46 protein-coding genes (2 of these 46 cut by a window edge) are annotated in these 57671 nt (G+C 44.1%); 12 read left to right on the top strand and 34 right to left on the bottom strand.

Going from position 1 to position 57671, the window contains the following annotated elements; all coding sequences use genetic code 11:
* Nucleotides 1-852: the 3' portion of a ubiquinone biosynthesis regulatory protein kinase UbiB gene (ubiB, locus tag AC438_RS06935; protein ID WP_053980520.1), read on the top strand. 780 nt of this gene lie to the left of the window's left edge; 852 of the gene's 1632 nt are visible here — the last part of the coding sequence; its start codon lies beyond the left edge, outside the window; the stop codon is at nucleotides 850-852.
* Between the two features lie 156 nt (nucleotides 853-1008).
* Here the strand turns inward: ubiB and AC438_RS06930 are convergent, their stop codons facing one another.
* Both AC438_RS06930 and AC438_RS06925 read right to left on the bottom strand, forming a co-directional pair.
* Entirely contained in the window at nucleotides 1009-2076 is a 1068-nt protein-coding gene (locus AC438_RS06930; RefSeq protein WP_156317018.1) for a hypothetical protein, read from the bottom strand.
* A 123-nt stretch (nucleotides 2077-2199) separates the two neighbouring features.
* On the bottom strand, nucleotides 2200-4512 hold the full coding sequence (locus tag AC438_RS06925; RefSeq protein WP_156317017.1) for a hypothetical protein: 2313 nt from the start codon (nucleotides 4510-4512) through the stop codon (nucleotides 2200-2202).
* A gap of 572 nt (nucleotides 4513-5084) precedes the next feature.
* Between AC438_RS06925 and rpsT the strand changes: the two genes are divergently transcribed.
* The 3 genes from rpsT to AC438_RS06910 all read left to right on the top strand — a co-directional run bounded on the left by rpsT (nucleotide 5085) and on the right by AC438_RS06910 (nucleotide 8638).
* Nucleotides 5085-5351 carry a 30S ribosomal protein S20 gene (rpsT, locus tag AC438_RS06920; RefSeq protein WP_053980517.1) on the top strand — a complete coding sequence of 89 codons (267 nt, stop codon included), beginning with the start codon at nucleotides 5085-5087 and terminating at the stop codon, nucleotides 5349-5351.
* Nucleotides 5352-5584: 233 nt separating this feature from the next.
* A complete protein-coding gene (locus AC438_RS06915) occupies nucleotides 5585-8209 on the top strand; it encodes a bifunctional diguanylate cyclase/phosphodiesterase (RefSeq protein WP_053980516.1) in 2625 nt (874 codons plus the stop codon).
* Between the two features lie 228 nt (nucleotides 8210-8437).
* Nucleotides 8438-8638, top strand: coding sequence for a DUF2788 domain-containing protein (locus AC438_RS06910; RefSeq protein WP_053980515.1), 201 nt, complete (start codon nucleotides 8438-8440; stop codon nucleotides 8636-8638).
* A 148-nt stretch (nucleotides 8639-8786) separates the two neighbouring features.
* On the opposite strand, the gene AC438_RS06905 is transcribed toward AC438_RS06910, so the two are convergent.
* Together AC438_RS06905 and AC438_RS06900 are read right to left on the bottom strand one after the other, a co-directional pair.
* The gene (locus tag AC438_RS06905; RefSeq protein WP_053980514.1) at nucleotides 8787-9650 is read right to left on the bottom strand and encodes a sugar nucleotide-binding protein; all 864 of its coding nucleotides are present in this window, start codon (nucleotides 9648-9650) and stop codon (nucleotides 8787-8789) included.
* Between the two features lie 878 nt (nucleotides 9651-10528).
* A complete protein-coding gene (locus AC438_RS06900) occupies nucleotides 10529-11437 on the bottom strand; it encodes a LysR family transcriptional regulator (RefSeq protein ID WP_053980513.1) in 909 nt (302 codons plus the stop codon).
* A gap of 478 nt (nucleotides 11438-11915) precedes the next feature.
* Between AC438_RS06900 and AC438_RS06895 the strand changes: the two genes are divergently transcribed.
* The gene (locus AC438_RS06895) at nucleotides 11916-12986 is read left to right on the top strand and encodes a hypothetical protein (RefSeq protein WP_053980512.1); all 1071 of its coding nucleotides are present in this window, start codon (nucleotides 11916-11918) and stop codon (nucleotides 12984-12986) included.
* Nucleotides 12987-13563: 577 nt separating this feature from the next.
* Here the strand turns inward: AC438_RS06895 and AC438_RS06890 are convergent.
* Entirely contained in the window at nucleotides 13564-13839 is a 276-nt protein-coding gene (locus AC438_RS06890; protein ID WP_053980511.1) for a hypothetical protein, read from the bottom strand.
* A 372-nt stretch (nucleotides 13840-14211) separates the two neighbouring features.
* On the opposite strand from AC438_RS06890, the gene AC438_RS06885 reads away from it, so the two are divergent.
* Nucleotides 14212-15141, top strand: coding sequence for a hypothetical protein (locus tag AC438_RS06885; RefSeq protein WP_156317016.1), 930 nt, complete (start codon nucleotides 14212-14214; stop codon nucleotides 15139-15141).
* Between the two features lie 201 nt (nucleotides 15142-15342).
* Here the strand turns inward: AC438_RS06885 and AC438_RS06880 are convergent, their stop codons facing one another.
* Together AC438_RS06880 and AC438_RS06875 are read right to left on the bottom strand one after the other, a co-directional pair.
* Nucleotides 15343-17001, bottom strand: coding sequence for a PKD domain-containing protein (locus AC438_RS06880; RefSeq protein WP_053980509.1), 1659 nt, complete (start codon nucleotides 16999-17001; stop codon nucleotides 15343-15345).
* Nucleotides 17002-17085: 84 nt separating this feature from the next.
* The gene (locus tag AC438_RS06875; RefSeq protein WP_053980508.1) at nucleotides 17086-17958 is read right to left on the bottom strand and encodes a hypothetical protein; all 873 of its coding nucleotides are present in this window, start codon (nucleotides 17956-17958) and stop codon (nucleotides 17086-17088) included.
* 834 nt (nucleotides 17959-18792) lie between these two features.
* On the opposite strand from AC438_RS06875, the gene AC438_RS06870 reads away from it, so the two are divergent.
* Entirely contained in the window at nucleotides 18793-21366 is a 2574-nt protein-coding gene (locus tag AC438_RS06870; RefSeq protein ID WP_053980507.1) for a M1 family metallopeptidase, read from the top strand.
* A 306-nt stretch (nucleotides 21367-21672) separates the two neighbouring features.
* Nucleotides 21673-24543, top strand: a complete 2871-nt coding sequence (locus AC438_RS06865; RefSeq protein ID WP_053980506.1) for an ExeM/NucH family extracellular endonuclease — start codon at nucleotides 21673-21675, stop codon at nucleotides 24541-24543.
* Nucleotides 24544-24998: 455 nt separating this feature from the next.
* Here AC438_RS06865 and AC438_RS06860 read toward each other — a convergent pair whose 3' ends face one another.
* Nucleotides 24999-27071: a M13 family metallopeptidase gene (locus AC438_RS06860; RefSeq protein WP_053980505.1), complete on the bottom strand. Its 2073-nt coding sequence runs from the start codon at nucleotides 27069-27071 to the stop codon at nucleotides 24999-25001.
* A gap of 544 nt (nucleotides 27072-27615) precedes the next feature.
* Here AC438_RS06860 and AC438_RS06855 point away from each other — a divergent pair.
* Both AC438_RS06855 and AC438_RS06845 read left to right on the top strand, forming a co-directional pair.
* Nucleotides 27616-28251 (top strand): flavin reductase family protein, encoded by a 636-nt coding sequence (locus tag AC438_RS06855; RefSeq protein ID WP_053980504.1) that lies wholly within the window; start codon nucleotides 27616-27618, stop codon nucleotides 28249-28251.
* A 905-nt stretch (nucleotides 28252-29156) separates the two neighbouring features.
* Nucleotides 29157-29546, top strand: a complete 390-nt coding sequence (locus tag AC438_RS06845; RefSeq protein ID WP_053980502.1) for an LptM family lipoprotein — start codon at nucleotides 29157-29159, stop codon at nucleotides 29544-29546.
* A 245-nt stretch (nucleotides 29547-29791) separates the two neighbouring features.
* Here AC438_RS06845 and AC438_RS06840 read toward each other — a convergent pair whose 3' ends face one another.
* From AC438_RS06840 to AC438_RS06795, 10 genes are all read right to left on the bottom strand, one after another.
* Nucleotides 29792-30604, bottom strand: coding sequence for a sulfite exporter TauE/SafE family protein (locus AC438_RS06840; RefSeq protein ID WP_053980501.1), 813 nt, complete (start codon nucleotides 30602-30604; stop codon nucleotides 29792-29794).
* A gap of 134 nt (nucleotides 30605-30738) precedes the next feature.
* Nucleotides 30739-31077, bottom strand: coding sequence for a P-II family nitrogen regulator (locus tag AC438_RS06835; RefSeq protein WP_053980500.1), 339 nt, complete (start codon nucleotides 31075-31077; stop codon nucleotides 30739-30741).
* Nucleotides 31078-31303: 226 nt separating this feature from the next.
* A complete protein-coding gene (locus tag AC438_RS06830) occupies nucleotides 31304-32551 on the bottom strand; it encodes an ammonium transporter (RefSeq protein WP_053980499.1) in 1248 nt (415 codons plus the stop codon).
* A gap of 24 nt (nucleotides 32552-32575) precedes the next feature.
* Nucleotides 32576-32914: a P-II family nitrogen regulator gene (glnK, locus tag AC438_RS06825; RefSeq protein WP_053980498.1), complete on the bottom strand. Its 339-nt coding sequence runs from the start codon at nucleotides 32912-32914 to the stop codon at nucleotides 32576-32578.
* An 82-nt stretch (nucleotides 32915-32996) separates the two neighbouring features.
* Nucleotides 32997-33683, bottom strand: coding sequence for a TorF family putative porin (locus AC438_RS06820; RefSeq protein WP_053980497.1), 687 nt, complete (start codon nucleotides 33681-33683; stop codon nucleotides 32997-32999).
* Between the two features lie 346 nt (nucleotides 33684-34029).
* On the bottom strand, nucleotides 34030-34965 hold the full coding sequence (locus AC438_RS06815; RefSeq protein WP_053980496.1) for a hypothetical protein: 936 nt from the start codon (nucleotides 34963-34965) through the stop codon (nucleotides 34030-34032).
* Nucleotides 34966-35184: 219 nt separating this feature from the next.
* Nucleotides 35185-35700: a regulatory protein RecX gene (locus AC438_RS06810; RefSeq protein WP_053980495.1), complete on the bottom strand. Its 516-nt coding sequence runs from the start codon at nucleotides 35698-35700 to the stop codon at nucleotides 35185-35187.
* A gap of 116 nt (nucleotides 35701-35816) precedes the next feature.
* Nucleotides 35817-36851: a recombinase RecA gene (gene recA, locus AC438_RS06805; protein ID WP_053980494.1), complete on the bottom strand. Its 1035-nt coding sequence runs from the start codon at nucleotides 36849-36851 to the stop codon at nucleotides 35817-35819.
* 219 nt (nucleotides 36852-37070) lie between these two features.
* Nucleotides 37071-37568, bottom strand: a complete 498-nt coding sequence (locus AC438_RS06800; protein WP_053980493.1) for a CinA family protein — start codon at nucleotides 37566-37568, stop codon at nucleotides 37071-37073.
* Nucleotide 37569: 1 nt separating this feature from the next.
* The gene (locus tag AC438_RS06795; protein WP_053980492.1) at nucleotides 37570-39642 is read right to left on the bottom strand and encodes a PAS domain-containing protein; all 2073 of its coding nucleotides are present in this window, start codon (nucleotides 39640-39642) and stop codon (nucleotides 37570-37572) included.
* 99 nt (nucleotides 39643-39741) lie between these two features.
* On the opposite strand from AC438_RS06795, the gene AC438_RS06790 reads away from it, so the two are divergent.
* Nucleotides 39742-39999, top strand: a complete 258-nt coding sequence (locus AC438_RS06790) for a hypothetical protein (RefSeq protein WP_053980491.1) — start codon at nucleotides 39742-39744, stop codon at nucleotides 39997-39999.
* 319 nt (nucleotides 40000-40318) lie between these two features.
* On the opposite strand, the gene AC438_RS06785 is transcribed toward AC438_RS06790, so the two are convergent.
* The 3 genes from AC438_RS06785 to AC438_RS06775 form a co-directional block, all read right to left on the bottom strand.
* A complete protein-coding gene (locus AC438_RS06785; RefSeq protein WP_053980490.1) occupies nucleotides 40319-41869 on the bottom strand; it encodes a SpoVR family protein in 1551 nt (516 codons plus the stop codon).
* 15 nt (nucleotides 41870-41884) lie between these two features.
* A complete protein-coding gene (locus AC438_RS06780; protein ID WP_053980489.1) occupies nucleotides 41885-43159 on the bottom strand; it encodes a YeaH/YhbH family protein in 1275 nt (424 codons plus the stop codon).
* An 89-nt stretch (nucleotides 43160-43248) separates the two neighbouring features.
* Nucleotides 43249-45171 carry a PrkA family serine protein kinase gene (locus AC438_RS06775; RefSeq protein WP_053980532.1) on the bottom strand — a complete coding sequence of 641 codons (1923 nt, stop codon included), beginning with the start codon at nucleotides 45169-45171 and terminating at the stop codon, nucleotides 43249-43251.
* A gap of 513 nt (nucleotides 45172-45684) precedes the next feature.
* On the opposite strand from AC438_RS06775, the gene galE reads away from it, so the two are divergent.
* Nucleotides 45685-46707, top strand: a complete 1023-nt coding sequence (gene galE, locus AC438_RS06770; protein ID WP_053980488.1) for a UDP-glucose 4-epimerase GalE — start codon at nucleotides 45685-45687, stop codon at nucleotides 46705-46707.
* A gap of 97 nt (nucleotides 46708-46804) precedes the next feature.
* Here galE and tmk read toward each other — a convergent pair whose 3' ends face one another.
* The 13 genes from tmk to AC438_RS06705 form a co-directional block, all read right to left on the bottom strand.
* Entirely contained in the window at nucleotides 46805-47437 is a 633-nt protein-coding gene (gene tmk / locus AC438_RS06765) for a dTMP kinase (protein WP_053980487.1), read from the bottom strand.
* Between the two features lies 1 nt (nucleotide 47438).
* Nucleotides 47439-48575 (bottom strand): endolytic transglycosylase MltG, encoded by a 1137-nt coding sequence (mltG, locus tag AC438_RS06760; RefSeq protein WP_082354012.1) that lies wholly within the window; start codon nucleotides 48573-48575, stop codon nucleotides 47439-47441.
* Nucleotides 48576-48586: 11 nt separating this feature from the next.
* Entirely contained in the window at nucleotides 48587-49501 is a 915-nt protein-coding gene (gene pabC, locus AC438_RS06755; RefSeq protein WP_053980486.1) for an aminodeoxychorismate lyase, read from the bottom strand.
* A 4-nt stretch (nucleotides 49502-49505) separates the two neighbouring features.
* Nucleotides 49506-50750, bottom strand: a complete 1245-nt coding sequence (gene fabF / locus AC438_RS06750; RefSeq protein WP_053980531.1) for a beta-ketoacyl-ACP synthase II — start codon at nucleotides 50748-50750, stop codon at nucleotides 49506-49508.
* A 146-nt stretch (nucleotides 50751-50896) separates the two neighbouring features.
* Nucleotides 50897-51133: an acyl carrier protein gene (gene acpP, locus AC438_RS06745; RefSeq protein ID WP_053980485.1), complete on the bottom strand. Its 237-nt coding sequence runs from the start codon at nucleotides 51131-51133 to the stop codon at nucleotides 50897-50899.
* A 363-nt stretch (nucleotides 51134-51496) separates the two neighbouring features.
* Nucleotides 51497-52240, bottom strand: a complete 744-nt coding sequence (gene fabG / locus AC438_RS06740; RefSeq protein WP_053980484.1) for a 3-oxoacyl-ACP reductase FabG — start codon at nucleotides 52238-52240, stop codon at nucleotides 51497-51499.
* Nucleotides 52241-52290: 50 nt separating this feature from the next.
* Nucleotides 52291-53217, bottom strand: a complete 927-nt coding sequence (gene fabD / locus AC438_RS06735; RefSeq protein ID WP_053980483.1) for an ACP S-malonyltransferase — start codon at nucleotides 53215-53217, stop codon at nucleotides 52291-52293.
* A 70-nt stretch (nucleotides 53218-53287) separates the two neighbouring features.
* On the bottom strand, nucleotides 53288-54292 hold the full coding sequence (gene plsX, locus AC438_RS06730; protein WP_274377607.1) for a phosphate acyltransferase PlsX: 1005 nt from the start codon (nucleotides 54290-54292) through the stop codon (nucleotides 53288-53290).
* Nucleotides 54293-54294: 2 nt separating this feature from the next.
* Entirely contained in the window at nucleotides 54295-54477 is a 183-nt protein-coding gene (rpmF, locus tag AC438_RS06725) for a 50S ribosomal protein L32 (protein WP_053980481.1), read from the bottom strand.
* A gap of 109 nt (nucleotides 54478-54586) precedes the next feature.
* Complete coding sequence (locus AC438_RS06720) at nucleotides 54587-55129, bottom strand: YceD family protein (protein WP_053980480.1); 543 nt, start codon at nucleotides 55127-55129, stop codon at nucleotides 54587-54589.
* 66 nt (nucleotides 55130-55195) lie between these two features.
* A complete protein-coding gene (locus tag AC438_RS06715) occupies nucleotides 55196-56293 on the bottom strand; it encodes a 5-(carboxyamino)imidazole ribonucleotide synthase (protein ID WP_053980479.1) in 1098 nt (365 codons plus the stop codon).
* A complete protein-coding gene (purE, locus tag AC438_RS06710) occupies nucleotides 56293-56775 on the bottom strand; it encodes a 5-(carboxyamino)imidazole ribonucleotide mutase (RefSeq protein ID WP_053980478.1) in 483 nt (160 codons plus the stop codon). The genes AC438_RS06715 and purE overlap by 1 nt, the downstream gene beginning before the upstream one ends.
* 361 nt (nucleotides 56776-57136) lie before the next feature.
* Nucleotides 57137-57671 carry the end of a phosphohexomutase domain-containing protein gene (locus tag AC438_RS06705; RefSeq protein WP_053980477.1) on the bottom strand. Its footprint extends 812 nt past the window's final position, so 535 of the gene's 1347 nt are visible here — the last part of the coding sequence; its start codon lies beyond the right edge, outside the window; it ends in the stop codon at nucleotides 57137-57139.

The raw sequence follows: 57671 nt of genomic DNA, 5'->3' as shown, positions 1-57671 counted from the left end.
TTAAAAGTACTCGCCGAGCGCGGTGTCGAAATATTTTTTACACAAGTATTTCGCGATAACTTTTTCCATGCCGATATGCACCCGGGCAATGTTTTTGTCGATATTAGCGATGCTCAATCGCCAAGCTATATTGCCTTAGATATGGCCATCATGGGATCGCTCGATCGCGAAGATCAGTACTACCTTGCCCGCAATTTACTTGCCATGTTCCGCCGTGATTACCGTCAGGTTGCAGAGCTTCATGTACTTTCGGGATGGGTCCCTAAAAGCACCTCTGTAGGCGCATTTGAAGCGGCTATTCGCGCGGTATGCGAACCTATTTTTGAAAAACCCTTAAAAGAAATTTCGTTTGGTGAGGCGCTAATTACACTCTTCCAAACTGCACAACGCTTTGAGATGCCGGTACAACCACAACTAGTATTACTACAAAAAACACTTTTAAATATCGAAGGTCTAGGTCGCCAACTGTATCCCGATTTAGATCTATGGGAGACCGCTCACCCCTATTTAGAAAAATGGCTAAAAGAGCGTTTTGCACCTAAATCACTGTGGAAAGAGCTCAAGCGTCAAGCCCCCGAATGGCTCGAAAAGTTTCCCGAGGTGCCACACCTTATTTTAGAAACAACACAAAACATGAATCAACTCGCGCAAATAGCGCCGCAATTACAAAACGCAGCCAGTACGACAGCCCATAAAAATACTCAATCACAAAGGCAGTACTTCACTAAGGCTTTAGTTGTGCTGGGAGTCAGTACCGGCGTTTATTTTGGCTGGGAGCAACTCCATCAATTACCCGCTGCCGCTATCGCCTGCTTAGCTGGCAGCGTTGTTTTGTGGCAACTATTCAAATAAAGCCATTAATTGTAGGCTGACCCTGCTAGCCTAGGGTTAGTCTGCGTAGAACCTTCCCACTCCTAGCGACACAATAAGGTCACATGTTATAAAATTAGGTGACTTACTGTATGATTGACTGTCACTAGTTACACGCGTATTTACGCGTTACTATCATTAAAACGCATAGCGCGCCTGGAGCTCTAAGCGAATATTTTTGCTGCGTTTCAAATCAAAATCATCGGTCGCAAACAGTAGCGCAACATACGGGGTCCAAAAAACTAAGGACTTCGCTTTGCTTTTTAGATCGTATCCGGCCTCTATTTTAAAGCCCTTCAGTATCTGATAGCCCAATAATAAGCGGTTAAAATAAACCTTATCATAGACCTCTTGCTCCCCTGTTAACGTTATTTTACCGTAGCGATACGATAAATGAATACGCCTATGCAAAGGCAGTGCTTGAGCGACGTTTTGAAAATCATGCTGACCTTGCAATGTCGGCACTTTATAGGGCAAGCCATTTTCATCGATTCTATTGCGGTCACTCACCATTTGCGCATAAGTATGCGGGGCGTGCTTCCAGTGAATGCGTCCTGCCATATCCTCTATCAATATACCCAACGCTAACGCTGGGTATATTTCCCATCGCAGATCTATATCAAAACTGTAACCATATCCCGAGGCCGGTGGTGTTAATGGTCGATCAAGCAACACCTCTTCTGTATAAAGATAATCTACAATCAGATCGCCATAAGGGCGGCTAGGCGTTTGCCAGATACGCCCTTCAATTTGCCCATACAAGACATCATCTGACTCAAAGTATGAGCCCCCTATATAAAGCTCAACTTCTGGTATGGGATTCAGCCAATAGCCTAAGGTTATACCGCTGGTTTCAACCTTTTGAACATGTAGAAAAATATCAAACACTTCATCAAAAGGTAAATCCCAATCATTTTGATCCATGTAAATAAGATTAAAAGTATCATTTATTGTACGAAAATAATAATCATGTCGCTGAAAATAAGCCAACTCAAGTCCCTTATAACCGACCCCTATCTTGTACTTATTATGAGTAAACTCATATTGGCCGCTCGCAGGAAAGTCACCTTCAAAATCATTATCGAAAGCATCAATAGGCATGTTTTCACTGTAAGTAAATGTCTTAGCATCAAACAATACCGTCAAGGCAGGATACACTTCCGCTTTAGCATGCGCATGACAGGTGATCAAAAATAACAGGGACATAATATGAAAAAGAATACGACAACCGTCCAACTTGGCAACCTTTTTTAGCAGGAAAAAACTGTTAATCAACAGGAAAATACAGGTAAAAAAAAGGCTGCCGAAGCAGCCTTTTTTTTACGCCGTTTACTCAAAAAGATCGAGCGAGCCAAAACTGCCGTCAATGTAGGTCACCACAACACCTTTAACATCGGCTACTTTTTTAGCGCCGACGAAAATAGTACCTGTCACTTCATCACCATCGATAAAAGTGGCCACAACACCGTCTTGGTTGGTAATAATCAGCTTTTGCGGTTCATCGCTATCTTCATCGATTGTTGTCGCTAGTTGCATTTGTACGCCAGGGTAAGAAAATTTAAGGCTCATTACACTTGCCTGCTCAGCCGAGCGCCGCATATTCAATGAAGCCATTACAGCATCAGAAACACCCGCTAAATCAGCATTAAAACTCAGCATCAAGTGCGCAGCAGTAAATTCACTATCACTTTCAGAATCGGTATCATCAGCGTCCGAAAACTCCCCTAACCAGCTTTGGCTAAAATCAATACCCGTACCGTCACCTTTTACGCTAAAGCTTACCGCTGCCGAGTCACCAGAGGTGTTGGTTACACGCCCCCACAAAGCCAGTGCCAGCTTAGTAATTTCTTGCGAGGCCGTACCTGAGTCTTCTCCGCCCATATCGGTCAAGGTGCCACTGGCCATTAACGACTCTAATGTTACTTTGAGCATACCGCTAAAAGTAATTGGGTCGGTAACCGTTGCCGAGACTTGTTGAGCAACATCAGCCATTAGCTCCAGCTCTAAGCCGCTCACTTTAAAGCTGGCAGTTTCCCCACTTGCATCTTCTTCATAAACACTCATCAACTCTTCAACAGAAAACATCGAGCCGTCTTTTACGGTGAGCATTAACCCTGCAACAGAAGCGGTACCGCTAATACCCACATGTCCCATCGCGGTATCCATATCGGCACCGTCCTCATTAGTCGACTCGGTGTGTGTAACATCTTCCATAGCCGTCATATCAATAGCAACCATCGTTGTCATACCACCAACCTCGACACTCACATTTTGCTCTACGGTTAATGACACATGCATTTTAGGCTCTTGTGTGGCCGAGTCAGTCGCCATCATAGGGTCAGTCATTGGAGCAGTCATTGGCACAATAGTCACCATAACGCCTTCATCAGATTCCCAAGAGGTGAGGGTCATATCGCTATCATAAGCATCGTAGGCCATTGCCATAGCCTCAATCGCCACGGCTGTTGCCTCAACCACTTGCTCTAGCTCATCGCTTGAGGCCATATCGGCAGCTTGTATTTGAGTATCAAAAGCGTCAGCCTGTGCGCCCACGGCGACATCATCGGTCAGTACCGCTAAGTCCATGCTATTACTCAAATCACCAAGCACCCCGACAAAGGCTTTTGCTTTTGCTTGCTCGTCACCACTGGTCGTTGGTGTGGTACCTCCTTGAGTGCCTTCATCGGTGGGTTCTTGCGCTAGTGCAAGGTTTGTTAGGTTTTCAAGCACAGTCGTGAGATTCGCTAACTCTAACGTTATGTTATTGGCCGTTGCGCGGTTTTGCATCAAAGTCAGAGTATTGCTCGCCTGCGCTAAAATATCAGCCAAACTAGTCACGGTAGTTGTTTGCGCGTTATCGGTTAAACCGTTTAGCGTATAAGACTGCGCAAAGCTATTCATCGCAGCGCTAATCGTGGTTTGCACACCGTCATTTAACACGGCTTGGATAATCGAGGCGTTTAATAAGTTAAATCGCATTGACTCGTCACTCACACCCACCAAGGCGGCAGAGTTGGTTAAGTCTACGACAGGCAGTGTTGTGAGGCCGCCGAAAAGACCAAAGCGATTAGCTACACTCGCGTTAGCATTGTTAATCAGCATAGTGGTTTCATCCGTCGAGCCCACTTGCAAAGCATCAAATACACGCTCAGCAGCAATATCGGTTAATACACTAACGTTAGTCAGCACTTGCTCAGTAGTTTGAGTGGGTAATACGGCATCTAATGTAAAGTCAGGATCATTGAATGGAAGTGTTTCACCAAAAGCTACGCCTTCACAGCCCATTGCTAAATCACACATCATTGTGGTGGATTCATCCGTTGTTACACGCACGACAAAAGGACTGCCATCGTAGTTGCTATAAGTCACGCTATAGCTACCACTATCATCCGTTTTCGTAGTACTCACAGGCTCAACACTCAAAACACCATTAATAATGGGATGAATGCTGACAATACCGCCAAAAATCAGGCCTTTGGCAGCCGAGCCGTTAATGGTAGCCACTTCAGGCACTGGATCAGTGATTACAGGTGGGTCGATCACGACTTGAGAGCCAGAATTATTATCACTACAGCTACAACCTTGGGTCAGCGATACGGCGGTCAGTGCGGCAAGCATTAAACTACGAGTATATGTATTCACTATCAGTCTCCAGTTCTTCAAGTGATGCAGTGCATCATCTAACACACTACATAAGTAGGGCAAAAATCCTAAAACCTTAAATAGGTTTACAGTGAAAACTATAGGAGTGATTCAAAAAGCCGCCAGCAATCATCTCGAGAAAAAGCCCTTGAGCGACAATTTTTTATCGCTAGCTCTTCTATTAAATTATTCAAGGGCCGCTGTTAAGTTATTTAGAAATAAAGAACTTAAATTAAGTCAGAAATAGAGAGCTTAATAGAAGGTGCGGGCCTTCCATACTGAAAGAGCCACTCAGAATCTTTAATACCGTCACCACATTCACCCATTACCCGACAAAGCGTATAAACAAACTCTTGACACTAAAATACAAACAGGGATAATACCGCGTCCTTATTTAGGTCGCTTCCGTAAGCCCTCAGTCAGTCGGTGCATGGTGTATTCGTCAGAATTTGCTGTCACAAAGGGCTAGCTTAAGGTTAAGTGCATTGGCAATTAAATGAACAGCCAAGCTGTAGCACAGGTTGCAACCACTAAGTTTACTTTGAATTAATTTTATTTGTAGGAGCACTACGGTGGCCAATTCACCTCAAGCACGTAAGCGCGCTCGTCAAAACGACAAAGCACGCGCACACAACGCCAGCCTGCGCTCAATGGCTCGCACTTATATCAAAAAAGTACTTACAGCTGTTGAAGCCGGCAATGCAGAAGAGGCGCAAACCGCTCTTAATGCTGCAGTACCTGTGATCGACCGCATTGCAGATAAAGGCATCATTCACAAGAACAAAGCAGCTCGTCACAAGAGCCGCCTTAACGCTAAAGTTAAAGCGCTTGCCGCTTAAGCCTTAGCGTAAGTAATCTCGGAGTAGCCAGCAACAAGCTTAACTCTCTGATTACCACACATAATAAAAACCGAGCCATTTGCTCGGTTTTTTTTTGCCTTATATTTGATATAGACTGCTCCCTCTTATTCGAAAAGAAAGTCTATACTGTTTTTAAGCTGGCGTTTTTTTACACAGCACTGCCATTTTTAGAGCATAAGCTTTTAAATACACTACCAGCATAAGACCACTGCATGACGCACCCTCAAAACACTGAAGCCGGCCTGCTCACTAAAAGCTACATTGAGCTTGCCAAAGAAGAAACCCTTTGGCAAACCAATCTTAGTGAAGCACTAAACCTTATTGCACAACGCAGCCAAGCAGCCATCAAGGCCAGTCGCTGCAGCATTTGGCTCTTTAACAACAACAAAAAAGAGCTTCGCTGCCAAGTGATGCGCGACGATACCGGCTATGTCCACACCCACGACAAGGCTATACGCTCCAGTGACTACCCGGTTTACATTAACGCGCTAGAGTCAGACCAGACCATTAGTGCGAGCATGGCGCTTAACGACCCAAGAACACAATGCTTCGCCGACAACTACCTCATACCCAACAATATTCACGCACTGCTCGATGCCACTTTAAGGCAAGAAGGTGCCGCCTGCGGTGTTATTTGCTTTGAGCAAACTAACACCCCGCGCACATGGTCACACCAAGAGATCAGCTTCGCAGCCTCTGTCGCCGACCTACTATCGCAACTGTTAATGTTTTACTCCTTGCGCAATAGCGAATTACGCTACCGCACGGTATTTGATAGCACCGGAGACGCCTTAATTATTTTACGATCGGGTAAAGTATCCGACTGCAATGCCGCAGCGCTTAAGTTATTTCGCTGTAACCGCCAGCAATTTATAGGGCAACCCACGCACAAGCTCTGGGCCTTTACGAGCCGTAAAACGCACCACACTTATGAGCGTTTTGAGTGGCTACAAACACGCTGGGACAACACGCAATTTTATGCCGATGTCACCCTCACGCACACCAAACTCGAGCAGCAAGAACACCTTATTGCCTCAGTACGCGATATTTCGGACAAAAAACAAGCATCCGATCAACTCACATCACTCAATTCATTGCATCAGGCCATATTTAACGGAACCAATTACTGCATTATCGCTACCGATCTTAACGGCATTATCCACACCTTTAATCGAGCAGCCGAAGAGCATCTAAGCTACAAAGCCGAAGAAGTCATCGGCCTTCATACACCGTTGATATTCCATTCAAACAAAGAGCTCAATTGGCGCGCAGAAGCTCTCACAAGAGAGCTAGGATATGAACTACAACCCAATTTTGAAGCGCTCGTTGCCAAAGCACGGCTAGGACAAGTTGAAGAGTATGAATGGCAATATCAACGCAAAGATGAAACCCAGCTGCCCATTTCTTTGGCGGTAGCACCACTGCGCGATCAACAAGAGGTTATTTGCGGGTTTTTATTTATGGCCGCCGATATTACCGAGCGCAAACGCGCCAGCGAGCAATTGATTGACTCAAAGCGCGAAATGGAACGCCGAGCCAATCACGATAGCCTTACCGGCCTGCCCAATCGCGCGCGCCTTCACGATGTTGCCGCCATCGCCATTCATAACGCGAGCAAAAACAACAATAAAGCAGCACTAATGCTGCTTGATCTCAATCGCTTTAAAGATATTAATGATACTCTGGGCCATGCTATCGGCGACCAAATTCTCAAGGAGATCGCCAAACGCTTACAAGCCATGCTCATTCGGCACGGTGCATATTTATACCGTCTTGGAGGGGATGAGTTTGCCGTTTTAATTGCCAAGATCAGTGAAGGTGACGAGACCTTATCGCTAGCCAGCTTTATTGATGCCTCACTACGCATTCCTATAGAAGCCGACGGCATTACGTTGGAAATTGACGGCAGCATAGGGATAGCACTGTACCCCGATCACGGGCAAAGTAGCCACGCATTGTTGCGCTGCGCGGATGTCGCCATGTACACCGCAAAAACCAACGCTCAGCCACTGGCTTTTTACGATGCCGCGCAAGATGCTCATAGCCCACGCCGATTAATGCTAATGGCCGAGCTGGGCAATGCGATTCGCCAAAATGAGCTCATTTTGCACTATCAACCTAAAGTCGACTTAAAAACAGGTGAATGTATTGGTTGCGAGGCGCTCATTCGCTGGCAGCACCCCAAATTGGGGCAAGTTCCCCCGTTTGAGTTTATTCCGATGGCAGAGATGAGCGACATCATCAAACCGCTGAGCGAGTGGGTGCTAGTGCACGCCCTAGAACAAACCAAGGCTTGGCATCAAAAAGGCATTCCCATGAAAGTGTCGATCAATTTATCAGCCAGAAATCTCATTGACTACGACTTCCCTATTCTTGTCGAGCGACACCTCAAAGAAAAAGACTTCCCAGCCGAGTCACTCGAAATCGAGATTACCGAAAGTGCACTCATTAGCGACCCCGAACGCAGCTTACATATCATTAATCGCATGCACGATCTCGGTGTTCGCTTTGCGATTGACGACTTTGGTACAGGCTATTCATCTATGTCTTACCTTAAACGCCTACCACTGAGCACACTCAAAATAGACCGTACCTTCGTGCACGATATGCTCAATGATACTCAAGATGCCGCAATCATCCGATCAACTATTAGCTTGGCCCACAGCTTCGACTTAACCGTTGTCGCCGAGGGCGTAGAAGACGCGGCCACCATGATCAAACTGGCAGAGCTGGACTGCGAAATGGCGCAAGGCTATCACATCGCCAAACCTCTGCCACCGGCACAATTCGAAGCTTGGTTTCTCAAGCATCAACAAAAAACATTAAACACTCAATAGCTCAATCAGCACACAAGCCTAGCGCAGAGGAACACACAATCGCAGCTGACCCGAGCTGGCCAAGCAACCCTCTATCAATAGACCTTTTGGTACCCTTGTTAACTGCGCATCAATAAACACTAGCGCCGGGGCAAGACACTGATAAAATAACGACAGTCATAAACGCAAACGCTAAATCAATAGCGCTGTTTTCTAAGGCATGCAAGCAACCGTTATGGGCATAGAACTGTGGATATAGAGCAATTCGAGAAATGGTCAATGATACTAGGCATCACCGCATTAATGGGCTATATGGGCTTTATTATGTGGGATCTTGCTAAAGAATCCAAAGCCGGAAAATTTGGCACACTGATGATTTTTATTGTGCTGGGCTTAGGCGTGCTAGGATTCATCATCAAAACAGTGGTCGTTAAAATCATTGAAAACTAGCCTATACCCAGTCTGCTGCAGAGATAATAGCTAAGACGCCAGCTGATAAGATGGGTCATCCACCTGAGTATCGCTAGCATTACCAACATTCACCTCGGCATAAGTGGTTCATGCACCCTGCTACACGCGCCCTACATGAAGACAGAAGCTAAGGCGCTAATGCAGGTATATAACCGCTCAACTTCACCCAGCGCTGAACAGCGCCTTTTAGGCCGACTCGAAAGCTTCTTTGTTGGATACCAAAGTCATCGACACTGCGCCGCCCACCGAGTAATGCCGAGCGCTGCATCAAATAGCCTGCGCCCTTTACGGCAACCACATTGGCCACGCTAAACCCCTCGGCTTTCAATAATCTAGCAACAGCGTCAGCAAACTCAGCCTCACTACAACTATCACTTGAGCGGATATGAAACACCCCCCAATTTTCGGCACCACAAAATACCTGTTGAATCATAGCCGTTATAGCGCGCGCCACTTCGGGCCACGACATCACAAAACCAGCCACCTCATCCGATACCTGTAGCTCATTAGTGCCCAAAAGCGCCTTACACGCACGGTCAAGCAACCCCTCATCTTCGAGCGCAGCACTACAAGTAGTTAAGGTCCAAGGCATACGCAACACCATATTGCGCTCACCCTCTAAGATAATATTTTCAGCCGCTAACAACGACAAGCCTAATGGCTCACTCGACTCAGGCGTCACACCTTCTTCAATATTACCCTGCTGAGTATCAAAGACCTGATATGAGGATAGATGCATTAAAGGAATCTCTCTCGCTACGCAGCTTTGAGTAAATCGCTGCAAGCGCGCCTCATCAAAATTAAGACTAAAACCAGCATACACAACACAATTAATTTTTTCGGCTACCCAATAAGCCGACAGCTCACGTTCACTCAGCTCAAGTAAAGATGTACCTTTATGCAATAAAAATAAAGAAAGCGGCTCAAAAGCTACCTCTAAATCACTATAAAATGATGCCGAATCGGTCACCACTAATACTCGAAAAGCCAAAAGTGTTATCCTCAATACTCATTTAATTATGCTATAACGGTGTAATCGAGCCGATACAGGCCGCACAATGATTTACCCACACCTTGCTAGGCACCGCTCAAAGTAACGTACACTATGATTTTATTGAGCGATACAACGTAACCTCAAAGTTTCAAAACCCTTCGGTTAGCGGTTGTACATGGACTGCCGGCACTAAAGAGCAAGGAAGGTATACTATGATTAAAACCATCATGTGCTCTTCATACCAACCACCTCATGTACTCTTCATGCCAACTAAAAGTGCCACTCGGAAACCCTTTAAGACGGTAGTCCGTACAAGAGAGCGGGCAAACCACTCAGTCGGTTAATCACAGTGGTTTTATCATAAAACAGACCAAAAGTGTTGAGTTAATTCTAATATTGTTCCATTTCCAGGGCCTGCACTACGAAAGTATTGACTACCGAGCATAAAAATAGAATGTCGCCATTTTTAGGGGCAGTAGCCACTTAACGCTAATGAGTCCTGCCCCCAAAAAAAGTATAAAGACAACCATTAAAAAGCTAGTTTTTTGGTAACTATTCAGCCAAGCTGAAAAAATTCACCAGATAATATACTGGTGGATTATTTTCTGGGTATTTAAGCACCCGGCTTTACAGGAAAAGCAAGGATTGAACAATGCAGGAGCCAACTGACGAGAGTGTGATATAGCGCCCGCCCCAGCATGGGTGCGTGAGGGTAGCCTTTGCGCCTGTATAGGGGTATTCACGATTAGACTTTAGAAGCACAAAGTCGAAGAACGTAAAGTCGTAGATGGCTTGAGCGGTCCAGACAATGATTCACTAGTGCACAACTGCAGTGCGCAACTTCAGTTCACTCTGAAGAGTGACGTTACGATAAGTTATTCTTGCGTATTAATAAATGGATTTCCCCTGAGCCGTTGCGCAGCTAAATCAATAAATGAGCGCACCTTTGCATTCGCCCGTCGACCTTCAACACTGACTACATTCACTGGCAAAGACTCTTCTTCATAGCCGGTTAGCACGGCTTGAAGCGTGCCCTTTTCTAACTCCTCACCAACCTGATACGACATTAAGCGTGTAATACCTCGGCCTTCAATGGCCGCCTGCAAGGCTACGACATTTTGGTTACATATTAATCGAGGGCTGAGTTTTAGTAGCTCTTTTTTAGCGCCGTTTTGGAATTGCCAGGTGGTGGTGCTTTCGAAAGTGGCAGGGAAAATCAAATCATGTTCGAGTAAAGCCTCTGGGTATTTAGGTACACCACGCCTCTTAAAATAGCGAGGTGAGCCACATACAATACGCCTAACAGTACCCACCTGAGTAGCGTATAGGTTTGAGTCTTTTAAATGACCAATGCGAATAGCAACATCAAGCTCTTCCTCTAGTAGGCTTGTGACCTTGTCATAAAACATCGCTTTCACACTAACCTGAGAATATACACTGAGGTATTCATTAATGATGGGCATGACATGCTTTTGGCCAAACAAGATGGGGGCGGTGACAGTCAGGGTCCCAGAGGGCGTACTGTAAACCCCTGCTGCCGAAGCTTCGGCCTCTTCCAAATCTTCAATAATACGTTGCATATCATTAAAAAAGCGCGTGCCCGACTCCGTCAAGCGCACCAAGCGCGTTGTGCGATTAAGTAGCTTAACCTGCAAACGTCCTTCGAGCTCCGCGATTGCCCGCGTTGCCGTGGGGGCAGACATACCAAGCACATCGGCTGCCAAGGAAAAACTCTGCTGCTTAGCCACCTCAATAAATACCTTGATAGCTTGTAATTTATCCAATGGGGGGGACTCCTTTTTAGTGAAACCCAAGTAACTATTCAGCCAAGCTGAAAATATCATCAGATAGAGCGCTGATAGATTATTTTCTGAGCATTACGCAGAGCCTGGCAGAGAAAGCAAGCGTTAGACCGTGCAGATGTGAACTGTCGAAGAGCACAAATGGCTTAAACGACTCAATTAATGATCCATTAGCGCACAGTTTCAGTACATTGAATAGTGGCATAGATTATTTCATTTTTGACAAATATGAATTTCATTAATCAACAATTACTTCACAAGGATACAGCCATAAACTGTGCCCAATCATCAAAAGCACAGACATTTAGGCCTTCTATTTTTAAGTACTCTATTGCTGACATTATGAACTTTGCTCGAGTAACCGTGACTCTTAATACACTCGCTCCCTCGGTAGCACCGATCATTAAACACCTAAACTCAGATCATTAACGCCATAGCTATGAAAAAGGAAAACCACCTGATGTCTGTTAGCTCTTTAAGCTGTTTGGCCAAGGGCGAAAAAGCCATGCCAGCCGCCCCCTTCATTGATGCAGGCGGGGGCCAATTGCACCTTCCCCAACACTACATGACCTACCGTCACAATCTGGGCAGCGTACGTACAGTGTTAAGTAAAATTACCTTTACTGACGATGTACTCTTATTCGCAGCCACTGACGACATGGGCCTATATTTGCAAGTAGGTATCATTGGGCATGAAAACTATCAAAAGCTCGATACCCATTATCCACCTAAAATTGTTTATGGTCGAAAATGGCGCATTGATACCGATACCCCTACCTCAGAAATTATTCAAACGGCCATGCTGGCGATTAAAAAAGTAATGGAGCACGAGATACGTGAACTTCTCACCCTAACAACACCCAATAAAGCCACTACCACACAAGTACGCAGCGCGCCACTGAGCAGCCATCAAGATATGGGCATGCTACAAAAAGCAGCGAAATATGCCCTAGGGATAGTCACAAAAAACGCCCCGCGAAGCAACACTGAACAGGCATTAATTGACCAGTTAAGCAATATTCACTTTGCTAATCATCATTTGCACGTTGCCCATTATACGGCGCTGAATAATAATCGCGCCTTTATTGATCTCAACATGAAAAAAGACAACGCTGCATCCAGTCAGATAGCATTACCGGCAGCTTTTGAACACAAGCAAGTGTCGATTATGGTTAGGTTAGAAGAAATTAGTGGCATTATGTACACACTACTCGATGAACTAATTGCAATCAGTGACCGCTACGTCGAAGAACACTTCGCCTATGAAAATTTTTATCGCTTTAGCCGCACCATTTCACCTGCATGGCTTGCCCAGCAGTCACTGGTAAGCCGACCCTACACACAGCACATGCAAGATAAAATATTCAAGCGCACATTCGAAACACTTAACTTCGCCACCGATACACAACGTAAACCCGATCTGGGTAGTGGCTTGCTTGCTGAAATCAATACCCAAAAACTCTTACAGGTAGACAATTTAAATGGTCACTTGCCCAAGGGTTTTACTAACGCAAAACTGAAACAGGCGTAAATTAAAAATTCACCTCCCATAAAAAATATACAGGATGACCCACGCGGAAAAAACGGCGTTCTATTAATTTTAGCGTCCTGATTTCGCTTGCACTAAGGCTTTAAAAGCAATAATTTTTAGCCCACCTATGTTGTATTCTTCCTATGATCAAGCAGGATAAAAATATATGCACCAATATAATCATCGCTAAAACGACTGTACCGTTGCCAAGCACTGAAAAACTCCTCAACGAGGGGAAAAAATTATAGTTGCCACGGTTATTACTGACGACGAAATGGGTTGGTCACAACATAATGGGCGTAAATCATTGCACGATGAAATAATTAACTCTAAGTAAGGTCAAACAAGTCATTTTAATGGTAGTCATTACTAAACCTTAAAAAAACCTCAGCGACAAAACATCGCTGAGGTTTTTAAGGTTTGCATCACACAACAATTGGATCATATCAAGTGCCTTCCCGAGATTGTTGACCAACTATTTGGGGGGGGAGAGAATACTTTAGCTTTGAGATTGTGATGAGCAAGTAAAATGACTCTGTATTTTTATTTATCCCCACGAATACAACACACTAACGGATTACCCTCTTTTAATACGTACCACTTTCATGACTTCAAAGGGTATACCCGCCACCACTTTTTCTTCGGCGTAATAGGTCATATTAACACGTGCACCTTTTAAGTTTTGATAATGACCTTGGCGCTTAAACTTAAAGGGCGCATCACAACCTTCAACCATTAATGAGTGCAGTACCCAATCACCATCATCACGCTGCGTATGTGAGATAACCTTCATCAAATCAGAGTGAATAAGATTTTTATTTTTTTCAATGAGCTTTTTAGGGTCTGATTGCATAGTATTCGTCTATATTTCAATGAGTTAATGACTGTCATTATACAGATAATATATGTACATATAATGTGACAAATTAGCTAGATAGCATTCAATAGTGTAAAGTTAACCTCATCAAATACTACTCGTAAAACACTTCTCAATATCGGAGCAAAAAGCGGCCGTAATCACCTACAGGCATGCAAGGTACACCCTACTACAAAACATCATTCACGCAAGTCACTAAAAAATGGAGCTATTATATAGCTTGTATATTATTCCGACAGTGGCTAAGCCATTAAAACTACTTTACTCTTACCGATAAACAATGTACAAAAACCAACAATTGAGCCTAGATATTCATCTGCAACATATAAAAATCACGAGTAATTCTCATTGACTAACTACCCCAAAATATACTCAGACATACCCACCATCTTAAGATTTGTTGCAATTTCATTAATTGTAGCAGGGCACTTTAAGCTTTTTGAATATGGCGGTGGTGGCGCTTATTTTTTAATGGTGATGGTTGGCTACAACATAGCAACATTTAAATTAAATAAGATTTTGACCTCAAACAGTGTATTACCGATAGCCATAATGATTGTAAAGGTAATGATACCCTGCATGATTTATACGCTTTTACTGCATATATATTATGGGCCGCTAAGATGGCAAGATATTTTAATGGTGAGTAATTTCACACCAAATATGCACCCCAATGGATTCTCTTATTGGTTTATCGAAGTTTATATTCAGCTACAAGTAATTTTACTCGTTATTTTATCAATAAAGCCTATACGTAAATTTTTATTGGTAAAAACAAACACAGCATGCATACTATTTACATTAGCCTCTTGCGCTATTTTCTTATTAAGCGAAGCCATTTGGGATGCCGATCATTTAATGCGCAGGGTACCTTGGCTCATGTTATGGCTGGTAGCGTTTGGATGCTCTGCACGCTTTACTGAGTCAACCCTTGATAAATCGTTAACATTTTTAGGTTTTGTATTGATGTCTTATATAGTTTACGGACACTTTAATTATTATTTAATTTTAAGCTATTTTTTACTAATTATTAAAATTCCTGTTGTTTTACCAAAGACGTTAATGACGCCAATTTACTATCTTGCTGCGGGCTCTTTATTTATATATCTTACCCACTTTCAAGTAAAATCTATTTCAGAAAAAATAATCGGTAATATGCCCCTAGTAAGCACTTTTATTGCACTTTTAATAGGGGCAAGTCTTTTTCACATTTATAACAAATATGTAAACAAGCCGGGTTTAAAAGCATTTAATGACTGGCGCCTTAAAAAACGCTAACTCTGCCACTTCCTATCGGAGCAACTCATAGATATGAGCTGCTATTAAAAAACCTTTAAACGGCACATTAAGATATTGATCTTTTGACGTCATATGGCATAACAAAATATAAAAAACCTGCAATGCAGGTTTTTTTATTACTCATATTATGTATTTTTTATATTACCGTATACATACACTGCGATATAGAGATATTCATGTTCAATCCCAACCACCTCCCCAACCATCACCTGTAATAGTCACTGGAATAGTAGTATTCACACCATTTTTATAACTAACTTTTACCTGATAGGTTCCGGGCCCAGGATAGGTATGCGCTAAGGATTTAGTCGTTGCTACATCCTGTAATAATGAGACACTACCATCTCCCCAATTAATACTATAATCCACAGGAAATCGAGATGCGTAGCGATTAACACAAGATCGAATACTAACAGGTAGTGTAATATCTAATTGATTGGCTATCACTTGCGGCCGCAATAACGGTGTAAAAGCGCTACTACCGGGCTGTAAAAAATCAACAAACAATAAATCTTTAGACCAAAGCGACCAATATTTAGGCCTTAATATATATGTACCGAATATTTTCGCCTCACCTGTAACGCCCACTTCAAATGCAATAGTACCTAAAGCAGCAGCCACAGTCTCATTTGTACCATTGTTGTCACCGTCTTGGCATAAGTTGCCATAGTAACCAAACAATTCAATAGGAAAGGCTGGTTTTACGCCGAGCTGAAGATACAAAAACCATTCCCCATACAAATAAGGTTTGATGGCAACATGCACATAAGGCTTAAAGGTGACAGTAGCACTTACTGAAGCTCCGATACTATTGCTTAAGCCTTGACTAAGATTTTGATGATTAGAGCTATGCTTTGTACAACCAGAGCCGTTACAAGAGTAATGCAGATTCCCTTTGAAATGTATCGCTTTATAGGTTGCCACCTCTCCTTGAGCTGTAAATCTAATGTCACCAGTACCTACTTCAATAGGTAATTTACCTGCAAGACGAACAGGAATAGGCCCTACTGCAAACCAAAAATCAAATACCTTAGGCTCGGCAATTTTCCAGTTATAATTGCCAAAATTCTTAGCTACTTTACCAATAATCGAGAAATTACCTTGAGCATCGTAGTTAGCTTTAGCATCTAGGTTATTAAACCTAAACTTATAAGGTATACAAATGAAATTTCGCTTATAACGATAATCTAATTTCAAATCAATATCAGTATCAACATCGAGGCTACCTTTGAAATTTAATGTCGCAATACCACTACCAATTCTTTTATTATGAGAAAACTTTTTATCTACATCCTTAGTGAACCGTTTGTTTTTATTACGCCATCCACTGCATCCAAATAAGCGACGCGCATTCACATCAGCCGTAATGCCACTCAACGCCTTATCCCCATCGGGAAACTTCCTCTCCTCATCAATAATCGCCTGCATATTAAATTCATCAATATATGCCTGACCCTGTGCCTCTGTTGTAATAGTTGCGCCACGCTTATCAATCACCCAGGTAAATTGTGGCTCATCTGCTGCTAATATATTTTTAGCAGCAAACGGCGCACTACCCCATGCACCACCCCAACTATCAACTTCTTGTTGAATATCGAGTAATTCACTTAATGGTAACCCTGCCTCAAGGTAAGCATTTGTTGCTCCCTCAACATTATTAATATAGAAAAGCTCAACTGATCGCGACTGACCATTATCATCAATATAAACAATTTCTCTTAGCTGATAGCCGTCACCAGCAAGCAACACATTATCTACATCCACTTGAGCAACAGCTAAAACCGATACCGAGACCAGATACATCGATAAAAACGCAATACATTTTACTAACATTTTCATTTTGACTCTCCAGAGGTAAGGCATAGTAAGCACCATACCTTACTAAACTATATAAATGGACTGTATGAATAGACTAAATCAACACTACCAACCACCACCCCAAGAAGGGTCTTGGCTCTCAGGATCACAACCTTCAGTACACACTTGAGAGTCACCAATTACTTTGGCTCCACCACCCGAAAGAACAGCTGCATTAATCAGTGCCTGCACTTCCGTAGTTGCACTCACGGCCGTTTTTTCCGTTGATCGAGACAGAGTAGGCCACTCATATTTCTCGAGTGAACGATCTTGCCAAATACTGCTATCTTGTAGAGCGTCTTCGCCTTGCAAGGCACTAAGCTCTTGACTGGTCGTTAAAGCGCGTAAACCCACGTTACCATTAGCAGCTTGCAAGATAGTCACATTAAAAATGATTGGCGGTGGAGTAGTTAATCTCGGCACAATATGATTATTAATATAATCAGGAACCCCTCCACCACATTGCGTTGAGCTATTTTCGCTGGCATCAGTCACCAAGCCAACACGTCGCTGCGTTGCGCCTGCAATGGCTTTTAATTCATCCATACTTTCGCACAACGCATCACCCAACGATGTAGCACCACTACAAGAAACCGCATTAATCTCGGCCGATATACTTTCAAACAAAGCTAGACCGGGGCCAGCATAAGGATTTAAACCGCGTACATCACTAAAGCCCATTGTTATTGAGTCTAGCTGCCCAGGACCAGCAAACGTTTTAACATTCAGAAAATCCGCGCGTAAAATGCCGGTACTGACTGTTTGTAAAAATAATTTCTTGCCATATTCACAGCGTGTTTCATTACTGGCCGCTCTCGTAATATTCATCGAGCCAGTTTTATCAAAAAGAGCTGTAGCATAGGTATCAGCAAAGGAGGGGTTAGCAAGTGAAGTAACCCCCACAAGAAAAGCACTTGATGCAATCAATTTAACAGACATATTATTCTCCATTATTGCGATTAAATTTATAAAAATAATTTTATTAACTTACAATAAAAATATCGAATCGAAGTATAAAACACTTCAAAATATCTTTATCAATACAACTCTATGCAAGTAAAATGTCATCAATACTAACAATATGGCAGCATTAACATCATACATTTACCCACCAGAAAAATAATAGCATGATAAATAAATAACATGTTTAATTAAAATAATATAAAGACACTTAAATATCTATTAATTTAATAAGACATTTATTGGACTGATCAGTAAAACTCCCTTTGATATCGACGAAGGCTTACACTGTACTCGCGTATGCATTCACTAGACTATATAAGACCCTAAAAATAATTGCCCCCCCAATACTAGACAAATAATTCAGTACTGGGCATATCAGGCTCGTTGTCGCTTAAAAGCCAACTCCACCAGAGGGCTGGCTTGTAAGCGACAACATATAAGCTGTAGGCATTAAAGTAATAGGCATTCAGCCTTATGAGCCAGCTGTAAAGCCATGCCACTGTGAGCTCTAAACAACCAACTAAACACCCACTTCGCGATGCTCAACTCAGTACAAGCTTCGCCTCTTGAACACTACCACCTGCACCTCGGTGCCATACTCAAGGGCGCTGCAAACTCTCTGTAGATCTATTTGACTCACACAAAACGCTGACCGTTTACTCATCCCGTATGGCGTAGGTATAATCAATTAGCTTATTTAAATATCGGCCGAAAAACTCAAAAAACACACATAAAGCACACATAAAGCACACATAAAGCACACATAAAAACCTAACTGTGCGGCTTTCAACAATAAATATAGGAGTTATTATGTTTCTTAAAAGCCTATTGGCAGTAAGCGTGGCGCTGGCCACACAAGACATAAGTGCCAACGAATACGTTATTGAAAAACTCGCCAAACCCAGCTCACAAAAGGTGTCCCTCACACTCGACCCCAGTCAAGAAACCTTCACAGGCGTGACCGAAATTAGCCTTAAGGTACTTAAGCCTACTCAATATATTGAGCTAAACGGCCTCGCCTACGCCACCACAATGGCGCAGTTAATGGGTAAAAAAGACTGTGACCTAAGTAGTGAAATGCTCAAAACCGGTAAAGTAAAGTTTATTTGTGACAAAGAAATAAAACCCGGGAAATACACACTAAGAATTGATTTTACAGCCCCTTATAACCGCCAAAGTGTCGGACTATATAAAACCTTGGATCAAGGTACACCCTACTTATTTACACAGTTTGAAATGAGTGATGCGCGCCGTGCATTTCCTGTTTTTGATGAACCAGAATATAAAATTCCGTTTCAATTAACCATTACAGCGCCAACATCACAAAAAGTGTATGCCAATACACCCGTGCTGAATACCACCGTACACGGCGATATGACCACCCACTATTTTGATAAAACGCCACCTATTCCTTCATATCTTGTTGCAATGGCTGTGGGCCCATTTGAAGAAATGGCTATTGAAGGCATGCCCATTCCTGGCCGTGTTATTACACCACAAGGCAAAATTCATTTAGCTGAATATGCAAAAGACAATATGCCGCGCGTTCTTGCCGCTTTAGAAGATTATTTTGGTATTCCATATGTATACCAAAAATTAGATTCTGTCGCTGTACCTGAGTTTCCTTTTGGTGCGATGGAAAACTCAGGTTTAGTCACCTACCGTGAAGATATTTTATTAGTCGATTTGGCTGCCGCAACACGCAGCAAAAAACAGCGTAACGTATCCATTATTGCTCACGAATTGGCGCATCAATGGTATGGCAACCTCGTCACTATGCAATGGTGGAACGACTTATGGTTAAACGAGGCCTTTGCAAGCTGGATGGCCGCCAAAATCACTAAGCAGCTTAACCCTGAGTTTGAATCGCACCTAGACCTCCCTCAAAATAACGTTATGGTGCTAGATGCACGTTTAAGCACTAAGCCTATTCGCAAACCCATCAAAACCGAAGCCGACATTATGGATGGCTTAGGCTTAGCCTATAGCAAGGGTAGCTCGGTATTGGCAATGGTCGAAAACTGGATTGGCGAGGAAGCATTCCAAAAGGGTATTCAAAAGTACCTTAAAAAGTTTTCGTACAAAAATGCTGAAGCAGCCGATTTATGGCAGGCATTGGGTAAAGCATCCAACAAAGATGTAGCGAGTGTTTTAAAATCATTTATTGAGCAATCATCTTTCCCGCTGATTAAAGTCACGCAGCAAGGCAAGCAGGTGACTGTCTCGCAAAGCCGCTTTGCCAATGCCGGCGTCAATGCACCAGCACAGCTATGGAACGTACCCGTTGCCATTAAATATGGTGCGGGCGATCAAGTTAAGACAGCCAGCGTATTACTCAATCAGCAAAGTCAAACACTAGACTTAGAATTTGAACCCGAGTGGATATACCCTGATCAAGGGGCTTTGGGTTATTACCGCTGGATTATGGACGATACGCAGCTTGATGCCTTGATTGCAAACGCCTCGACAAAACTGACCGATCGCGAACGCCTAGCTTTATTATCAGCCGCTGATGCGCTTCTTGATGCAGGTGTTATTTCGGCGGCTAAATTAATGCAAATATTAGAAGCCTTTGTCGGTGATAGTCATCCGCGTGTAGCCAATACCGCATTAAACTACTTAGCCTCGCAACAACGTACCTTTAAAGATAAGAGTAACGAAGATTTATGGCCTAAGTTTATTCGTGACGCGGTCACCCCTGCGGCGCAAAAATATGGCTTAGAGGCCAAAGCCGGAGAAGATGGTGCCGTGGCGCAACTTCGTGCTGCGGTTGTATCGCGCTTAGGCTTTGACGGCGAAGATCAAGCTGTCATTAAAACAGCGCAACAACAAACACAAATCTACTTAAAAGATCCGCAAAAGGTAGACCCTTACCTAGCAAGCACTTACTTAACACTCGCGGCTTTTCATGGTGATAAAGCGTTACTTGACCAATTCATGACAACCTTTAAAACCACTAAAAATCCACAAGTACGCACTAACATGCTCACGGCAATGGGTTATTTTGGTCAACCTAAATTACAACAGTCAGTACTCGCTTATAGTTTAACCGATGAGGTCACCGCCTCTGATATGCGTACTATTTTAGCGGGCCAAAGCTATACCGATGAGCGTCAAGCACTATTTATAGAGTGGGTATACAGTCATTACGATAAAGTCGCGGCTAATTTACCACCGTTTTTTGTGCCCAATTTGCCACACTTTACAACCGTGAGCTGCGATGCAAAAAGCTTAGCTAAAACGCAACAATTCTTTAACCAAAAAATCGCCGAAGTCGCAGGCTTTAGCCGTACGCTAAGCAAGCTAGAAGAAAGCGTTAACGACTGTATTGCCCTTAAAAATAGAGAGCTTGATTCGGTCAATAGCTTTTTAAAAGATCAGTAGCATCGCAATAGCTACTTAAAAATAATAACTATTCAAATTCGTCACTTGATAGTTAGCACATAGCCGCTGCGCGTAATGCCCAGCGGCTTTTTTATATTTATTGATAGGTGCGCTTTGTAACACAAAATGCTTAGACAAGAATCTCTCAGATCAGGTTTTTTAGCTTGACTCATAGTGGCAGGTTAAACACCTAAAACGCATATTTATTAAATCTGACTGTCACAAAAATATAATAAACTCGTTATTTAAACGTCATGAATTTCTGCTCTCATTGCGCTCTCTTTATTCATCATTCGAGAAAGTACTATGACAGCAACCTTATTGAAAGGGCTACTTACAACGAGCTTAATGGCGCCTCTCGCCTCAGCTGAACTTATCATTACCAGTGTATACGATGGGCCGCTCACAGGTGGCCTCCCAAAAGGGGTTGAACTGTACACCGACACAAGCATTAGCGATTTGAGCCAATATGGTTTAGGCTCGGCCAATAATGGCGGCGGGAGTGACGGTGAAGAATTCACATTTCCACCGGTGGCATTAAGCGCTGGCGAATATATTTATATTGCCAGCGACGCCGAAGGCTTTACAACCTTTATGGGCTTTGCCCCCGATTACGTCACTTCGGCTATGGGCGTTAATGGCGATGATGCTATTGAACTATTTAAAAATGGCACTGTTACTGATGTTTACGGGGATATTAATAAAGACGGTACAGGTACCGAATGGGACTACACCAATGGCTGGGCATATCGCATTGACGGTGCTGCAAATACTGAATTTGATATCAGTCAATGGTATACCAGCGGAACAGGTGCACTCGATGGCGCAAAAAATAATGACTCGGCTATAAACCCTATTTCTTTAGCCTCTTTTAGCAGTACCATCACCCAACCTGAGCCAGAATCGCTAACCGATATTACGCTCATCTCCAGCATACAAGGCAGCCCCGCCAACCACAAAAGTAATCGGTTTGGCGAAACCGATGTTAGCCCGCTGATTGATACGCGCGTCATGGTAGAGGCTGTTGTTGTAGGTGATTTTCAAGATAGCGATGAGGACAGTCAGCGCAATTTAGGAGGGTTTTACCTACAAGAAGAAGATAACGATACCGACGATAACGCTTTAACCTCTGAAGGCTTATTTGTAAACAGCCAAGGTTTTGATGTTAATGTCAATGTAGGCGATAAGGTGCGGGTAACAGGTACAGTTTCGCAATCGTTTGGTGAAACTCAGCTCAGTCAGATTACCGATATCACTCTTGTCAAAAGTGATCAGCTTTCATATATAACTCCCGCTATCGTATTACTAGAGGATAGTCGCGCTGTAATAATTGATGGTAACGGGAAATATCAGCCAGACCTAGAAGCCTTTGAAGGGATGCTAATCACCATACCCCAGACACTCACCATTATAGAGCAGCACAGACTTGACCAATTCAATGAGATTGGGCTAACAGCTGGTGATCGTCCTTATCAATTCACACAAAAAAATACGCCCGACGCTGAGCTTTATGACCTAGCGCAACGCCAGTTAGGCGCTACACGCATTATGTACGATGATGGCCTCAACGAGCAAAATGCGAACATTAATCACCTTGATGGTTTTGCTGAATACACAGAAGCATCAGCTAAACGTATGGGTGATACTGTCGAGTCTTTAACGGGGGTTTTAGATTATAAATGGGCCGGTGGTAGTACATCAAAAAGTACATGGCGTATTCGTGCTCACATTGACGGTATCAACACCTTTAGTTCAAGCGAGCTGGGTAATTCACCCAATCCTCGTCCATTAATGCCATCACAACCTTTAGGCAACTTAAAAATTGCCTCAATGAATGTACTTAACTTTTTTACAACACTGGATGATGGGAGTACAAAAACTGCCGCAGGTCATTCACCACGCGGAGCAGATGATCTCACTCGCTCACAAGTACAACCTGCCAGTGCAGAGTTTGACCGACAAATCAAAAAGTTACGTAATGCCATACTCGCATTAGAGGCCGATATTATTGGATTAGTTGAAATAGAAAACGATTTTGACCCTATCAACGATAACTCAACGGCTATTGAAGTTTTAGTTAATACATTAAACGCAGAAAGTGCCCATGCACACTATGATTATGTGTATCCCGGTAGTCAATTTGTGGGTAGCGATGCCATTGCTGTCGCTTTTATATACAACACCAAAAACATTATGTTAACGCCCAATACACAAACCGCAATACTCGATGACGCCATTGCTTCAACGCTAGCGCCGTTTAGCCAGCATGATTTTACCGCCGATCCAATCTTTAATGGCCCTAGTACGAACCGTGTATCATTAGCCGCAACTTTTACGCACTTGCACTCTAACGAGCCAATTACGGTAGTGGCTAACCACTTTAAATCAAAAGGAGGGTCAGGCTTAACCGATACTAACTCCCCCAATTTTGATGCTAAAGATGGTGCCGGTTTTTGGAATGATCGCCGCTTAAAGGCAGCCACTGCTGTTAGTGCTTGGTTAGCGACTGCACCAACAGGCAGCGACACACAAAAACAAGTCATATTGGGGGATCTCAATGCTTATGCCATGGAAGCGCCGCTTCAATATTTAATCAATAAAGGTTTTAATAATGTTGAGGATTCACAGGCTTACTCCTATGTTTTTGATGGGCAAATAGGTACGTTAGATTATTTACTAGTCAGCGATGCGTTAATGGCGGCGATGACTTCGGCCAGTGTATGGCATATTAATGCCGACGAAGCCGATGCTCTAGATTACAATTTAGATTATAACAAACAGGCGTATTACTTTAACGGGGAAACCGCCACTCGCAACTCTGATCACGATCCAGTCATTGCAGGGTTCTGGCTACCAAGCAAGCCCCAATACACGCCCTTAAAACCTTTATTGCAAAAAGCAAAGTACATACAGACCATTATGGGCAAAGGTAAGAACGATCTCTGGCAACGCTTTAATTTATGGCAATTTTCACAGCTTACGACGCGTATCGATCGCGCCGTAAAGCGTGACAATACACTGGCTGCATGCAAAAATTTAATTACCTTACGCCAACGCATGGACGGCAAGAAAAAACCCAGTGATTGGGTTAAAGGCCGCCACCGCTTAAAATTATTAAAGCATATTAAAAATAACCAAAAGGCGTTGAAGTGTCGGCAAGTAATTAACTTTCATTAGAAATAAATATTTTGTAACTATTCAGAGATACCGAAATGAGGCGCTAATGAATCGTTGTCTGGGCCATTCAAGCCATCGGCGACTTTGTGCTTCTCGGCTTTATGCTCTTGTAACATCGATGTTTGCATATCCTTATGCAGGTGTAAGTCTATCCCTATGTATTCATGCTGGGGCTGAGTGCTTAAACACCCCAAAAATAACCATCGGCACACTCACAGGTAAGGTTTTTCAGCGAGACTGAATAGTTGCAATATTTTTATCATAAATAAAAATAACGAAAAAATATCAATATAACAGGAGACTACAAAGAAAAGCCCCAGCCAGCTAACACTGACAGGGGCTTTTTTATTGCAAAATAGACAACTATTTAGAGGTGCCGAGTTGGATTTTCACGATTCACTGGCTGGGCCACTCGCATTTGCGGCTTTGCGTTTCTCGGCTTTGTGCTCTCAACTCTACCAGATTTTTACACGATCTTCTGGTTTGATATACATTTTATCACCTTCTTTTACATCAAAAGCTTCATAAAACTCAGGGATATTAGATAAAATGCCAATCACACGGTAATGACTCGGCGAATGGGGGTCTGTCATTAAACGATTGCGTAAAGCTTCGTCACGATATTTACGACGCCAAATTTGCGACCAGCCCATAAAGAAGCGTTGATCACCGGTATAGCCCGCGATAATAGGCGCTTCATTGCCGCCTAGCGACAACTGATACGCTTTATAAGCAACGCTTAGGCCACCCAGATCACCAATGTTTTCACCCAATGTTAACTCGCCATTAACGCTAGCATCTTCAAAGGGAGCATATTCATTATACTGAGCAACCAGTGCGGCACTGCGCTGCTCAAATTGCTTAAGATCGGACTCGCTCCACCAATTGCGTAAGTTACCGTCACCATCATATTTCGCACCTTGATCATCAAAACCATGACCGAGTTCATGACCAATTACACCACCAATAGCGCCGTAGTTAACGGCGTCATCGGCTTCTAAATTAAAAAATGGGGGTTGCAAAATAGCCGCTGGAAATACAATTTCGTTATTAACTGGATTAAAGTACGCATTAACTGTTTGTGGCGTCATATGCCACTCAGAGCGATCGACTGGTTGACCAATCTTGGAAATCATATCTGCATAAGACCACTCGCTATGACGTACATAATTACCGACCAAATCATTAGCGCTAATCGATAGGTCAGAGTAATTTTTCCATTTGTCAGGGTAACCTATTTTAGGTGTGAATTTACTTAATTTTTCTTGTGCTGCAATTTTAGTTTCGGGGCTCATCCACTCAAGAGCTTGAATGGCTACACCATAGCCTTTAATAACATTATCAACCAACTCTTCCATGCGCGCTTTGGCTTCTGGTGGGAAATGATCTCTAACGTACGCTTTACCTAAAATTTCACCCAACACATCATTAGAGGCTTCTGTGGCTTGCTTCCAAAGAGGTGCTGGCTCTTCGATACCGCGTAATGTGGTACTAAAAAAGCCAAATTTCAGATCGGCCATCTCTTGTGTTAATAATTGCGCATAATTATTAATAAAATGAAATTTTAAATAATTTTTCCATAGCGCTAAATCCGTATTTTTATAAATACCTGATAGTTTTTTAAAGTAGCTGGGCTGGCGTACAATTAACTCATCGATACTCACGCCTGCGGCGTTAAAGTACGCAACAAGATCAAAGTCGCCCAATAATTGATTGGCTTGGGCTACTGTCATTTTGTTATATGACTTAGTGGCATCTCGGCTTTCAACGCGACTCCACTGCGCATCTGCCATCGCCTTTTCAAGCGCTACAATGCTCTTAGCAGTGCGCTCAGCATTCGGGATGCCGGCTTTCGTTAAAACATTGACAATATACTGCTGATAAGCCGTGCGGATTTTTGTGAACTTTTCGTCATTTTTTAAATAGTAATCTCGATCAGGTAAGCCCAAACCCGACTGGTAAGTGTACAGAGCATACTGACTCGAGTTTTTCGCGTCATTATTAATGTACCAGCCAAACGGTAAATCGCCACCTTGCTTTTGAATTTTAGCCATCAGTTTCGCTAAATCAGCTTTTGACTCGACCGCATCAATGGTATTTAAAAAAGGATTGAGCGGTGTGATACCCAAGGCTTCGCGGGTCGTAATGTCCATATAGCTTTTAAAAAAGGCACCTAACTTATACTCGTCGGAACCTGCTGTAGCTGCGGTATTCGCCGCTGCATCTTCAAGCACTGCTTTCATCGCCTTTTGCGAGTCATCATATAACTGCGAAAACGAGCCATAGTTTGATTTATCGCTCGGTATCTTAGTTGTGGCTAGCCACTGCCCGTTCACGTGATAATAAAAATCATCTTGTGGGCGCACACTTTTGTCCATATTGGCCAATTCGATGCCCAGTGCTAAAGGCTTGGCGGCCAAGTTACTCGCTGAGGCGGTATCGGTAACGGTTGTCGCAGGCTGCTGACTACAACTTGCAAGCCCGAGCACCAACGCAAGGCTTGTGGCTGTAAAGGTGATTTTATTCATAATACTTCCGCTTTTTGATTAAAATGTATACAAATCAATAGACTGATTAATAGATCAGCCTAATACAGTTTCTATACGGTGTGTCATTGAAAAACAAGCCGATTATAAACAAACGCACATCTAAAACAATTGACTATCTTAATAGTGCTCGCTATTAAAATAGTCACCACCGGCTCCAATGGACTAACTTGAATATTAAGCCCGTTTTTAATGGGTAATCTGTTAGCAGCAATGTGATTGCTTTAATTACCGGTGTGCATCACTGGTGCCGCCGCGCAGTGTACTCAATATCGTCATAAACCAATGCTCACTCGCTTTTAGCATCCATCTAATCGGCTATCGTTACGTAAAAATAAGAACCACGATTCAAAGAAACCAGAATTGAGCACTCATGAACCGTTGATTGAGCCACTCAAACCATCTACAACTGTATGTGCCTAACCTTGTTCGGCCTTAAGTATCTATGCTGAGGTTAAGCGCAATACACATATTCACAGAAGAAATACCATACTAAATTCAAACTCCAATATAGAGGCACTATCGCATGAACCGTACTACGATCACGCAACACCATTCAATTGGGTCTGCTCAAATTCAGGCTATGGACAAGCGCTTTCGCACACAGTTTATTAACTCGGTAGTCGGCTACAAAGGTGTTCATTTGGTGGGTACAGAGAGTAACCAGGGTCAGCGCAACCTAAGCATTGTGAGCAGTGTTTGTCATTTAGGCTCAAACCCGCCGTTACTGAGCTTAATCATTCGACCTGCTAGCGTACCTCGTCATACCTTACAAAATATTATGGACACTGGCTTTTATACTTTAAACCATATTACTCAAGATACCTTCAAGCAAGCTCACCAAAGCTCTGCTCGTTATGATGCTAATATCAGTGAGTTTGAAGCCGTAGGATTAGAGCACAGCTACCACTCCGGTTTTTTGGCTCCTTTTGTCAGTCGTAGTCCACTACAGATAGGTATGGCCTTAGAGGAAGTTATACACCTCAAGTGCAATAATACACAGATGGTGATTGGCCGTATTCAGCATGTTAATGTGAAGGAAAGCGCCATTGGTGATGATGGCTATATTGATATCGATCAATTAGGTAGCCTATGTGTTTCAGGCTTAGATAGTTACCATAGCGCCCAACAAATAGCACGCCTACCTTACGCTAAAACCTAGCTATTTTATTCATTATGCCTTGTACTCTTGGAGCCACACTGTGGTTCTGCTGATGTTTTTGAATCAGCCATTGTGCCATTTTCTGTGATACAACTAACCAGTAATATTCACCAAAATAACCGAATGTGTTGATGAAAGATACGCACTTTAAGAGATTGATAAGATAGACAATCCTCCTAAAAATCACCATCACCAAAAGATCACCTAGGCGATTGGTATTAGGCTGAGCTGATGTGAACTTTTCAAGAGGGCAATATCAAGGTGTCTATAAAACAACAACTGACTCACATCGCCAGGGTGAAGACTTTTTATATGGCGTAACCCAATTATATGGCGTAATCCAAAGTTTAAGCTTAGGGCTAGACCACTTTGGCAATTCTCAAAGTGCCCTTACTCTCTAAATATAAGTATCACTCTGCAGCCAAGCTGACCCTATAGAATACTGATGGATTATTTTTTTGGCATTGACGCGCCGAGCACTGATATAACGCTCGGCTTCAATATGGATGCGTGGAGGTAAACTTCGCATCTGCATAATAGGGATGGGGATAGAAAAAAGCCGCAATTAAGCCATACAACTTAACTGCGGCAAAACTCACAGAACCTATACTGAACCTAATAAAGCCTTATTAGGCTGATCAATTCCTTTGATCATCGTTCATGTTTCCATGGCGCTCATTCTAACGCTCTGACACAAAATCAATAGCCGACAATCTTATTTGCACGTGTAAGACATTGCCCAGCATTTACGAGTAAAAAACACGCATCGTCCAAAGTTGCTATAGTGCTTATCAGCGGAAAAGTCGTTTAGAGTCATTATTTAGGTAATATTCATATAACTGCGTCATAATCAAGTAACAACAATAGAGCACCTTTCAAAAACACTTACTTATTAGGAAACCACCATGAAAAATATCATCGTTAGTTTAGCCGCAGCAAGCTTAGTATTCACTATTGCCGGATGTGGCGAAAAAGACGAAAGTGTGAGTGGCTCACTCAATAACGCTGCCGAAAGCACCCAGAAAGCTGCTAATAATATTTCAGTAAAAGATACCGCTAAAGCCGCTGAGCAAAAAGCCAAAGACTTAGCTGAAAGCGCCAAGCAAAAAGCCAAAGATACCGCTGAAGCGGCCGAGCAAAAGGCCAAAGATGCTGCCGCAGCTACCAAACAAAAAGCTGAAGACGCTGCCGCAGCTACTGAAGAGAAAGCTAAAGCCGCCGCCGATACCGCCAAAAAAGCCGCTACTGATGCTAAAGATGGCGCCAAAGACTTAATGAATTCATTTAAAAACTAGCGCATCATAATGGCTAGCGCTTGGCGCTAGCCATTATTTCATCGTCTATAAAATACAAACCCGAAGCGAATTAGCTCACGGATTGGGGGGCAAGGCGCTTGAAGGTGTGCGTATCGCGGTATATAACACTTTGGTCATACGGCAGAAGAAGCAGATTACAGTATTTTTGGGTAATGCATACCTTACCCGTGCTTTAGGCCGCCAATATCAAAAAATTAAAGTTAAAATTCTGGCTATCCAGAGCCTTAACTCACCCCCACCCAAATCATTCTCGCCCCAACAATCAGCAACAAAAGCATAAAAGCCATGTTTAATTTATGTGCTGCTATGCGCTGGCTGAGTTTCGCACCCAAAGGCGCAAAAATAAGTGTACACGGCATAATCGTTAAATACGCCGGCCAATACACCAAGCCCAGTGTATTGTCGACGCCTGTAGGCTCAAAGGTCAGCAACATCCACAGCGTTGCCATTAATGCTAGCGCCACTCCCATTGCCGCCGACGTTCCTATCGCACGATGAATACTTCGCCCCATAGCTGTTAGTGTTGGGACACTCATCGTGCCGCCACCAACCCCCACCAAAGACGATACTGCACCAATTAAAAATACGATGACAGGCATTTTCCAAGCGGGCGCTGCCCAATCCACCCTATCACGTTGCTGCGACCGAACAGCTTGACTGCGCAGCACGCTAATGAGCGCCACACACCACAAAAAAAGACCAAAAAAAATGATAAGCCCAGGCGTTTTAAACCGAGCAACAATAGTGCTGCCTAGCAATGCACCTAGCAATAAAAAAGGTAGCCAGCGCCACACTAAGACCCAGTCAACATGATCTAAGCGGTGATGGCTCAACGCTGATGTTGCACCCGTTAGCACAATGGTCGCCAGTGATGTTGCCACCGCAATATTAATCGCTACCTCTGGCGCGACAGCTTGCTCGGTTAATACATAAAAAACGGCAGGCACTATGACAGCTCCACCCCCTAAACCAAATAAGCCAGCAATAAGCCCCGCCATCACGGCAGGAAAAATCAGCAACGCCAATAACTCAAACATTCAATTTCCTTAACATAGGACCCAAAAAGTCCACACATAGGGACTTTTTGATCAAACTGGATGAATTAGCGCGATGTGGCTATCAGTAATAACTGATTGATGCGCGGTCATGACTTTGTTGTGCATACTCACAATTAAACCGCATCAGGACCTGTTTCGCCTGTACGAATGCGAACAATCTCTTCGAGCGGTTGAATAAATATTTTACCGTCGCCAATTTTTCCCGTTTGCGCCGCTTGTGTAATCGCCTCAACAGCCTGCTCAACCACCTCATCAGACACGGCCATTTCTAATTTCACTTTCGGCAAAAAATCTACCACGTACTCAGCGCCACGGTAGAGTTCAGTATGTCCTTTTTGGCGACCAAAGCCTTTTACTTCGGTGACTGTCATACCTTGAACACCCACTTCAGAAAGGGCGTTACGAACATCGTCTAATTTAAAGGGTTTAACCACTGCTGTGATCAGTTTCATAAAAGGCCTTTTGATAGCTATTTTGATTATTGAGTGTCGCTAAGCACAGCTTGCGCTTGGCTCTACGAGCTCAATCTACAACAGACACCCGACAATAAGCAAATGGAAACCCTGCAAAACCAAAAAAGGCGGCCTAAATGGCCGCCAAAGCTTCTTACATCAACGTACTACTTCAGGGTAAGGCTATCGCAATCAGATAACCTAGGGTCAAACATTTACCGTTGGTTTATTTACCATTAGTAAATTCAGGGTAGGCTTCCATACCGCACTCAGCAATATCGACACCCTCAAACTCTTCTTCCTCTGAGACACGAATTCCGATCACCGTTTTAAGGGCAAACCATACAATTAAACTCGTAACAAACACCCAAATAAATATGGTTAAAGCACCAATAATCTGGCCACTAAAGCTTGAGCTATCATTTGTAAAAGGCACTAACAATAAACCTAATAAGCCCACAACACCGTGCACAGAAATGGCGCCAACAGGATCATCGATTTTAAGCTTGTCGAGGAGCAAAATGCTAAACACTACTAATAAGCCACCTAAGCCACCAAATAATGCGGCTTGCAGTGCGCTGGGTGTAGAAGGCTCAGCAGTGATGGCAACAAGCCCAGCTAATGCACCGTTAAGTGCCATCGTCAAATCGGCTTTACCAAACATAATGCGCGCTACTAATAAAGCTGAAATCAAACCACCAGCTGCTGCTGCGTTTGTATTCATAAATACAACAGCAACAGAATTAGCGCTTTCTACACTCGCTGTTGCCAATACTGAGCCACCATTAAAGCCAAACCAACCCATCCATAAAATAAACATACCCAGTGTGGCTAAAGGCAAGTTAGAACCAGGAATCGCATTCACACTACCATTAGCGCCATATTTACCTTTACGTGCGCCAAGCACTAATACACCAGCCAATGCAGCCGACGCGCCCGCCATATGAACAATGCCAGAACCTGCAAAGTCAGAAAAACCAAGATCACCCAAGGTATACATACCAAATACTGCGTTACCACCCCAAGTCCAGCTGCCTTCCATTGGGTAAATAAAGCCTGTCATCACAACAGTAAAAGCTAAGAAAGCCCAGAGCTTCATACGCTCTGCTACTGCACCAGAAACAATAGACATCGCTGTCGCTACAAAAACAACCTGGAAAAAGAAGTCGGCAGATGGAGCATAAGTATCGCCCAAGTCTTTGCCATCACCGGTGATGCCACTAAGAAAAGGTACTGCACCGTGTAAACCGTCTGGTCCGCCATACATAACCCAATAGCCGCACACAAAAAACATTGTGCAAGAAATGGCGTATAACGCGACATTTTTCGTTAAAATTTCAGTTGTATTTTTAGAGCGCACAAGGCCAGACTCTAACATGGCAAAACCCGCTGCCATCCACATGACTAGTGCGCCACAGATTAAAAAGTAAAAGGTATCTAGGGCGTACTGCAATTCAAAAATTGTGTTTTCCATTACCTATCTCCGGAAAAAGTTAAATTACAGTGCGTCTTCGCCGGTCTCACCGGTACGAATACGGACAACTTGCTCGAGGCCAGAAACAAAAATCTTGCCGTCGCCAATTTTACCGCTATGTGCGGCCTTACTAATGGCTTCTACCACTTGATCAACTTGCGTATCGGCAACAGCCACCTCTAATTTAGTTTTAGGTAAAAAGTCCACAACATACTCGGCGCCACGGTAGAGTTCGGTATGCCCTTTTTGACGTCCAAAACCTTTAACTTCAGTGACAGTAATACCCTGTACACCGATATCTGAAAGCGCTTCGCGCACAGCATCAAGCTTAAATGGCTTAATAACCGCAGTAATTAATTTCATCGGGCTGCTCCAATAAATATGCAGGCAAAGCTGCAATGATAAAAAAGACCGCTAGGTATAAATACTTAGCGGTCAAAGGGAATTATTCGCCTAAAGGCAGCGTGTAAGACACAATAAATTTAGTATCGTCATCGTACTCTGCCTCAACATCATCAACGACCGTACCAATCGTGAAAACAAGGTTATCGTTAAAGGCATAGCTCACATCAAAATGCGCGTAATCATCTTCGTGTAGGCCGTAAGTAAAGCCAAACGCCCCTAACTCAAGCGCCAAGGTGCCATACCAGTAACCAGTATCACCGGCAATGTTATCGTAATAAGTCACAGCAACAGGGCCATAACCTAAACCAAGAATAACCTCAGAGAGATCACCGGGCTCAGAGCGGTCGGCAGTGCTTCGGATCTCACCATTTGCACCTGAGACAGCCACATCTAATGATCGCTTTGATGGGTAAACATAAGTCCAGGCACTTAAATCAACAGAAAAATCACCCAAGCTTGCACCGTAACCTAGGTATAAGTCATATTCAGAGCCCGAAGCAGTATCGCCTGATGAGCCCCAAATGCCGCCGTAAAAACCGGTAGTGCTAATATTTAAGTCACCTGATACCGCTGGTGTACCATTACCAAGCTCCAGCCCACGCCAGTAGTACATATTCGCCACACCAACCGATGCGCCAACTTCAACTTCTGCTTGCGCAGGAGCCACAATATTCGCCGCCATTACAGCCGCTATAGATGATGCTATAAGCGTTTTTGATAATTTCATGATGTTTTCTCCAAGATGGTAGCGATTAATGATTAAGCTCTAGCTTTAGTCGTCACAGCTTTGATAATCACTGTATAGCAGGATGTTTGCCAGAAAGTAAAAATCCTTAAAAAACAGTATGTTACAAAAAATAATACTGCGACTCGAGCTTGATTGTAAGCGAGGCAGCACCAAAAGCAACCTCTCATGCGCACCAAAAAAAACACAATGCGCTATTTTGGGTCACCCAAAGTAATATGACGCGTATACTCGAGCAAAGCCGCGGTGCAAAGCTAGCTGACATTTATGACAAGTAAAAAAAAACGCCTGCAATACAGGCGCTTTTAATGGGGTCCAGTCGCTTAGGTTATTCTTTATCTAACTCTAACAACCTAATGCGTGCCTCGAGCTTTTGCGTTAGGATTTCTAGTGATTTCACACGCTGCTCCAAACTCTTATTGGGCGCTTCATTTTGAGGCGCTTCAGTTGGTACTGTAGGTGTAGCGCCATTAATTAACCGAATATCTAAACGGCCATTCGCACTAGAGGCGCCAGCACGGCCTTCATGGCCTTGTGCGCCGTCACCGCCGCCAGCCTCCCAACTTCGACCACCGCTTAAAGATTTTTTATTAATATAGCGCCCAGACGTTCCGATACCGGCAATACCCGGCTGTCCACCTTTACCACGCAGTCCTCCCGATATTTTTACCTCGATACTATTGGTTAAATCACCCGCGCCATCGGCCAACGTATAATGAAATCGAAAGCTCCCTCCTTTGCCACCATTACCGCCGTTGCCACCGTTGCCAGCAGCCCCACCACTTTCGGTACACCGTGGAAAATCGGGTACATTTTGTCCATCACCGCCGTTACCACCACGTCCCCCGTTGCCGCCACTTAAATCGATACTTACACTGCCAAAGCTCACAACCCCAAGCGACCAGTGAATATCTGCACCGCTACCCCCGCTAACACCTGCAGCACCGTCACCACCGGCTTGGCCGGGCTGACATTTATCGGCTTCACGATGCGATATACCATTGGCACCATCACGGCCGCTTTCACCACGCCCCATAATCACTACGCCATACCCAATGCTGGCCTCTTTGGCATCAACGCGCCACATATCCACATTACTGGCGAGTGTAATTTTGGCCTTATCACCGATGGTTAAGGTATCAAGGTTAAGCTTGGCTTGGCGACTATCAATAATATACGTAGAGCCAGCTTTAATATGAAGATCTGCTGCATAGGCTTGTACACCCAATACAGCTAAGCACGCACTCAGAGCTAATTGTTTCACAGCGGAGTCCTATTTTTATTCATGAATGGTAGCACTCAATAAGCGCTTTACATTAAGTGCTTATCGATAAGGCTATGGGTGTTAAATCACACGCTTGCTAGATACCCTCATATTCCAGCAGTCAAAATAGAGTATACATGAGCAAGCTGAAGCTCGGCGTTGCATGTTGTATTTTGTGCTCGAGGTTCACTAATGTATTGCGGCCACCCTATAAGGTTTTTACACGCTCTTTAGGTAGTCAAATAAACGACTCACCTCATGATGACTAAAACCCCGGTATAACAAAAAGCGCTGCTGTTTGGCTCGGTCTTTGGGCTCTTGAGCCAGTATGCGAAATTTTTTGTACCACGTTCTATAAATCATACTATCTTCTAAAGGCCCATCGTCTCGCGCACTCAAATGCCTGTCAATCAGCTGATCCGCAAGGCCTTTTTGCTTAAGCTCTTGTTGTATTCTATTTATACCATAGCCCTTATTAATACGACTATTGACATAAGCTTGCACAAAACGCTCGTCATTCAGGTAATCATAGTACTCCAGCTTATCTAGCGCTTGCGTCATAGCTACATTCACAGGTCCAGCCATTTCCCCTTTCAAACGCTTATGCGCAGTCAGCTTTTGCTGCAATTTTGTTTGCAACTCACTGCGCCCATGCTCACGCCTTGCCAGTAACTCAATCCCCTTATGGTAAAGCCAGCGATATAATTCCGAAGGCTCTGTTAGTTCATCATTCACAACAAGCTCTCATTGATATCATTCGTTTTACAGGCATAAAAAAAGCGCTAGGACATTTAGCGCTTTTTTAGATTTTTTAAACTGGCGAGTACATGAGTACTGACCTAGTTATCGACTTACTTTTCGGGCTCATCAGGCTGTTCAGCTTCATCAACTGGCGTAACTTCACCCAATAGTTGCTCCTTGATAATGGCTTCTAAGCGGTTTGCAAGCGCTGGGTGTTCACGCAAATACTGAATAGAGTTTTGCTTACCTTGGCCAATTTTTTCACCATCGCAGCTATACCATGCGCCCGCTTTATCAACTAATCCTAGCTTAACGCCATAATCAATCACTTCACCTAAGCGATTAATACCGGTACCGTATAAAATTTGGAATTCAGCCTGTTTGAAAGGCGGGGCGACTTTATTTTTAACCACTTTAACGCGTGTTTCTGACCCAACGACCTCGTCGCCATCTTTTACCGCGCCAATGCGGCGAATATCTAGGCGTACTGACGAATAGAATTTCAACGCATTACCACCGGTGGTGGTTTCTGGATTGCCAAACATCACACCAATTTTCATACGAATTTGGTTGATAAAGATTGCCAAGCAATTCGCATTTTTAATATTACCAGTAATTTTACGCAACGCTTGTGACATTAACCGCGCCTGTAAACCCACATGATGGTCGCCCATCTCACCTTCAATTTCAGCTTTGGGTGTCAAGGCCGCAACAGAATCAACCACCAGAACATCAACAGCGCCTGAACGCACCAGCATGTCGGCAACTTCTAATGCTTGTTCACCAGTATCGGGCTGTGACACAATTAAGTCATCAACATTAACCCCTAGCTTTTCGGCGTATATAGGGTCAAGTGCATGCTCAGCATCGACAAAAGCACAGGTACCACCTTTTTTTTGTGCTTCGGCAATCACTTGTAGTGTGAGCGTCGTTTTACCGGATGACTCAGGGCCATAAATTTCAACAATACGCCCTTTAGGTAAACCACCAATGCCTAAGGCAACATCCAACCCTAAAGAGCCGGTTGATATACTCGGTATAGCAACGCGCTCTTTATCGCCCATGCGCATAACGGTGCCCTTACCAAATTGACGATCAATTTGTGACAGCGCGGCAGCAAGTGCTTTTTCTTTATTGGCATCCATTGTGGTCCCCTTTTTATGGCGTAAAATTTTATGCATCAATTAATAGCGAGCACTCAATATAGCACTCATTGATTGATGATTTAAGAATAAGACATTAACACTGTACAAGCAACCATAAATTGTATGTTTATACAGTAGTTTTACTGTCACTATTTGACACAGTAGTACGTTAATGAGGATGTTTTTTAGCTTGCCTCAACGCAACACTATAGCTCTGGGTTAATCAGTGTTGTGCAGGTACTGCGTCAACCCCGAAAGAGCCGCTATTACGGCTTGCTCTCTTATATTATCTCGATCACCATCAAAGTGAAAACTATGTGCAATGACCTGTTGTGGCGCCCCCCAGGCTATGCATATCGTCCCCACAGGCTTAAGCGCTGATCCGCCATCAGGGCCGGCAATCCCTGAAAGCGATATACCATAACTCGCTTGCGCTTGCTGACAGGCGCCCAATACCATTGCTTTAACCACGGGCTCACTCACAACACCATGTTGCGCAATAAGCTCAGTGGATACACCCAACAGCTGTGTCTTTAGGCGATTACTATAAGTTATAAAACCACCATCAAACCACGCAGAACTACCCGCTACCGCCGTTAAGGTTGCTGCCACAGCACCGCCTGTACAAGACTCCGCTGTAGTGACAGTCGCCTGCCGCCGCAATAACGCACGACTTAACGTGTGTACCCGTTGCTGTAAATCATTATTAATCAGCAAGCTACGTCTCCTCAAGGGCTAGAGCTTGCACGGCGGCTGCCTCTAAAGAGCGTTTTGCGCTAGAGTACTCAGCGGGGCATCGCCATATGCTGTTAAGCACGTCAATAAGCTGGGTAACATCAAGTGGCTTGGTGAGATAAGCATGGAAACCCGCATCAAGTCCCTTTTCTTTATCATGTGTCATGGCGTTGGCCGATAAGGCTATGATGGGGGTACTGCTCGTTAGATGATCACCACGTAAAACATCTAAGGCCTCAAAACCATTCATTCCTGGTAAGTTAATATCCAGTATGATCAAGTCTGGCTGGCTAACACGAGCGGCAAAAACGCCTTTAAAGGCATCGCTTGCAATTTCAATATCAATGCCTTTGTAATGCTCAAATAATTGGCAAATTAAGCGCTGGTTGGCTTCGTTATCTTCAACATACAAGACTTTTTTAGGGCCGCAATCAATAAGTTCGGTGGTTTTACCTGGCACTGTGTCGGAGGCGGCTAGTTTTTGAGCTTCGATAATGGGTAGCTCCAACCAAAAGCAACTACCGCCGTCATGGCGCCGCTGAAAACCAATTTGCCCACCCATTTGCTCAACCAATTCACGCGTGATAACCAAACCGACACCACTGCCTTCTACTTCGGATTGCTCAGCCCCTAAACGGCAAAAAGGCTGGAATAATTCACCCTGTTTTGACTCTGGAACACCTAGACCAGTATCTTCGATGTTAATCCGCAAAATACCCTCGCGATCCACGGTACTCGATACCATAATACGGCCATAAGGCTTATTGTATTTGACGGCATTACTCATCAAATTCAGGAACACTTGTTTAAGGCGTGTTTTATCCGCCTTAACACGCAGCACCTCACTATCAGCCAAACTCATCGAGACCTCTAAAAAAAGTGCATCCGCAGAAGACTGCACATAACTTAAACATTCTTTTAGTAATAAACCAGGGTCTACTGGCTCTAGGCTCATTTCCATACGCCCAGCTTCTATTTTGGCCAAGTCCAACACATCCCCAATAAGCGTTAACAAGTAACGGCCAGCTTTCACAATTTCGGCCACGCTATTGCGCTGCTTACCATTGAGGCTTGAGTCGCTTTCTAGCAGATGAGAAAACCCTAAAATAGCGTTTAAGGGCGTGCGCAATTCATGACTCATACTCGATAAAAATTCAGACTTAGCCTGATTAGCCGACTCTGCTTGCTCTTTGGCCAACAGCACACGCTCTTCGGCTTCTTTTAGTTGTGTGATAGACATGTTAGTGCCCGACATGCGCGCAGGTAGCCCCTGACTATCAAACTCCATGTAACCACGACCCCGAATCCAGCTCCAACCACCATCGCGTCGCTTGATTCGGTATTCGACGTCAAAGGGCTCTTTGTCTCTTATGTGACGATCCAAGGCTGCATCAAACAACTTACCATCCTCAGGATGCATGAGATTGCGCCACGCCTGTAATCGATCAACACCTTGGTTAACCGTGTCATCTAGCTCATCATAACCCAGTAATTCCCAGCAGCGACTCGAGAATGAAAAGCCACCTTGCTCGGCCGTCCACTCCCAAAAACCATCATTAGACGCTTTGATAATACGTGCATGCCTAGCCTCAATAAAAGCTAAAGCCTGCTCGGCCTGCTTGCGCCGCGTAATATCCAATGCAATACCACTAACATAATAAACCCAGCCCTTTTCATCGCGCGTTCCATCAGCGTGGATCTCTGTCCATACCCAGTCACCATCTTTTTTACGTACACGATAAGAGATGTCGATAGGTTCGCCATCACGCAACACTTTGCGCACACCTGTCATAAAGATATCGTAATCTTCTGGGTGCACATAACTAAAGTAATTTTTACTACCCGATATATGCTCTACATCATTATCACTATAACCAAGCATGCGCCAATAGCCGCCACTCCAAGCAATTTTGTCTTCTGATAAGTACCAATCAAAATACCCGTAATCATTAGCGCCACGAAAGATGCGGCGATATTGTTCTAGTTGCTCACTATCGGTGAAGCTTAGTGAAGCGCCAAACCAACGCTTTGGCCATAATTTAGAAAAAAACTTCATCGGTTATATCAAACCTCAAGGCAAGACGAATCGGTACTTATATTAAATAAGGAGCAAACTATACTATAGGTAACAAGCATTTTGTCGACAGGGGCACACATGCGTATTACCCAAATCAGTAAACAGCTAGGTAAAAGCTTAGAGCACGAGCTTGCACATTTATTTATTGTACTTGGTGACAGTCAACTCCCAGAAGAGGCTCATACGCCAGGGCATGTAAACTCGATACGCCAAGGCATCAATACCCAAGGCTTGGGCGGTGAATATAACGCGAACGTTACCGATATGGATTCTGCTACCCATTTAAATACAGCGCCAAGTACGACCTCAAAGATAAAACAGTCGATAGCACATTAACAATACATTCGTAACGCATCAAGTCATGCGTATTTCCATGTCGTATGGCTGTACGCAATCAGACATCACACCTAAACAAGAAAGTCTAAAATGATCACCACCTGAGAGCACCAAAACTACTCAGCCAAGGAATCAATGACAACCACCGACCTTACAGTAAGTAAATAAAGTAAATAAAGTAAATAAAGTAAATAAAGTCTCAGCAAAAATAACCCGTTAATAAAATCAATCAAAAATAGCTAGCTCAAGTAGCTAATTCCCTCACATCCAATACCCAGCATACATACCTTAGTAATTCGCTGTTTAGGCGCGCGTTCTGTTATGGGCCGGTTAAATGAGGGGAAACCGTTGGTAGGGGTATTTGAGGTTGATCGGTGTGAGGGGCTGGACAATGAAATGTTTGCCGATGCACTCGCTCATCTATCGAATGTAAATGCACATCGAATCCCCAAAGTCGATGTATATGCTTAATCACTTCATTGGCACTTTTAGCCTCTAAGGGCATGCGGTTGTGCCGTGTATGATGAAGCGTTAACGAGCGATCACCGCGCACATCAACACTGTGTACTTGTATATTAGGCTCTCGATTACTCAAATTATACTGCTCAGATAGTGCTTCTCGCACTTTGCGATAACCACGGTCTTCATGAATAGCAGCAACATTAATTGTGTGATTTTTATCATCATCTAAAATACAAAATAGTTTCAAATCGCGCATCACTTTAGGTGATAAAAATTGTAAAATAAAGCTCTCATCTTTAAAGTTACGCATTGCAAAATCAAGGGTTTTCAACCAATGACTACCGGCAATATCGGGAAACCATTTTTTATCTTCAGCTGTTGGATTTTGACATATGCGCCGAATATCTTGCATCATACTAAACCCTAAGGTGTAAGGGTTAATACCACTATAATATTGATTATTATAAGGTGGCTGGTACACAACAGCACTATGCGATTGCATAAACTCTAACATAAAGCCTTCAGTGATTAAGGCCCGATCGTAAAGCTCATTCATAATAGTATAATGCCAAAAGGTGGCCCACCCTTCGTTCATGACTTGCGTTTGTTTTTGCGGATAAAAGTACTGCGCCATCTTACGCACAATGCGTACTATTTCACGCTGCCAAGGCTCTAGAAGCGGAGCATTTTTTTCAAAAAAATATAATAAATTTTCTTGTGGCTCAGAAGGAAAGGTCGGTGTAGCTGTTTGTTTTTCGGTGCTTATATCATTAGGAATCGTACGCCATAAATCATTCACTTGCTTTTGCAAATAAGCTTCACGCTCTTGCTGTCTAGCCTCTTCTTCATGCTGTGATAGTGGATAAGGCCTTTTATAACGATCTACGCCATAGTTCATAATTGCATGGCAAGAATCAAGTAAATCTTCAACGGCATCGACCCCATGCTGCTCTTCACATCGAGCAATATAATTCTTAGCGAAAACCAAATAATCGATAATCGCCGAGGCATCTGTCCATGTTTTAAATAAATAATTACCTTTAAAAAAAGAATTATGGCCATAACAGGCATGCGCAATGACTAATGCCTGCATCATCATAGTGTTTTCTTCCATCAAATAAGCGATACACGGATCCGAGTTAATCACTATTTCATAGGCCAACCCCATTTGTCCACGCTTATAGCCCTGCTCAACACCTAAAAACTGCTTACCATAAGACCAATGATTATAGCCAACAGGCATACCCACCGACGCGTAAGCATCCATCATCTGCTCTGAACTAATAATTTCAATTTGATTAGGATAGGTATCTAATTGAAAATCATCAGCAATAACACTGATTTCTCTATCGTAACGCTGAATTAAGTCAAAGGTCCACTCAGAACTTGTTGATATATAATTGCTCATACTTTTACTCTCTTATTAGGCTGCCTGTTTTTTAAATAAATCTCTAAACACAGGATAAATATCAGCAACTGATACTAAATGACGCAAAGCAAAGGCTTCTGGAAATTGCTCCGATACTTTTTCGTAGGCATGCCATAGCGCCTGCCTATCTCGAGGCGTAATCTCAATATAAGAAAAGTACTGTACAGCAGGCATGATATTCTCGGTCAGCAATTGATAACATTGATGAGAGTCATCGTTCCAATTATCGCCGTCAGATGCTTGTGCCCCATAAATATTCCATTCCTCAGGCGGGTAGCGATCTTTAATGATTTGATCCATTAATTTTAATGCGCTCGATACAATCGTACCACCAGTTTCTCGACTATAAAAAAATTCCTGCTCATCTACCTCTTTAGCACTGGTATGGTGACGAATAAAAACGACATCTGTTTTTTCATAATTACGCTGCAAAAATAAAAATAATAATAAAAAAAATCGCTTCGCCACATCTTTAGTTGCCTGATCCATAGAGCCTGATACATCCATCAAACAAAACATAACAGCACGTGACTGTGGCACAGGATATTTCACCTGCAAATTATATTTAAGATCAAAATCATCTAGCCAAGGTACACCTTTTATTTTGGCTTTAAGCTCTGCTATCTGTGCTTGTAACTTAAGCGAACAAGTATCTTCTAATGCATCGTTAGCTGGTGTGATATCAGCTAATTGCTCCTCTAAAACCTTTAATGCTTTACGTTTTTTCCCCGTTAGCGCAATACGTCTTGCGTTGGCTGATCGCAACGTACGTACAATATTCACTTGCCCAGGGCTTCCTTCATGGCTCACGCCTGCACGATGCGTTTTAAACTCTTCATTACCCGCAAGTTGGCGCTTAACTAAATTAGGTAACGCCAAATCTTCGAACATAAAATCTAAAAACTCTTCTTGTGTAATCTGAAAAACAAAGTCGTCATCACCTTCACCCGAGTCGCTGGCTCCATCACCATGACCACTTCCTCCAGAACCGCTTTGCGGACGTTTAATTTTATCACCGGTAATAAATTCATCATTGCCAGGTAACACTCGATCACGTATACCACCTTCACCATGACTAAAAGAAGGCTCACTAATATCTTTTGAAGGTATCGATATTTTTTCGCCAGAGGCCATATCAGTAATTGAGCGCTTATCAATGGCATCGGATACTGCTTTTTTAATATGGCCGCGATAACGCCTCAAAAAACGCTCCCGGTTAACGGTACTTTTATTCTTCGAGTTTAATCGTCGATCAACTATATAGCTCATAAGCTCTCCAGCTCAAAAGCGCAATGCAACCTATAGCATTGCGCTCACACACAAATGCGCACCATGCGCGCAAAAAAATCTAGGGAAAATCATTGTGATTTACGTACACGCAAATACCACTCAGATAATAATCTCACTTGCTTTTCTGTATAACCGCGATCAACCATACGTGCGACAAAATCCTGATGCTTTTTACTATCTTCTTTGCTTGATTTTGCACTAAAAGATATCACGGGTAGTAAGTCTTCAGTATTTGAGAACATTTTTTTCTCAATTACTGTACGCAGCTTTTCATAGCTATTCCACGCAGGATTCTTACCATTATTATTGGCACGTGCACGCAAAACAAAATTGACAATTTCATTACGAAAATCTTTAGGGTTACTAATTCCTGCTGGCTTTTCTATTTTTTCTAGCTCTTCATTTAATGAGACTCTATTCAATATTTCACCAGTTTCTGGATCCCTGTATTCTTGATCTTGGATCCAAAAATCAGCATACACCACATAGCGATCAAAAATATTTTGTCCGTATTCGCTATAAGATTCTAAGTAAGCTGTTTGAATTTCTTTTCCTATAAATTCAACATAACGCGGAGCTAGGTACTCTTTAATAAATCTGAGGTAACGTGATGCAACATCTTCAGAATATTGCTCTTGCTCTATACGCTGCTCAAGAACATACAGCAAATGCACTGGATTAGCTGATACCTCGGTAGCATCGAAATTAAATACTTTAGATAAAATTTTAAAGGCAAAACGCGTAGACAATCCATCCATACCCTCATCAACTCCTGCACTATCTTTATATTCCTGTAAAGACTTAGCTTTAGGGTCGGTATCTTTTAAATTTTGTCCATCATAAACTTTCATTTTTGAAAATAAATTAGAATTATCTGGCTCTTTTAAACGTGATAATACGGTAAACTGTGCAAGCATTTTCAACGTATCAGGCGCACATGGTGCATGAACTAATGAACTATTTTCTAAAAGTTTTTCATAAATATGAATTTCTTCTGTTACTCGTAAGCAATAAGGCACTTTAACAATATATACGCGGTCAATAAAAGCTTCGTTATTTTTATTGTTTTTAAAAGCTTGCCATTCTGACTCGTTAGAGTGAGCTAAAACCACACCTTCAAAAGGGATTGCACCTAATCCTTCAGTACTATTAAAATTACCCTCTTGCGTAGCCGTTAATAATGGATGCAATACCTTAATAGGAGCCTTAAACATTTCAACAAATTCCATCAATCCCTGATTAGAGCGGCATAAGCCACCTGAAAAGCTATAGGCATCAGGATCATTTTGCGGGAACTCTTCTAGCTTACGAATATCAACCTTTCCTACCAGAGATGAAATATCTTGATTGTTTTCATCTCCAGGTTCCGTTTTAGAAATAGCTACCTGATCTAAAATAGAGGGGTATACCTTTATTACTTTAAACTGGCTAATATCGCCACCAAATTCATGTAAACGCTTAACGGCCCAGGGTGACATTATTGTTTTTAAATAACGGCAGTCAATACCATAATCTTCTTCTAAAATAGCGGCATCCTCTTCGGGATTAAACAAGCCTAAAGGTGACTCAAAAACAGGGGAGCCTTTAATACAGTAGATAGGTTGCTTTTGCATTAAGCTTTTTAATTTCTCAGCCAGTGACGACTTACCACCGCCTACGGGGCCTAACAAGTATAATATTTGCTTCTTTTCCTCTAAACCTTGAGCAGCATGCTTAAAAAATGAAACAATTTGCTCAACAGCTTCTTCCATACCGTAAAAGTCTTCAAATGCTTTGTAGCGCTTAATAATTTTATTAGAAAACATTCGACTTTTACGTGGATCACGTGAAGTATCGACAAGCTCTGGTTCTCCAATCGCTAACAGCATTCGCTCGGCGGCACTGGCGTAAACAGAGGGATCTTTTTTACAGAGATCTAGGTATTCTTGAATACTTAGCTCTTCTTGCTGTGTTTTTTCATAACGCTGCTGATAGTGATTGAATATAGACATATCGACTTCCTCGCTCTCGGAAAAACCGTACCCGCGCATCACTCACGCTCAAATATTAAACACGTTTACGGACGTTAATTTATGATAAACGCTAAAAAAGTAACTCTTCGGGGGTACCCAAATTGGGTGCTAATAAATCATTGCCTGAGCCGCTCAAGCAATCTATGGGTGCGATATAAGCACTCCCGGTGTTATATAGCGCCCAGAAAATAATTCATCAGTACCCTATCAGGTGAAATTATTCAGCTTGACTGAGTAGTTACCTAAAAAACGTGATAAGTGTGACTTAAAAATAGCCTACAAAACATTACGACACAGAAAAAAAGGCATATTTATGGCAGCAAAATTACTATTTCAACAATGCTATTTATTACGTCAAAATGAACAGGCTACGACATAGCCTTTTAATACCTTAAAATTTCTTTATTTTTGCAATAAAGAGCTTAGTCCCTCTTTTACACTCCTCTTCGTAAAGAAGCTGTGCCATAATTATAATTTGCCCAAGGAAACCCCATGAAAATACTAGTCACCGGTGGTGCAGGCTACATTGGTAGCCACACCCTAATTGAGCTGATTGCCGCTGGTTTCGAGGTGTGTGTAGTCGATAACCTGTGCAATAGTAGCCAAGAATCACTCGCGCGCGTAGAAGCGATCACCGGTCAAACCATTGCGTTTTATCAGCAAGATGTTACCGATCGCGCAGCATTACGCAGCATTTTCAAACAAGAGGGGAATATTGAAGGCGTCATTCACTTCGCTGGCTTAAAAGCCGTTGGCGAGTCCAATAGCATTCCGCTGCGCTATTATCATGTGAATATTGAAGGCAGCGTAGCGGTAGCCGAGGTGATGAATGAATTTAATACCCAGCATCTCCTTTTTAGCTCATCGGCAACGGTGTACGGCGACCCACAAACGGTTCCTATAAAAGAAGACTTCCCAACAGGCGCTACCAACCCTTACGGACGCAGCAAGCTAATGGTCGAAGAGATTTTACACGATGCCTGCAAAGCCCCTAACAACTCGTTAAAAGTAGGACTCTTGCGCTATTTTAACCCTATTGGTGCGCATATCAGCGGCACAATAGGTGAAGATCCAAAGGGCATCCCGAACAACCTACTCCCCTTTGTTGCGCAAGTGGCTGTAGGCAAACTGCCTCAATTGCGGGTTTTTGGCGACGATTACAATACTGCCGATGGCACCGGTGTTCGCGACTATATTCATGTCGTTGATTTAGCACGTGGCCATGTGGCAGCACTGAAAAAGCTGATGACCAATCAAGCAGGCAGCTACACATGGAACTTAGGGACAGGCCAAGGTAATAGCGTTTTAGAGGTTGTAAAGGCGTTTGAAAAAGCCTGCGGAAAACCCATTCCACTAGAAATAGTAGCACGCCGAGCGGGTGATATAGCCGCTTGCTATGCTGATCCAAGTTTCGCCTTAAAAGAGTTAGGCTGGCAGGCAGAATTTGATATCACACGTATGGTTGAAGACACCTGGCGTTGGCAGTCCAATAATCCAGACGGGTATGCCAGCTAAACGGCGTGCAACCACTCGGCCCTAGACACTAGGGCCGACGGCTAGGTAACGTGCGAGGCTAGCAATCGAATGTAGCCATGCACCTTCACCACGTAATCTAGCACGATGAGCGATTAAGCTCGCGATCCAATATTTTAAGTAAATCTTGTTGTACCGCCTCAAGCTTTTGCCCGGCATCAATGACCGCATAAGCATCAGGGTTAGCCGCAACTCTATCTAAATAGCCCTGACGCACACGCTCAAAAAAGGCAATATCCTCTTGCTCAAAGCGATCGAGCTCACCGCGTAAACGCGCGCGTTCTAACCCTACGCTCACATCAACATCCAGGTATAAGGTTAAGTCGGGATGCAAATCACCTTGAACTAGGTATTCCAACTGAGTGATTGTGCTTAAATCTAGACCCCGCCCACACCCTTGATAGGCATAAGTCGCATCGGTAAAGCGATCACTCAGCACCCAAACACCCGACTCTAACGCAGGCTTAATGACTGTATTTAGATGCTGAGCACGCGCTGCAAATATCATTAAGAGCTCAGCGGTTGCATCTACCGCCTCGCTTCGATTTGCCAAAAGTAGCTCACGCAGCGACTCTGCCAATGGCGTCCCACCGGGCTCACGAGTTGCTATAAAAGGGATTTTATTATCCGCCAACCAGCGCTTGACTAAAGCAATATTAGTGGATTTACCCACACCTTCGGTGCCCTCTACGGTAATAAAACGACCGCGCATATTACTGACCTTGTATCATGTGTGAACCAACCGATGAATAATCGCTTGAAGACGATGAACGGCTTGAAGACGAGATTATTGCAGGCTGCTCGGTGGCTTTTTTAGGCTGCGCCCGCGACGTATAATCGGTGCGGCGATTCAACTGATATTGGCGTACCGCCTTGTTGTGCGCCTCTAGAGTATTCGAAAACTGGTGACTGCCGTCACCTTTAGCCACAAAATACAAAGCTCGGCCGCTCGCAGGGTTCACCGCAGCGGCTAGGGCTTCACGCCCAGGATTTGCAATAGGCGTTGGCGGCAGCCCTCTAATAGTATATGTGTTGTAGGGTGTCGGTGTTTTTAAGTCGGTGCGAGTAATATTACCCTGATAATGGTCTCCCATACCGTAAATTACCGTAGGATCTGTTTGTAGACGCATATTTTGATGTAAACGGCGAACAAAAACACCTGCTATATCTGAACGCTCATGCGGAACGCCCGTTTCTTTTTCCACAATAGAAGCCATAATTAACGCTTCGTAAGGGGAATCATAAGGCAATGACGGTTGTCGTCTGGCCCACTGCCCAGCAAGTTCAGCCTTCATTTTTTGGTGGGCTCGTCTTAGCACATCTAAGTCACTATCGCCTTTTTCAAAACGGTATGTATCGGGGAAAAACCAACCCTCAGGATTTGGGTGATCAATACCCAGCTGCTCAGCAATATGTGCAGGTGTCATTGCTCCTGTTTTTTGCTCAAGTTTTGTTTGTGCAGCTAATATTGCCCGCCACTCGCGCAACGTTAAGCCCTCGGCAAACGTGGTGTTATACGTAATCACCTCACCACCTTGCAAAAGCGTTAATAGACTCATTGGCGATTCATAAGGCTGCAATGCATACTCGCCGGCTTTTAACGTTGCAGGTTGAAAAAAGCGTGCGTACGCACGCCAAACTAAAGGCCAGCGCAGTAAGCTTTGCTCTTTTAACTTAAAGGCCACCTGCCCCAAACCTAAGCCTTTATCTACCACAACAATACGGTTGCGCTCAGCAACAAACGCCTCTGTATGCAGCCAATGCCAAAAATACCCTCCAGCAAGTGCAAGCATAAGCACACACCAGACCACCAAAGCCAATAACACGCGAAATAAAGACGATTTAAACATGATAAAACAAATCAACATAAAGAAAGATAACGCAGCCAAGCGTGCTGCAGCTCGGTGCTAATAGAACCTACAGGCCACTGTAAGTGCCTGCCGTCCAATAAAGTAACCTCTGTGACAGGCCAAATACCGCGCACACTATTGCCGATAAACACTTCGGTCGCCATCGCCAAATCATTTTGTGTGAGTACTTGCTCACTCACTTCTAAGCCTAAGTTAGATGCTATTTTTTGCATAACAATTTCGCGTAACACTCCTTTAACACCACACTGATCCAGTACTGGTGTTCGCAGTACCCCCCCCACAACGCAAAAAATATTATGCGCTAGGGATTCGATTAGACAGTCATGAGTATCAAGCAGTAAAGGAATACTACCCTCTGAGCATTGCTGCGCCGCCAGCACATATTCCAGCCGATTTAAATGCTTAAGGCCTGCCAGTAGCGGCTGCCTAGCCAAGCGCACATCACTCACAGTTAAGTGCACTCCAGCATACTCATTACCGGCCACGGGTGCCGGCAGAAATTGCCACAACACATTCACCGGAGCATGCGATGCAGGCGGCGCATAACCACGCCCCCCTTGGCCACGCGTCACAATCAGCTTAATCAGACTGCTTGCACCGTTTGTTGACACAGAAGGGAGTTGCTTTAAAAAGTGCTGTAAATCTTGCTCAAGGCTATCAGCAAGCACAGGCAAGCCCAAGCGTTCACAGCCCAACAATAGGCGCGCCTTATGATAAGACCAACACGGCAGATGGGTACCCGACACGCTCGATGTCGCTGATTGACTTAAGAGTAAGCACGTTTCAAATAGGCCATCGCCGTAGGCTAAGCCACGATCTTGAACCGGCAGCTGCCCACGCAGCTGACCGTTCAACTGCCATAGCCCCTTCGCAGCAAACGTGCGGCAAGAAGGGCTAACAGCCACCGGCCTACGCCTTCACTCTCGCCAGCACCAAGGTACCATTGGTGCCCCCAAAACCAAATGAATTACTTATGGCTACATCAATAGGCATTTTTTGCGCCGTATGAGCAACAAAATTGAGGTCACAACCGTCCTCAGGTTCATCCAAATTAATCGTGGGCGGTGCTACTTGATCGTGAATCGCCATAGCCGTAAAAATCGCTTCAATCGCGCCAGCAGCACCCAATAAGTGCCCGGTCATTGATTTGGTTGAACTAACCGCCAATTGAGAGGCGTGATCGCCAAACACGGCTTTAACGGCTGCACACTCAGCCTTATCACCTGCCGGTGTCGATGTGCCATGCGCATTAATGTAATTCACTTGACTAACGTCAATACCGGCATCAGCTAAGGCATTACTCATCGATTTAGCCGCGCCAGCGCCATCTTCGGGTGGCGACGTCATATGAAAGGCATCACTACTAGTACCAAAACCGGCCAACTCCGCATAAATTTTAGCGCCGCGGGCTTTAGCGTGCTCATATTCTTCAAGCACTAACACACCGGCACCATCACCCAATACAAAACCATCACGGTTTTTATCCCAAGGTCGGCTGGCTTTTGTGGGCTCGTCGTTGCGCTTAGACAGTGCACGCGCCGCACCAAAACCGCCAATTCCTACAGGTGTTGTGGCCATTTCTGAGCCGCCACAAACAATCGCATCAGCATAACCAAACATAATTTCGCGTGCAGCAAGGCCGATGGCATGCGTACCAGTGGTACATGCAGTCGTTATTGCTAAGTTCGTGCCTTTAAAACCGTATTTAATCGACAAGTTACCCGCAATCATATTAATGATTGAGCCCGGCACAAAAAATGGTGATACGCGACGCGGGCCGCGCTCTTTGATTAAAATAGATGTATCCTCGATCGAGCCTAGACCACCAATACCTGAGCCAATGACGCAACCTATGCGTTCAGCATCTGTATTCTCTATACTCAACCCAGCATCTTCAATTGCTTGAATACCAGCCGCCATACCGAACTGAATAAAAGGATCGTTTTTACGCGCTTCTTTTTCAGTCATGTAGGGCGATAGGTCTAGGTTTTTCACCGAGGCACTAAATTGTGTGGCAAATTGACTCGCATCAAAATGCTCGATCGCACTGACGCCACTTTGGCCGTTAAGCACAGCGCCCCAAGACTCAGCAACCGTATGCCCAACAGGGCTTACCATGCCCATCCCAGTAATTACTACGCGCTTGCGATTCACATCAACCCCCAATTCGATCCAATAAAAATACACCCAAATACAAGAAAAGCCGTGCTATTCACATAGACGGCTTTTCGGGCGACAACTCAACGTTGTAAGTTTAAAGCCTAAATAAATTAAGGTTAAGCGTTAAACCCCATTAGCAATTAAGCTAAGTTTTCGTTGATATAGTTGATAGCCAACTGAACAGTAGTAATTTTTTCTGCTTCTTCATCAGGAATCTCAGTTTCGAATTCCTCTTCCAAAGCCATTACCAATTCAACAGTATCCAGTGAATCAGCACCAAGATCTTCAACGAAAGAAGCTTCAGTTTTTACTTCGTCTTCTTTAACGCCTAATTGCTCGGCAACGATTTTCTTTACGCGTTCTTCAATGCTGCTCATGTTATTTAGTCACTCCAAAGTCACTTTAAATGGTAAAAATTAATAATTTTCAAAAATCAATACAGTTCAATTTGTGGGCACTAGAGTCAGTATGACTCTAACAAATTGCGCCCAAACTTGCCATCAAACCAAACACCTGCCAAATACTTTGAATTTACATTGATACTCTTGTAAAACTCAACGCTTTTAAGTCTCAAAATAAAAGCACTTAAAAATCAGCAAGGCAAACAGAGGCGCGCATTTTAGCGCGATTTTCACAAGGTTGTAATCCGCAAGGTGCAATTTATTAGTCATAAGCAATTTTTGTCTTTAAAAACAACAAGTTAAAAACAAAAAAACAACCCCAAAAAAACCCATAAAAGCCTACTGCATGTACATTCCGCCGTTCACCTGCAGAGTTTCACCGGTCATATAGGCTGCTGCATCACTACATAAAAAGGCAACAACACTGGCAATTTCTTCCGGTTGACCTAATCGACCTAGGGCAATTTTGCCTTCTAGCATCTTGCGCTGCTCTTCTGGTAACTCGCGCGTCATATCGGTATCAATAAACCCTGGAGCCACCGCGTTAACGGTAATATTGCGTGAGCCGACTTCTTGCGCCATAGAGCGCGCAAAGCCTGCCACACCCGCCTTAGAGGCCGAATAGTTAGCTTGACCGGCGTTGCCCATGCAGCCCACTACCGACGTAATGCAAACCACACGGCCCCAGCGCGCCTTTAGCATGCCGCGTAAACATGCCTTCGTCAGGCGGAAGATCGAACTTAAATTGGTATCAATAACATCAAACCATTCATCATCAGTCATACGCATGAGGAGGTTGTCTTTAGTGATGCCCGCATTATTCACTAATACCGTCACGGCACCATACTTTTTAGTAATAGCGCCTAATACCTCGGCAATCGACTCAACACTGGTAACATTAAGCACCATGCCCTCGCCTTCATGCCCTGCCGCACTAATGCGCTCACCAATGGCTGTCGCGCCTTTTTCACTTGTTGCTGTACCCACAACAATATAACCGTCAGCACCTAACTTATGGGCAATGGCCGCACCAATACCGCGACTAGCGCCGGTCACCAATGCTACGCGTTTTACTTCACTCATAATCGACTCCTCAGTCGTTATTTTGTTATATTTTTATCCCTGAGTATTTATTACTGCGTCGCCAGAGCCTCTAAAGTGGCCAAGGGTAGGCATGTCAGTGTTTTATTAATGCGCTTATTCAAGCCCGATAGCACCTTGCCAGGGCCACACTCCACCAAGGTTTGCACACCCATATCGGCTAAAGTATTTACCGAAGCAACCCAAGGCACCGGCGAATAAATCTGCGCAATAAGGCGCTGTTTGATAGCCTCTGGGTCAGACTCAACCGAAACACCGACATTGTGTAATACAGCAATAACAGGGGTATTGAATACCGTTTGCTCAATGTGCTTGGCAAGATTGTCAGCAGCCGGCTTCATCATTGAAGTGTGAAAAGGTGCGCTCACCGGTAAAGGCAGCGCACGCTTGGCGCCAGCGGCCTTACATAAGGCCATTGCCTCTTCTACTGCTGCGGCTTCACCGGCAATGACTAACTGCCCTGGCGAGTTATAGTTGACCGTCTCCACTACACCTATCGATGAGGCTTTTTGGCATGCACCTTCAACCGCAGCATCATCTAGCCCAATTATCGCCGCCATTGTGCCCACGCCAACAGGTACAGCTTGCTGCATGTATTGGCCTCGCAGGTGCACAAGCTTAATGGCCGCGGTAAATTCAATCACGCCAGCACAAACCAATGCTGACCACTCACCCAAGCTATGGCCAGCCAATACCGCTGGCTGCACTTTGCCTTGCTTTTGTGCAATACGCCATAACGCAACACTGGCAGCCAGTAAAGCCGGCTGTGCATTTTGCGTGAGATTTAATGTCTCTTGTGGTCCCTCTTGTACCAATTGCCATAAATCAAACCCCAATGCAGTACTTGCCTGCGCATAGGTAGTCTCGATTTCAGCGTGAACTGCCGCAAGCTCGGCCAACATGCCAACGCTCTGCGAGCCCTGACCTGGAAAAACATAGGCCAAAGTAGAATCTGTCATGGTATTACCCTTAATAAAAAACACAAAAACAAAAAAGCGGATCGATCAATAACAGACCCGTAAGCAGTGATCAATCCAACCACGTCGCCAATAGTAAATGCGGCTTGCGCTGTGCTTGCTCACAGGTCATTTGCAAGGCCGCACTAAAAGCCGCTTGATCAGCGCCACCGTGACTTTTAATAACAACACCATTAAGCCCCGCCAATAAAGCGCCGTTATAATCCGCTGGATTTAACCGTTTAAACCAACCCGATGCGAGTAGACGTGCGCAAAAACCCAATACTCTACGCCAAGGCGTGGAACCAAAATAGCGCTTAAGATCCCGTATTAAGTAGCGCGCCAACCCCTCACTCGCCTTAAGCGCAATATTGCCCGTAAAGCCATCACACACCACTACATTTACACGACCATCGAACATCGCATTTCCCTCGACAAAGCCTTGATAGCTATAGCGCGTATTATCGCGCAAGCGCTGATCAGCCTCGCGCAGCACCTCGGTCCCTTTTTGGTGTTCTTCACCAATATTCAACAGGCCAACCTTTGCTGGCACCACACCTTCTACTTCAGCTAGCGCTGCCCCTATAAGTGCAAATTGCTCTAGCTGTAACGCACTGGCGGTCAGGTTAGCGCCCAAATCAAGTACGTAACAGCTCGCACCGCGCACGGGCATGCGCTTGCAAATAGCGGGGCGATCAATACCTTTAAGCATTCCTAACAGGTATCGAGCCATAACCATTAAAGCCCCTGTATTGCCTGCACTTAAGGCTGCGTCAGCACGACCTTGTGCGACTGCGTGTAAAGCCAGCCACATAGACGATTGTTGCTTTTTTCGCAGTGCACTGCTGGGTTTTTCATCGGGCGCAACAACTTGCTCAGCGACAATAAATTGCAGGCGAGATAATAAGGGTTTTGCATGGGGGTTTTGCTTGGCAGCAGCAATAACGGTATCACTACCGTAAAGCAATACAGAAGTATGAGGGTGGCCTTTAAGGAAAAAAAGCGTAGCGTGGACGAACGAGTGGGGACTTTCGTCCCCACCCATTACATCAACTGCTAAATAAGTTGGCGATGCCAAACTTACTCGTCGTCTTGAGAGTTCAACACTTTACGACCACGGTAAAAACCGTCCGGAGTGATGTGGTGGCGCAAGTGCTTTTCACCAGTTGTTGCATCTACAGATAAGTTAGTTGCAGTTAAAGCATCATGTGAACGACGCATGCCACGCTTAGAGCGGGTTTTTTTAGATTTTTGAACAGCCATGGTAGACTCCTGGGCTTAATGACTTTGCGCCTCGCGGCGGTTTAGTGTTTTAACGTAATCATTTATACAAACTAACAAACACACTAAGAATAAAGCACAATGCTTACTTCTAATGTTTGGTTTCTTTCCCTTTTAAAGCCGCTAGTGCCTGAAAAGGGTTGTTGGTTGTTTCTTCTTCATCTTCAATAGCAACCTCACCAGAACTGAGCAAGGCACTATCGATACACAGCTCGCTGTGACTGGGCGCTGTAGGTAAAGCCAGCAGCAACTCCTCTTCAATCATAGCGTATAAATCTTCAGCGTCCTCACCTGCTATCCAAGGCTCTAACCTTGACGGCAACTGCCTGGCCTTTTCCTCATCCCACACAATCGCCCAATGAATATCAGTTTTTACTGAATATGGCATAGGCTCTAAGCAACGTTGACACTCCACTAACAAGTCAGCTTGCACCCAACCTGTTACCGTACGTCTACGCTCTTCATCAAAACCAAATTCAAGCTCAACGTCTATATGCCCAACTTCGATAGAGGCTTCTGTAAGGCGCGTTAAGCCATCACCAAGAATTTGACCACTCAAAAAAACCGCGTGGTTAACAAATTTACGCGGTTCAATGTGTCTTGGAATAATTTTTTTAGGGGTACTATCTGACATAAGCGCGCGATCATATTGATTTGCAGTGAAGTTGTCAAAATTAATTGGTTGTTTTTTGACAAATGTTTAAGCGTAAACGTCGCTTTCGAGTTGCTTGAGCTGTTCGCGTAGCGCCTCTGGCGTTGGTGCAGTAATATTAATATGCCCCACTTTGCGCCCTGGACGCACGGCTTTACCGTACCAATGCAAGGCATGCCTAGGCTTAAGCACCGCACTCGGCTCAACAGCAACGCCCAATAAATTCAGCATACCGGCCGCACCTGTCATTTGAGTTGGCGCTAATGGCCAATTTAAAATCGCGCGTACGTGTTGCTCAAACTGGCTCGCCGGCATAGCGCTTTGCGTCCAATGTCCACTATTGTGCACTCGTGGGGCTAGCTCGTTAGCAACAATGCCCTGCGCTGTCACAAAGCATTCCATAGACAACACGCCAACATACTCAAGTTCTTGCATAATACGAGTAATATGCGCGTTTACCTCAGCGGCCTGTGATGCGCTAATTTGTACTACGGGCACAAAACTGGTTAATAAAATACCGTTCTTATGAACATTTTCTGAGATCGGATAAACCGCTACCTCACCATTAGCAGAGCGTGCAGCCACTACAGAGACTTCTCGTTCAAAGGGCACAACCTTTTCAAGCAACCAAGGGCCGGAGGCTTCATCACCGTGCATTTTGGTGATATCAGCGACACTATCGAGCCACCACTGCCCCTTGCCGTCATAGCCATTTTCTTGCGTTTTAACAATTACAGGGAAACCTAAGGCCTGTGCTGCGCTGGTTACCTGCGCTAAAGTATCGGCAGGTTTGTAAGCCGCCGTAGGCACGCCCTGATCATTTAAGAAGTTTTTTTCACGCAAGCGATTTTGAGTCACCCATACCGCTTTAGCCGGCGGAGAAACTGCGCAGTAAGGTAAAAACTGCTCATAATCAACAACGCTGACGCCTTCTTTTTCAGTGGTAACGACATCGGGCTTACCCAATAATGCGTATATTTGCGCTGCACTGTCGCCAGCCGAAGCTTCAACAACGCAACCCAAGTGCTCAACACACCGAGAATCTTCGCCAGGGGTTTTCAAGAAACTAAACTCGACCCCCATCGCAATACCTTCTAGCGCCATCATGCGCGCTAACTGCCCTGTACCCAAAACAGCAATACGCATTAATCTTCAACCTCCCAAGGCACGCTATCGGTTTGCGCTTGGCGCCAAGCTTTAAGGCGCTCGGCAAGCTCAGGATCAGAGAGTGCCAGTATTTGGGCCGCCATAAGGCCGCCATTATAGGCACCAGCTTCACCAATCGCCTGCGTGGCCACGGCAACACCTTTTGGCATTTGCACCATTGAATGCAAACTATCGACACCTTTTAAGTATCCTGCCGGTATAGGCACTGCCACTACCGGAATCCACGTCATCGCTGCGGCCATCCCCGCCAGATGCGCAGCGCCACCAGCGCCAGCAATAAGAACCTTCACACCACGATCAGGGGCGCTTTTAGCAAAATCGTAAAGCCGCTCTGGCGTACGATGCGCAGAAACCACCTTGCACTCAAACTCTACGCCAAGTTCAGTTAGCGGAATTGTCGCGCGCTCCATAATCGGCCAATCAGACCGCGAGCCCATAATAATATTAACCGGGGTAGACATGTTTACCTCAACCTTTTGGCAGGTTTACCACACTAACTCTACCTCACCTATCAAAGGCATATTCTAAAAGCAGAGTGCAAAGCATGTTAAAAATAAAGCCGCGCATCATTCCAGAAAACGTGCGCAGTGAAAAGGGGATTTTTTAATCAGACAGAAAAAAACGCCATTAAAACGAAAAAAAAGCAATAAAGGAGTAAAAAAACTCCTTTTATTACTTTTTTATCTAAGAAACGCCTATATCTCGCTGCGCTTAAATACCTAAATACCTCCAGCAGCCAAGCTTAACTGTCACAAGATATTGCAAAAAATACTGCAGGGTGACTAACCGGCATTCATAATGACTAACCCGCACCCATAGCAACTAACCCGCATCAATAATCGCTAATAAAGCTTGCGTTTTTTGCTCCATCAGTGCGCGGTCACCTCGCGACTCTACATTTAAGCGAAACAAAGGCTCAGTGCTCGAACAGCGCAAATTAAAGCGCCAGTTTGCAAAGACCATCGAGAGTCCATCAACGCGCTCAACACTCAGGGCCTCGCTGGCGTAAGTGTTTTCGATTTGCTCGAGAAGCTCGGTTGTATTGGTTACACGACGGTTGATTTCTCCGCTACAAGGGAACGCATTAATACGCTCACCAATTAGCGTCGATAATTTCACATCACGCACTGACATCATTTCAGTAATCAATAACCAAGGAATGGTGCCGTTATCGCAATACGCAAAATCTTTAAAGTAGTGGTGAGCACTCATTTCACCGCCATATACCGCATCTTCTAGGCGCATACGCTCTTTAATGAAAGCATGGCCTGTTTTACTTTGTATCGCACGACCACCTTCGGCTTCCACTAAATCAATGGTATTCCATGTCAAGCGGGGGTCATGCACAATGCAAGCG

Source organism: Marinagarivorans algicola, assembly GCF_001292705.1.
Taxonomy (GTDB): Bacteria; Pseudomonadota; Gammaproteobacteria; order Pseudomonadales; family Cellvibrionaceae; genus Marinagarivorans; species Marinagarivorans algicola.
The sequence above is the reverse complement of the archived record's forward strand: the minus strand, read 5'-3'. Positions and strand labels throughout refer to the sequence as shown.

Coding starts and splice junctions, on each gene's coding strand:
- AC438_RS06840 (WP_053980501.1), bottom strand. CDS start 30,604: ATGTTTGAGTTATTGGCGTTGCTGATTTTTCCTGCCGTGATGGCGGGG.
- AC438_RS06720 (WP_053980480.1), bottom strand. CDS start 55,129: ATGTCAGATAGTACCCCTAAAAAAATTATTCCAAGACACATTGAACCG.
- fabD (WP_053980483.1), bottom strand. CDS start 53,217: ATGACAGATTCTACTTTGGCCTATGTTTTTCCAGGTCAGGGCTCGCAG.
- AC438_RS06795 (WP_053980492.1), bottom strand. CDS start 39,642: ATGAAGTTTTTTTCTAAATTATGGCCAAAGCGTTGGTTTGGCGCTTCA.
- AC438_RS06915 (WP_053980516.1), top strand. CDS start 5,585: ATGACGCACCCTCAAAACACTGAAGCCGGCCTGCTCACTAAAAGCTAC.
- AC438_RS06930 (WP_156317018.1), bottom strand. CDS start 2,076: ATGTCCCTGTTATTTTTGATCACCTGTCATGCGCATGCTAAAGCGGAA.
- rpmF (WP_053980481.1), bottom strand. CDS start 54,477: ATGGCTGTTCAAAAATCTAAAAAAACCCGCTCTAAGCGTGGCATGCGT.
- AC438_RS06820 (WP_053980497.1), bottom strand. CDS start 33,683: ATGAAATTATCAAAAACGCTTATAGCATCATCTATAGCGGCTGTAATG.
- AC438_RS06880 (WP_053980509.1), bottom strand. CDS start 17,001: ATGAAAATGTTAGTAAAATGTATTGCGTTTTTATCGATGTATCTGGTC.
- AC438_RS06780 (WP_053980489.1), bottom strand. CDS start 43,159: ATGAGCTATATAGTTGATCGACGATTAAACTCGAAGAATAAAAGTACC.
- galE (WP_053980488.1), top strand. CDS start 45,685: ATGAAAATACTAGTCACCGGTGGTGCAGGCTACATTGGTAGCCACACC.
- AC438_RS06855 (WP_053980504.1), top strand. CDS start 27,616: ATGAACCGTACTACGATCACGCAACACCATTCAATTGGGTCTGCTCAA.
- AC438_RS06895 (WP_053980512.1), top strand. CDS start 11,916: ATGTCTGTTAGCTCTTTAAGCTGTTTGGCCAAGGGCGAAAAAGCCATG.
- AC438_RS06835 (WP_053980500.1), bottom strand. CDS start 31,077: ATGAAACTGATCACAGCAGTGGTTAAACCCTTTAAATTAGACGATGTT.
- AC438_RS06890 (WP_053980511.1), bottom strand. CDS start 13,839: ATGCAATCAGACCCTAAAAAGCTCATTGAAAAAAATAAAAATCTTATT.
- glnK (WP_053980498.1), bottom strand. CDS start 32,914: ATGAAATTAATTACTGCGGTTATTAAGCCATTTAAGCTTGATGCTGTG.
- recA (WP_053980494.1), bottom strand. CDS start 36,851: ATGGATGCCAATAAAGAAAAAGCACTTGCTGCCGCGCTGTCACAAATT.
- AC438_RS06865 (WP_053980506.1), top strand. CDS start 21,673: ATGACAGCAACCTTATTGAAAGGGCTACTTACAACGAGCTTAATGGCG.
- fabG (WP_053980484.1), bottom strand. CDS start 52,240: ATGAGTGAAGTAAAACGCGTAGCATTGGTGACCGGCGCTAGTCGCGGT.
- tmk (WP_053980487.1), bottom strand. CDS start 47,437: ATGCGCGGTCGTTTTATTACCGTAGAGGGCACCGAAGGTGTGGGTAAA.
- mltG (WP_082354012.1), bottom strand. CDS start 48,575: ATGTTTAAATCGTCTTTATTTCGCGTGTTATTGGCTTTGGTGGTCTGG.
- AC438_RS06785 (WP_053980490.1), bottom strand. CDS start 41,869: ATGAGCAATTATATATCAACAAGTTCTGAGTGGACCTTTGACTTAATT.
- AC438_RS06775 (WP_053980532.1), bottom strand. CDS start 45,171: ATGTCTATATTCAATCACTATCAGCAGCGTTATGAAAAAACACAGCAA.
- acpP (WP_053980485.1), bottom strand. CDS start 51,133: ATGAGCAGCATTGAAGAACGCGTAAAGAAAATCGTTGCCGAGCAATTA.
- AC438_RS06860 (WP_053980505.1), bottom strand. CDS start 27,071: ATGAATAAAATCACCTTTACAGCCACAAGCCTTGCGTTGGTGCTCGGG.
- AC438_RS06790 (WP_053980491.1), top strand. CDS start 39,742: ATGCGTATTACCCAAATCAGTAAACAGCTAGGTAAAAGCTTAGAGCAC.
- AC438_RS06870 (WP_053980507.1), top strand. CDS start 18,793: ATGTTTCTTAAAAGCCTATTGGCAGTAAGCGTGGCGCTGGCCACACAA.
- AC438_RS06830 (WP_053980499.1), bottom strand. CDS start 32,551: ATGGAAAACACAATTTTTGAATTGCAGTACGCCCTAGATACCTTTTAC.
- AC438_RS06875 (WP_053980508.1), bottom strand. CDS start 17,958: ATGTCTGTTAAATTGATTGCATCAAGTGCTTTTCTTGTGGGGGTTACT.
- purE (WP_053980478.1), bottom strand. CDS start 56,775: ATGTCTACCCCGGTTAATATTATTATGGGCTCGCGGTCTGATTGGCCG.
- AC438_RS06845 (WP_053980502.1), top strand. CDS start 29,157: ATGAAAAATATCATCGTTAGTTTAGCCGCAGCAAGCTTAGTATTCACT.
- AC438_RS06715 (WP_053980479.1), bottom strand. CDS start 56,293: ATGCGTATTGCTGTTTTGGGTACAGGGCAGTTAGCGCGCATGATGGCG.